At 70.4% G+C, this 56,140-nt stretch carries 52 protein-coding genes and 2 pseudogenes (2 of these 54 only partly in view); 31 read left to right on the top strand and 23 right to left on the bottom strand.

The window, feature by feature from the left end; translation table 11 throughout:
• The 5 genes from ASF28_RS07680 to hisS all read left to right on the top strand — a co-directional run.
• On the top strand, positions 1–13 hold the 3' portion of the coding sequence (locus tag ASF28_RS07680) for an MFS transporter (RefSeq protein WP_056091422.1). 1,202 nt of this gene lie to the left of the window's left edge; only the last 13 of its 1,215 coding nucleotides appear in the window; its start codon lies beyond the left edge, outside the window; it ends in the stop codon at positions 11–13.
• Positions 14–118: 105 nt separating this feature from the next.
• Positions 119–670: a DUF3429 domain-containing protein gene (locus ASF28_RS07675; RefSeq protein WP_157085395.1), complete on the top strand. Its 552-nt coding sequence runs from the start codon at positions 119–121 to the stop codon at positions 668–670.
• 143 nt (positions 671–813) lie between these two features.
• On the top strand, positions 814–1,107 hold the full coding sequence (locus ASF28_RS07670) for a BrnT family toxin (protein ID WP_056089752.1): 294 nt from the start codon (positions 814–816) through the stop codon (positions 1,105–1,107).
• Positions 1,108–1,126: 19 nt separating this feature from the next.
• Positions 1,127–1,471 (top strand): BrnA antitoxin family protein, encoded by a 345-nt coding sequence (locus ASF28_RS07665; RefSeq protein ID WP_082476047.1) that lies wholly within the window; start codon positions 1,127–1,129, stop codon positions 1,469–1,471.
• Between the two features lie 132 nt (positions 1,472–1,603).
• Entirely contained in the window at positions 1,604–3,127 is a 1,524-nt protein-coding gene (gene hisS, locus ASF28_RS07660; RefSeq protein ID WP_056089746.1) for a histidine--tRNA ligase, read from the top strand.
• 87 nt (positions 3,128–3,214) lie between these two features.
• Here hisS and ASF28_RS07655 read toward each other — a convergent pair whose 3' ends face one another.
• On the bottom strand, positions 3,215–3,637 hold the full coding sequence (locus ASF28_RS07655; protein WP_056089742.1) for an organic hydroperoxide resistance protein: 423 nt from the start codon (positions 3,635–3,637) through the stop codon (positions 3,215–3,217).
• A 257-nt stretch (positions 3,638–3,894) separates the two neighbouring features.
• Between ASF28_RS07655 and ASF28_RS23560 the strand changes: the two genes are divergently transcribed.
• Positions 3,895–4,473 carry a MarR family winged helix-turn-helix transcriptional regulator gene (locus ASF28_RS23560; protein ID WP_082476046.1) on the top strand — a complete coding sequence of 193 codons (579 nt, stop codon included), beginning with the start codon at positions 3,895–3,897 and terminating at the stop codon, positions 4,471–4,473.
• A 58-nt stretch (positions 4,474–4,531) separates the two neighbouring features.
• On the opposite strand, the gene ASF28_RS07645 is transcribed toward ASF28_RS23560, so the two are convergent.
• Positions 4,532–4,894: a c-type cytochrome gene (locus tag ASF28_RS07645; RefSeq protein ID WP_056089739.1), complete on the bottom strand. Its 363-nt coding sequence runs from the start codon at positions 4,892–4,894 to the stop codon at positions 4,532–4,534.
• Between the two features lie 340 nt (positions 4,895–5,234).
• On the opposite strand from ASF28_RS07645, the gene ASF28_RS07640 reads away from it, so the two are divergent.
• From ASF28_RS07640 to ASF28_RS07620, 5 genes are all read left to right on the top strand, one after another.
• Positions 5,235–6,668 (top strand): FAD-linked oxidase C-terminal domain-containing protein, encoded by a 1,434-nt coding sequence (locus ASF28_RS07640; protein WP_056089733.1) that lies wholly within the window; start codon positions 5,235–5,237, stop codon positions 6,666–6,668.
• Positions 6,669–6,775: 107 nt separating this feature from the next.
• Positions 6,776–7,051 (top strand): hypothetical protein, encoded by a 276-nt coding sequence (locus ASF28_RS07635; RefSeq protein ID WP_056089731.1) that lies wholly within the window; start codon positions 6,776–6,778, stop codon positions 7,049–7,051.
• A 630-nt stretch (positions 7,052–7,681) separates the two neighbouring features.
• The gene (locus tag ASF28_RS07630) at positions 7,682–8,899 is read left to right on the top strand and encodes a pilus assembly protein TadG-related protein (protein WP_056089728.1); all 1,218 of its coding nucleotides are present in this window, start codon (positions 7,682–7,684) and stop codon (positions 8,897–8,899) included.
• A 116-nt stretch (positions 8,900–9,015) separates the two neighbouring features.
• Positions 9,016–9,570 (top strand): TadE family protein, encoded by a 555-nt coding sequence (locus ASF28_RS07625; RefSeq protein ID WP_162239987.1) that lies wholly within the window; start codon positions 9,016–9,018, stop codon positions 9,568–9,570.
• 40 nt (positions 9,571–9,610) lie between these two features.
• Entirely contained in the window at positions 9,611–10,135 is a 525-nt protein-coding gene (locus ASF28_RS07620; RefSeq protein WP_056089723.1) for a TadE/TadG family type IV pilus assembly protein, read from the top strand.
• A gap of 552 nt (positions 10,136–10,687) precedes the next feature.
• On the opposite strand, the gene ASF28_RS07615 is transcribed toward ASF28_RS07620, so the two are convergent.
• From ASF28_RS07615 to ASF28_RS07595, 5 genes are all read right to left on the bottom strand, one after another.
• Positions 10,688–11,377 (bottom strand): spermidine synthase, encoded by a 690-nt coding sequence (locus ASF28_RS07615; RefSeq protein ID WP_056089720.1) that lies wholly within the window; start codon positions 11,375–11,377, stop codon positions 10,688–10,690.
• 22 nt (positions 11,378–11,399) lie between these two features.
• Positions 11,400–12,245 (bottom strand): 23S rRNA (adenine(2030)-N(6))-methyltransferase RlmJ, encoded by an 846-nt coding sequence (locus ASF28_RS07610; protein ID WP_056089717.1) that lies wholly within the window; start codon positions 12,243–12,245, stop codon positions 11,400–11,402.
• 10 nt (positions 12,246–12,255) lie between these two features.
• Positions 12,256–12,924: a ribonuclease T2 gene (locus ASF28_RS07605; RefSeq protein WP_200912650.1), complete on the bottom strand. Its 669-nt coding sequence runs from the start codon at positions 12,922–12,924 to the stop codon at positions 12,256–12,258.
• On the bottom strand, positions 12,921–13,400 hold the full coding sequence (locus ASF28_RS07600) for a hypothetical protein (protein WP_056089714.1): 480 nt from the start codon (positions 13,398–13,400) through the stop codon (positions 12,921–12,923). The genes ASF28_RS07605 and ASF28_RS07600 overlap by 4 nt, the downstream gene beginning before the upstream one ends.
• Positions 13,401–13,546: 146 nt before the next feature.
• Entirely contained in the window at positions 13,547–14,566 is a 1,020-nt protein-coding gene (locus tag ASF28_RS07595; protein ID WP_056089711.1) for an extensin-like domain-containing protein, read from the bottom strand.
• A 110-nt stretch (positions 14,567–14,676) separates the two neighbouring features.
• On the opposite strand from ASF28_RS07595, the gene ASF28_RS07590 reads away from it, so the two are divergent.
• The 3 genes from ASF28_RS07590 (at position 14,677) to ASF28_RS07580 (ending at position 17,209) form a co-directional block, all read left to right on the top strand.
• Positions 14,677–15,912 carry an amidase gene (locus ASF28_RS07590; RefSeq protein ID WP_056089708.1) on the top strand — a complete coding sequence of 412 codons (1,236 nt, stop codon included), beginning with the start codon at positions 14,677–14,679 and terminating at the stop codon, positions 15,910–15,912.
• Positions 15,913–16,083: 171 nt separating this feature from the next.
• Complete coding sequence (locus ASF28_RS07585) at positions 16,084–16,380, top strand: helix-turn-helix domain-containing protein (protein WP_056089704.1); 297 nt, start codon at positions 16,084–16,086, stop codon at positions 16,378–16,380.
• A 76-nt stretch (positions 16,381–16,456) separates the two neighbouring features.
• Positions 16,457–17,209 (top strand): methyltransferase domain-containing protein, encoded by a 753-nt coding sequence (locus tag ASF28_RS07580; protein ID WP_056089699.1) that lies wholly within the window; start codon positions 16,457–16,459, stop codon positions 17,207–17,209.
• A gap of 6 nt (positions 17,210–17,215) precedes the next feature.
• On the opposite strand, the gene metW is transcribed toward ASF28_RS07580, so the two are convergent.
• Complete coding sequence (gene metW / locus ASF28_RS07575) at positions 17,216–17,923, bottom strand: methionine biosynthesis protein MetW (protein ID WP_056089696.1); 708 nt, start codon at positions 17,921–17,923, stop codon at positions 17,216–17,218.
• Positions 17,920–19,185 (bottom strand): homoserine O-acetyltransferase MetX, encoded by a 1,266-nt coding sequence (metX, locus tag ASF28_RS07570; RefSeq protein WP_274533113.1) that lies wholly within the window; start codon positions 19,183–19,185, stop codon positions 17,920–17,922. Before metX ends, metW begins: the two co-directional genes overlap by 4 nt.
• A 418-nt stretch (positions 19,186–19,603) precedes the next feature.
• Here metX and rsgA point away from each other — a divergent pair, with 418 nt between their 5' ends.
• The 5 genes from rsgA to ASF28_RS07545 all read left to right on the top strand — a co-directional run bounded on the left by rsgA (position 19,604) and on the right by ASF28_RS07545 (position 23,676).
• On the top strand, positions 19,604–20,608 hold the full coding sequence (rsgA, locus tag ASF28_RS07565; protein WP_056089692.1) for a ribosome small subunit-dependent GTPase A: 1,005 nt from the start codon (positions 19,604–19,606) through the stop codon (positions 20,606–20,608).
• A gap of 8 nt (positions 20,609–20,616) precedes the next feature.
• Positions 20,617–21,027 carry a hypothetical protein gene (locus ASF28_RS07560; protein WP_244474925.1) on the top strand — a complete coding sequence of 137 codons (411 nt, stop codon included), beginning with the start codon at positions 20,617–20,619 and terminating at the stop codon, positions 21,025–21,027.
• 28 nt (positions 21,028–21,055) lie between these two features.
• The gene (locus ASF28_RS07555; RefSeq protein WP_056089690.1) at positions 21,056–21,505 is read left to right on the top strand and encodes a GNAT family N-acetyltransferase; all 450 of its coding nucleotides are present in this window, start codon (positions 21,056–21,058) and stop codon (positions 21,503–21,505) included.
• 85 nt (positions 21,506–21,590) lie between these two features.
• A complete protein-coding gene (locus tag ASF28_RS07550) occupies positions 21,591–22,715 on the top strand; it encodes a pyridoxal phosphate-dependent aminotransferase (protein WP_056091410.1) in 1,125 nt (374 codons plus the stop codon).
• Between the two features lies 1 nt (position 22,716).
• The gene (locus ASF28_RS07545; RefSeq protein WP_244474968.1) at positions 22,717–23,676 is read left to right on the top strand and encodes a prephenate/arogenate dehydrogenase family protein; all 960 of its coding nucleotides are present in this window, start codon (positions 22,717–22,719) and stop codon (positions 23,674–23,676) included.
• A gap of 237 nt (positions 23,677–23,913) precedes the next feature.
• On the opposite strand, the gene lpdA is transcribed toward ASF28_RS07545, so the two are convergent.
• From lpdA to ASF28_RS07515, 6 genes and pseudogenes are all read right to left on the bottom strand, one after another.
• A complete protein-coding gene (gene lpdA / locus ASF28_RS07540; RefSeq protein WP_056089687.1) occupies positions 23,914–25,776 on the bottom strand; it encodes a dihydrolipoyl dehydrogenase in 1,863 nt (620 codons plus the stop codon).
• A 36-nt stretch (positions 25,777–25,812) separates the two neighbouring features.
• Positions 25,813–27,132, bottom strand: a pseudogene (gene aceF / locus ASF28_RS07535) (dihydrolipoyllysine-residue acetyltransferase); the annotation flags it as partial.
• A 118-nt stretch (positions 27,133–27,250) separates the two neighbouring features.
• Entirely contained in the window at positions 27,251–29,914 is a 2,664-nt protein-coding gene (gene aceE / locus ASF28_RS07530) for a pyruvate dehydrogenase (acetyl-transferring), homodimeric type (RefSeq protein ID WP_056089683.1), read from the bottom strand.
• Positions 29,915–30,226: 312 nt separating this feature from the next.
• Positions 30,227–30,592 (bottom strand): response regulator, encoded by a 366-nt coding sequence (locus ASF28_RS07525; protein ID WP_055946868.1) that lies wholly within the window; start codon positions 30,590–30,592, stop codon positions 30,227–30,229.
• A 153-nt stretch (positions 30,593–30,745) separates the two neighbouring features.
• A complete protein-coding gene (gene hpt, locus ASF28_RS07520; protein ID WP_056089682.1) occupies positions 30,746–31,315 on the bottom strand; it encodes a hypoxanthine phosphoribosyltransferase in 570 nt (189 codons plus the stop codon).
• 12 nt (positions 31,316–31,327) lie between these two features.
• A complete protein-coding gene (locus ASF28_RS07515; protein WP_082476044.1) occupies positions 31,328–32,164 on the bottom strand; it encodes a zinc-ribbon domain-containing protein in 837 nt (278 codons plus the stop codon).
• A 208-nt stretch (positions 32,165–32,372) separates the two neighbouring features.
• Here ASF28_RS07515 and ftsE point away from each other — a divergent pair, with 208 nt between their 5' ends.
• From ftsE to ASF28_RS07500, 3 genes are all read left to right on the top strand, one after another.
• Complete coding sequence (gene ftsE, locus ASF28_RS07510; RefSeq protein WP_147709011.1) at positions 32,373–33,074, top strand: cell division ATP-binding protein FtsE; 702 nt, start codon at positions 32,373–32,375, stop codon at positions 33,072–33,074.
• A gap of 30 nt (positions 33,075–33,104) precedes the next feature.
• On the top strand, positions 33,105–34,061 hold the full coding sequence (locus ASF28_RS07505; protein ID WP_056089676.1) for a cell division protein FtsX: 957 nt from the start codon (positions 33,105–33,107) through the stop codon (positions 34,059–34,061).
• Between the two features lie 158 nt (positions 34,062–34,219).
• Complete coding sequence (locus ASF28_RS07500) at positions 34,220–34,999, top strand: YdcF family protein (protein ID WP_082476139.1); 780 nt, start codon at positions 34,220–34,222, stop codon at positions 34,997–34,999.
• Positions 35,000–35,017: 18 nt separating this feature from the next.
• Here ASF28_RS07500 and ASF28_RS07495 read toward each other — a convergent pair whose 3' ends face one another.
• From ASF28_RS07495 to hpf, 3 genes are all read right to left on the bottom strand, one after another.
• Positions 35,018–35,353 carry a hypothetical protein gene (locus ASF28_RS07495; RefSeq protein ID WP_056089673.1) on the bottom strand — a complete coding sequence of 112 codons (336 nt, stop codon included), beginning with the start codon at positions 35,351–35,353 and terminating at the stop codon, positions 35,018–35,020.
• Positions 35,354–35,358: 5 nt separating this feature from the next.
• Positions 35,359–35,826 (bottom strand): PTS IIA-like nitrogen regulatory protein PtsN, encoded by a 468-nt coding sequence (gene ptsN, locus ASF28_RS07490; protein WP_056089668.1) that lies wholly within the window; start codon positions 35,824–35,826, stop codon positions 35,359–35,361.
• Between the two features lie 115 nt (positions 35,827–35,941).
• A complete protein-coding gene (gene hpf / locus ASF28_RS07485) occupies positions 35,942–36,565 on the bottom strand; it encodes a ribosome hibernation-promoting factor, HPF/YfiA family (RefSeq protein WP_056089666.1) in 624 nt (207 codons plus the stop codon).
• 232 nt (positions 36,566–36,797) lie between these two features.
• On the opposite strand from hpf, the gene ASF28_RS07480 reads away from it, so the two are divergent.
• From ASF28_RS07480 to ASF28_RS22350, 4 genes are all read left to right on the top strand, one after another.
• Complete coding sequence (locus tag ASF28_RS07480) at positions 36,798–37,571, top strand: lysophospholipid acyltransferase family protein (protein WP_056089663.1); 774 nt, start codon at positions 36,798–36,800, stop codon at positions 37,569–37,571.
• A gap of 181 nt (positions 37,572–37,752) precedes the next feature.
• Positions 37,753–38,142 carry a hypothetical protein gene (locus tag ASF28_RS07475; protein WP_244474924.1) on the top strand — a complete coding sequence of 130 codons (390 nt, stop codon included), beginning with the start codon at positions 37,753–37,755 and terminating at the stop codon, positions 38,140–38,142.
• Between the two features lie 113 nt (positions 38,143–38,255).
• Positions 38,256–39,350: a DUF2125 domain-containing protein gene (locus tag ASF28_RS07470; protein WP_056089657.1), complete on the top strand. Its 1,095-nt coding sequence runs from the start codon at positions 38,256–38,258 to the stop codon at positions 39,348–39,350.
• Between the two features lie 152 nt (positions 39,351–39,502).
• Positions 39,503–39,658, top strand: coding sequence for a hypothetical protein (locus tag ASF28_RS22350; protein ID WP_018046049.1), 156 nt, complete (start codon positions 39,503–39,505; stop codon positions 39,656–39,658).
• Between the two features lie 4 nt (positions 39,659–39,662).
• On the opposite strand, the gene ASF28_RS07465 is transcribed toward ASF28_RS22350, so the two are convergent.
• The gene (locus ASF28_RS07465; RefSeq protein ID WP_056089654.1) at positions 39,663–41,057 is read right to left on the bottom strand and encodes a hypothetical protein; all 1,395 of its coding nucleotides are present in this window, start codon (positions 41,055–41,057) and stop codon (positions 39,663–39,665) included.
• A gap of 223 nt (positions 41,058–41,280) precedes the next feature.
• Between ASF28_RS07465 and ASF28_RS07460 the strand changes: the two genes are divergently transcribed.
• Both ASF28_RS07460 and pbpC read left to right on the top strand, forming a co-directional pair.
• Positions 41,281–46,545, top strand: a complete 5,265-nt coding sequence (locus ASF28_RS07460) for an alpha-2-macroglobulin family protein (protein WP_157085519.1) — start codon at positions 41,281–41,283, stop codon at positions 46,543–46,545.
• Between the two features lie 259 nt (positions 46,546–46,804).
• The gene (pbpC, locus tag ASF28_RS07455; RefSeq protein WP_244474923.1) at positions 46,805–48,853 is read left to right on the top strand and encodes a penicillin-binding protein 1C; all 2,049 of its coding nucleotides are present in this window, start codon (positions 46,805–46,807) and stop codon (positions 48,851–48,853) included.
• Positions 48,854–48,916: 63 nt separating this feature from the next.
• Here pbpC and ASF28_RS23220 read toward each other — a convergent pair.
• Together ASF28_RS23220 and ASF28_RS07450 are read right to left on the bottom strand one after the other, a co-directional pair.
• Positions 48,917–49,414 (bottom strand): annotated as a pseudogene (locus ASF28_RS23220) (GGDEF domain-containing protein); the annotation flags it as partial.
• 903 nt (positions 49,415–50,317) lie between these two features.
• Positions 50,318–52,507 carry a TonB-dependent receptor gene (locus tag ASF28_RS07450; protein WP_056089648.1) on the bottom strand — a complete coding sequence of 730 codons (2,190 nt, stop codon included), beginning with the start codon at positions 52,505–52,507 and terminating at the stop codon, positions 50,318–50,320.
• Between the two features lie 295 nt (positions 52,508–52,802).
• Between ASF28_RS07450 and ASF28_RS07445 the strand changes: the two genes are divergently transcribed.
• The 3 genes from ASF28_RS07445 to ASF28_RS07435 are packed head-to-tail and all read left to right on the top strand — an operon-like array spanning position 52,803 to position 54,924.
• Positions 52,803–53,534, top strand: coding sequence for a response regulator transcription factor (locus tag ASF28_RS07445; RefSeq protein ID WP_082476042.1), 732 nt, complete (start codon positions 52,803–52,805; stop codon positions 53,532–53,534).
• Between the two features lie 25 nt (positions 53,535–53,559).
• Positions 53,560–54,060 (top strand): hypothetical protein, encoded by a 501-nt coding sequence (locus ASF28_RS07440; RefSeq protein WP_056089644.1) that lies wholly within the window; start codon positions 53,560–53,562, stop codon positions 54,058–54,060.
• 27 nt (positions 54,061–54,087) lie between these two features.
• Positions 54,088–54,924 carry a sensor histidine kinase gene (locus tag ASF28_RS07435; RefSeq protein ID WP_056089640.1) on the top strand — a complete coding sequence of 279 codons (837 nt, stop codon included), beginning with the start codon at positions 54,088–54,090 and terminating at the stop codon, positions 54,922–54,924.
• Positions 54,925–54,979: 55 nt separating this feature from the next.
• Here ASF28_RS07435 and ASF28_RS07430 read toward each other — a convergent pair whose 3' ends face one another.
• Positions 54,980–55,987, bottom strand: a complete 1,008-nt coding sequence (locus tag ASF28_RS07430) for a biotin-dependent carboxyltransferase family protein (RefSeq protein ID WP_056089637.1) — start codon at positions 55,985–55,987, stop codon at positions 54,980–54,982.
• Between the two features lie 2 nt (positions 55,988–55,989).
• Positions 55,990–56,140 carry the 3' portion of a 5-oxoprolinase subunit B family protein gene (locus ASF28_RS07425; protein ID WP_056091397.1) on the bottom strand. The gene runs 569 nt beyond the window's last position, so 151 of the gene's 720 nt are visible here — the last part of the coding sequence; its start codon lies beyond the right edge, outside the window — the gene reads right to left on this strand; it ends in the stop codon at positions 55,990–55,992.

The following is a 56,140-nucleotide window of genomic DNA, read 5'->3' as shown; positions in this document are numbered from 1 at the left end:
GGACGGCGCCTGACCGATCGCCCCGCGGCCCCCGCGCCGGGCGACGGGCGGAACAGCCCCCCGCGCGGCCGGTTACCCGCCTTTGGACCGCGAGGGGCCGATGACGGACCGGGATACGATGACGGACCGGGACACGATGACGGACCAGCACAACCGGATGCTGACCGTCACCGAGCCCGGCGCCGTACCGTGGCTCAGCGTGGTCTTCGGCTACGGACCGATGCTGCCCTTCGCGGCGGGGGCCGCGGCGGCGTGGTGGCTGGGCGGGACTCGAGGTGGGGCTTGGGATGGGACTTGGGGTGGAACTCGGGGTGAGACTTGGGGCGGGGTGATGCTGTCCCTGACCACCCTGTGGGGCTGCGCGATCCTGCTGTTCCTCTCGGGCGTCCGGCGCGGCCTCAGCTTCCGCACGGAGGGCGGCCCGACCTGGGTCCAGATCGCCACGATGCTGGGCCTGTTCCTCCTCGGCTTCTCCGCCCTCGTCCTGACGGCCGGAGGCGCGCCCGGCCCCGCCCTGGTCCTGCTCATCGTCGGATTCACCGGCATCGCCGTGCTCGATCCCATCGCGGCGCGCCGGGGCGAGGCACCCCTGTTCTTCGCGCGCCTGCGCCCGCTCCAGATCCCCATCGCGATCGTGAGCCTCTGCGCGCTCCTCGCCCTCACACTCTGACGCGCTTGCGGTTCCCGCCCGCGCGCCCATCCCACGCCGTATCTCATTCGTCCCGGCCCTTTCGCTCACTTCCGCGCGTCCCTCGCGCTTGTTCCTTGTCTATGTTCCTCGCGCCTCCGAATTTCGGTATGTACCGATAAGGGATGCTGGTGGTTCGGGATGAGCCGAAGCGCGAGAAGAACCGACAGGCGCCCCCGATCGGGCATGGCCTCGACTTCGCCGACGCGCGGGACCGGTTCGTGTGGAAGACGGCCCTGGTCGTCTCGACCTATGCCAGCGCGCGTGGGGGCGTACGATCCATGGCGATCGGCTTTCTCGACGGGAGCCTCGTCGCGCTGACGTTCTCGCTCCTCGGCCGTGAGGCGATCTCGATCGTCAGCCTTCGCACGGCGAGCAACCGCGAAAGGAAGGCCTATGCCAAGCAGTCCCAAGCCTGATCGCCTCAAGCCTGACCGCATGCCCCTTCTCAGCGAAGCCGAGGAAACGGCGCTTCAGCACCGGATGGCCGTCGATCCCGACGCCCGGGAACTGACCCCCGATGAGCTTGGCCGGATGCGGCCGGCGCGCGAGGTGCTGCCGCCCGCCCTGTTCGCGGCCCTCGCCCGACGCGGACGCCCAAGGTCGGCCGCCAAACGCATACAGGTGACCTTGCGGGTCGATCCGACGATCCTCGATGCCTACAAGGCCGGCGGGCCAGGTTGGCAAACCCGAATGAACGCTGCCCTCGCGCAGGGGATCGAGCGGATGGGAGCACCGACCCCCGAGAGGGAGCAACGGAAGGACGGGCGAAAGATCGGGTGATGACGGGGGTGATCCGTCGGGCAAAACGCGTCTCGGCCTTCCAATCCCTCCTCTCTCCCACGCTTGCCGCTCCCGCGTGCGCGGGATAGAGCCGGCGCAACCCCCCAGATCCCTCCGCAGAGCGACATCACCATGGCCAAGGCCGATTCCCACAAGGCCGATACCCTGAAACCGCGCCTGCCGCGCGGGTTCGTCGACCGGCGCGAGGACGAGATCGCCGCCCAGCACCGGATGCTGGAGACGATCCGCCAGAGCTTCGAGCTCTACGGCTTCGAGGCCCTGGAGACCCCGTTCGTCGAGTACACCGAGGCCCTCGGCAAGTTCCTGCCCGACCTCGACCGGCCCAACGAGGGCGTGTTCTCGTTCCAGGACGACGACGAATCCTGGCTGTCCCTGCGCTACGACCTGACGGCGCCCCTGGCCCGCCACGTGGCCGAGCACTTCGACGCCATCCCCAAACCCTACCGCAGCTTTCGCGCCGGCTACGTTTTTCGCAACGAGAAGCCGGGTCCGGGGCGCTTCCGCCAGTTCATGCAGTTCGACGCCGACATCGTCGGGGCCGGCTCCGTGGCGGCGGATGCCGAGATCTGCATGCTCATGGCCGACACCCTGGAGAAGCTCGGGCTCACGGGTCAGTTCGTCGTCAAGGTCAACAACCGCAAGGTCCTCGACGGCGTCATGGAGGCCATCGGCCTCGCGGGGGCCGACAAGGCCGGGCAGCGCCTGACGGTGCTGCGGGCCATCGACAAGCTCGACCGCCTCGGCGCCGACGGCGTGCGCGACCTTCTCGGTGCGGGGCGCAAGGACGAGAGCGGCGACTTCACCAAGGGCGCGGGCCTCGACGCGGCGGCGGTGGAGCGCATCCTCGCCTACGTCTCGTTCCAGTCCGCCCCCGTGGAGGGCGCCGACCGGATGGCGTTCTGGGAGCAGTTCTTCGGCGCCTGGACCGACGTGGTGGGCGATTCCGCCATCGGCCGCGAGGGCATCGCCGAGCTCCACGCGATGATGCGCCTCTGCGCGGCGGCCGGCTACGGCTTCGACCGCATCCGCGCCGACCCGAGCGTGGTGCGCGGCCTCGAATACTACACCGGCCCGGTCTACGAGGCGGAGCTGACCTTCCCCGTCACCAACGAGGACGGACAGGTGGTGCGCTTCGGCTCGGTGGCGGGCGGCGGGCGCTACGACGGCCTCGTCGGGCGTTTTCGGAGTGAGCCGGTGCCGGCCACGGGTTTCTCCATCGGCGTCTCGCGCCTGTTCTCGGCCCTGCAGCTCATCGGGAGCCCGCTGCTCGAGGGCAAGAAGAAGCCCGGTCCCGTGGTGATCCTCGTCCTCGACCGTGAAAACATCGCCGACTACCAGCGGCTGGTCGCCCTGTTGCGCTCCGAAAACATTCGGGCCGAGCTCTATCTCGGCGGCTCGGGCATGAAGGCGCAGATGAAGTACGCCGACCGGCGCGGCGCCCCCTGCGCCATCATCCAGGGCTCGAACGAGCGCGAGGCCGGCGAGGTCCAGATCAAGGACCTCATCGAGGGCGCCAAGGCCGCCGAGGGGATTGCGAGCAACGCCGAGTGGAAGGCCGCCCGCCCGGCCCAGTTCTCCGTGCCGGAGGCCGACATGGTGGCGCGGGTGCGCGAGGTGCTGGCGCGGCACTTTTAATCGGACGCGCCCGGCCCACGGGCTTGTCGAGTCCATGAAAAAGCCCCGCGCGAGACCGTCTCGCGCGGGGCTTTTCCTGTTTCCGGCTCAAGCGGCCGAGATGTCGACCTGGATGTTGCCGCGGGTGGCGTGGGAGTACGGGCACACCACGTCGGCGCGCTTCACGAGGTCCTGCGCCACGGCGTGGTCGACGCCCGGCAGGGTCGCCTTGAGGGTGACGACGAGGCCGAAGCCGGTGCCGTCGTCGCGCTTGCCGATGCCGACGCTCGACTCGACCTTGGCGTCGTCGGCGATCTTCACCTTGTCCTGGGCGGCCACGAACTTGATGGCGCCGAGGAAGCAGGCGGCGTAGCCGGCGGCGAAGAGCTGCTCGGGGTTGGCGCCGGCGGCGCCGTTGCCGCCGAGCTCCTTCGGGGTGGTGAGCTTGACGTCGACGGTGCCGTTGTCGCTGGCCGCGGCGCCTTCACGGCCGCCGGTGGCATGGGCGTGGGCGGTGTAGAGTGCCTGCATGATCGGTCTCCTGAAGCGGGATGACGGGGTTTGGATCAGCGCCGGCCCATCGTCGGTAGATGAGTTGTGCGCAATCTGGTTGTCTTATCCCATATGGATCGATTGTGCGCAACCGAGTTTGTGCGTCGCGACGGTCGATTGTGCACAATATGAGTTTTGTCTAAGATAGGGCGTACCGAAGGCCGGGGCACCCCGTGGGGCACCCCGTCGGCGCATTTCACGCCGCTTGTTCACCCATCGAAATGGAAAGTCGCCGCATGTCGGGCCGCGCGGACATCCCGACCCATCCGGATCTCCCCGCCCTGCCGACCTCGGCGCAGAGCCTGGACGCGCAGCTGTGCTTTGCCGTCTACGCGGCGGCCCATGCGTTCGGGCGGGCCTACCGGTCGCTCCTGGCGACCCACGACCTGACCTACCCGCAATACCTCGTGCTCCTGGTCCTGTGGGAACGGGAGGGGCAGACGGTGAAGGAAGTCGGGGCCCGGCTGTTCCTCGATTCCGGGACCCTGACGCCGCTCCTGAAGCGGCTTGAGGCGTCGGGCCATGTCCGGCGTGCCCGCGACCGGGCCGACGAGCGTCAGGTGAGCATCTTCCTCACCGAGAAGGGCCGGGCGCTGCAGGGCCGGATGGAATGCGTGCCGCACGTGGCCGGCGGCCTCACCGGCCTCGACCTCGAGGGGCGCCTGACGCTCCTCGACATCCTGGTGAACCTGCGCGGTGCCCTGCATGCCGGCGCCGGCGAGGGCGGCGACGCGCAGACCTCCGAGAAACAGGCTTCCGAGAAACAGATTCCCAAGAAAAAAGCCGCCCCCGCGGGGGCGGGAACGGCTTCCTGAACCGGGGCACCGGCCCGTTTGTGACGGGCCGGCGGGTCTCAGGACGGAGTAACGAGGCTCAGGACTTGGTCTTGAGGTAGGCGATGATGTCGTCGACCTTCTTCGGGTCCTTGACGCCGGGGAAGACCATCTTGGTGCCGGGGATCTTCTTCTTCGGGTCGGTGAGCCACTCGTGCAGGTTGGCCTCGTCCCAGGTGATGCCGGAGCCCTTCATGGCCGCCGAGAAGGCGTAGCCGTCGGCACCTTCGCCGGCCTTCGCACCGACGACGCCCTTGAGGGTGGGGCCGACGCCGTTCTTCTCGAAGTTGTGGCAGGCCTTGCAGGGGGCGAACGCCTTCTCGCCGGCGGCGGCATCGCCTTCGGCATGGGCAGAGAGAGGGAGCACGAGCGCGAGGGCGACGCCGAGGATGAGATGACGCATTCTTGTTTCCTCCTGAGGGGCGGACAGGGCCACCCCGGCTTATGGCAGAGCTTGGTCCTTTAGAACAGATCAAGGGTAAAAACGTTCCAGTCCGTCCGATGGCCTCTGCGGCGAAACGAAGCTTCGGCGGGTGGGCGCCGCCGTCCCGTTCCCGGCCCCGGTCGAAGTCCCTGGGACGGGCGCGGATTTGGCTGTACCGTGTGCATCCGGCCGTCGCGACCACGCCGTCTTTCCTACGCCGCCCAAGCTGAGCGCAGGCTGAAGACCGGTCGCGCCGGCGCGGAACGTCCCCGAGGAACCGCCCCCGAGGAACGCCCAGAAGACCCGCCGAGGAATCCAGATGTCCATCGCCTTTCCCGTGCCGGATGCCGGCATCGTCGCCCGCCGCGACGCGATCATCGAAGGGCTGCGCCCCCTGGTGGCGGCCGAGGCCCTGGTGACCACGGAGGACGAGCGCCGCGCCTTCGAGACCGACGGGCTCACGGCCTACCGCAAGATGCCGCTCGCCGTCGTCCTGCCCTCCACCACGGCGGAGGTCTCGGCCGTGATGGCGTATTGCCACGCCCACGGCGTGCGGGTGGTGCCGCGCGGGGCCGGCACGTCGCTCGCCGGCGGCGCCATCGCCCAGGAGGACGCCATCATCCTCGGCGTCGCCAAGATGAACCGCATCCTCGACATCAGCTACGAGAACCGCACGGCGCGGGTGGAATCCGGCATCACCAACCTCGCCATCTCGGGGGCCGTCTCCCACGAGGGCTTCTTCTACGCCCCCGACCCGTCGAGCCAGCTCGCCTGCACCATCGCGGGCAACATCGCGATGAATTCCGGCGGGGCGCATTGCCTCAAATACGGGGTCACCACCAACAACCTCATGGGCGTCACCCTGGTGATGAACGACGGCACCGTGGTGGAGATCGGCGGCGACCACCTCGATTCCGGCGGCTACGACCTGCTCGGCCTCGTCTGCGGCTCGGAGGGCCAGCTCGGCATCGTCACCGAAGCCACCGTGCGCATCCTGCGCGGGGCCGAGGGCGCGCGCCCGGCGCTCCTCGGCTTCGCCTCCGTCGAGGATGCCGGCGCCTGCACCGCCGCCATCATCGCCGCCGGCATCATCCCCGTGGCCATGGAATACATGGACCGCGAGGCGATCCTCATCACCGAGGATTTCGCCCAGGCCGGCTACCCGCGCGACGCCGAGGCCATGCTCATCATCGAGGTCGAGGGCTCGGACGCCGAGTGCACGGCCATGCTCGCCCGCATCGTCGCCATCGCGGGGGACTTTGGCCCGACGAGCCTGCGGGTGTCGAAATCGGAGGGGGAAAGCGCCGCCATCTGGAAGGGCCGCAAGTCCGCCTTCGGCGCCACGGGGCGCATCTCCGACTACATCTGCATGGACGGCACCATTCCCACGGGGCAGCTGCCCCTGGTGCTCGAACGCATCGGCGCCATCTGCGCCGGCCACGGCCTGCGGGTCGCCAACGTGTTCCATGCCGGCGACGGCAACCTGCACCCCCTGATCCTGTTCGACATCAACAAGCCGGGCGAGCTCCAGAAGGCCGAGGCCGCCGGCGACGCCATCCTCAAGCTCTGCGTCGAGGTCGGCGGCTGCCTCACGGGGGAACACGGCGTCGGCATCGAGAAGCGCGAGCTCATGCGCTTCCAGTACGCCCAGGCCGACCTCGACCAGCAGATGCGGGTGAAGAACGTGTTCGATCCCGGCTGGCTCATGAACCCCGCCAAGGTGTTTCCCCTGAAAGGCCGCGTCGCGGCCTGACCCCCGCTTTTCTCGACGGGCCGCGTCGCGGCCTGACCGCAGGGGTTTCTCGCGGAACGGGGTGGTCCGCCCCGGTGTTTGATCCTCCGCAATCGTGGAGGATCACCATGCGGATCGTTTCGACCCTGTCGGCCGTCGCCCTCGCCACCCTGGTCAGCGCCGGCGCCGCCGAGGCCAAGGGCTGCATCAAGGGCGCGATCATCGGCGGGCTGGCCGGCCACTACCTCGCCGAGCGCGGCGTCGTCGGTGCCGTGGCGGGCTGCCTCGGTGGGCGCTACCTCGCCAACCGCAAGGCCCGGCGCGAGCGCGAGATCGACTACGGCTCGCGCGTCCAGCAGCGCGGCGACGGCTACGGCTACGGCCAGCGCGGGTACACTTACTGAGGGGCTGTGCGAAGGCGGTCTCCTGCAAACCTCCCGCCGTCCGGCCGCGTCCGGACCGGGAACCGACTGCGTGCGGGAGGTTTGCGAAGGCCCCCGAACACGCTCGGCCCGCCACGTCGGAGCGCCCCCATTGACCGGTGGGCCTCCCCTCGCGCGCGCGCGGGATACCGTGTTCGCCCCCTTCGTTCGGATCGAAACGTCGGGACCGGAGCTCCTTCCAGCGGCGGAAACCTGACGGCTGGAGCCCGCTCGAAGCATTGGCGTCGGATGGTTTTGCGCCGATCCGCTTCTGAGATGCAATCTCAAGACTTCGGGCGGTCGCCCGGATCTCGACCGATGCAAGACGACGTAAACTCAGCCATTTGCAGCTTGGATCGAGCCTCTTGAATCTGCCCGGCTCTGCCCCGTCGCCCGAAGTCATCACGGGCGGGCGGCGCGTTCCGTGTCTGCGCACACGAGGGAGAGCAACGATGCAAGGCTCGCAAAGTCAGAGATCGACGACACCCAAAATTTGCTCAGATTTGGATTCATTGGGCCGAAACTCCTCCAGCACTACAGTAAAAGTAATGTCTCCTTAATTTTGCAAGGCTATCCTCGGATCGCACTGAAGCGTGTCCGGAATTTCATTTCATGCTCAAGTCGGACCAGTCGGGCAGCATTGCGCTGCTGTTTGCTCTGCTGTTGCCGGTGGTTCTGGTCGGCGTTGGCGGTGGAATCGATGTGTCCCGCGCCATCGACTACAAGCAGCGCCTGACTTCGGCCGCCGATCTCACCTGCCGGCAAGCCGAGGTCTATGTCGAGAGCCTCACCGGTGCCGTCATGCCGACGGATTACGCTGCCACGGTGCAGACCTACGCGACCAAAAATCGCGATGAACGCGGACTGGCAGCGACCGCCACGATCACGGCGACCCCGACCGTCTCGGATCTGCTCCTGACGGTGCCGCCACTCAACCTGCGTCCGGGCAACATTCATGTCGCCGGAACCGGTACGGTCGATCTCGTGTTCAAGAATTTCTTGAGCAAAAACGCCATGACCTTCGCGGTCACGCGTGATTGTGCGGTCAGCGTCAACGCGTCCTCGGGCCCGCCCACGCTGGTCATGTCCGAATCCTTCGAAAACTACAGTTTGAACGGCGGCTGGGGCGTGTTCGGGACCATGGCGCAGGCGACCTGCGCCAGTTCGATCTGCGCGGGCAGAAGCTGGGGTACGACGAATGCCGGCGTCGAAGTCGACAAGTTATCTGCGATCGAAACCGGCGATGGTGTGCAGTACGGCCAGAATTTCGCGGAGCTCGACAGTGACTGCAGCAACCGGGTCGGCGCGACGATCAACAGTCAAACGGTTGCCTGCAACAAGGGCGGACAGGTCACGAACTCGTCCATCACCATACCCCTGACCCTGCCGACCGGTGTCTATGAAGTCCGCTATGTCTATAACGCCCGCAAAAATGTCGGTAACTACCAATATCAAAACGACACTGTGATCTGTTCGAATCCGGCATCCACGGATGGTGTCACCCGAGACACCGATGTCGCGAAAAATCGCGCGGGCGTCAGCACCATCTCCCTCGATGGGCAAACCCGGAGGATCGAACTTTGGGTCGAGCCGAAAACCAGCGGCTACAAATCCGATGATCAGGCGCTGACCGTAGCGACGAACCCGGCTTATATGAAATCCTATTTGGCGGATGTCTGCGTCTGGTCCAAGACATGGACGGAGCGCAGTTATAAATTCACCGTTACGACCCAGCAGGAGTATCGCATCTCCTGGCGAGCCGCCGGTCTCGACGATAGTTTCGGCGGGTTGATCGATTATCTCCGCATCTGCAGGAATGCCTGCCCATAACAAGTCTCTCTCACAAAACTCCCGCTGCGCCGTGGCGCCCAAGGCGAGAACCGGCGGCGCCCGGGAGTCTTGTGAGGCACTTCAACTGCGGCATGATCTTCACAGGAGGGGCGGAGATGAAGATAGTGTCCGATAGCGTGCCGCGATCCTTGTCGTCGCTCCGTGACGTGGTTCGGCTTCCGGTGATCGGGGCGATGGCCCGGGCACGCGTGGTTCGGTGTCGGCGCGCCCGATTCATTCTGTCCGACATGACCGGTGCGTCCGCCGTCGAGTTCGCTCTGGTTGTTTTCCCGTTCCTCCTCCTATGCCTCGGCATGCTCCAGTTCGTGTTCCTCAACTATACCCAGCAGACCCTCAGCGATGCCCTCTACAGCAGCGCCTCGAGACCGGAGAGTGAACTGATCCTCGGGAGCAGGTCGGGATACGTGACCAAGCTTTGTGCCAAAATTGTCTTTCAGGCCGCGTGTCTCGATTCGACGACCGGCGTCAAAGTCGAGATGATGCGGCTCGACGACTTGCCGACGACACCGACGGCCATAGCCGGAACGACCTTCAGCCCTGGTTCGAGCGGCGACGTCCTGGTGCTGCGGGCGACGATGCCGACACCGCAGATCCTGGCCTTCATTCCGCAATTGACCGCTAAGGACTCAGTGATCTTCCGCCGTCCGTAGGTTGCAGGCTGCAGATGCAGAATTGGTTGGATATCGGCTCATGCGTAGATCCCTGGAATTGTTTCGTGCCTGTCATTCGGGGGTGGCATCGATTGAATTCGCACTGCTTGGGACCGTGCTGCTGGTTCTGTTCGCCGGTGCCTTCGATCTCGTCTACATGGTTTCCGCGAAGCGCGACGCCGACCGTGCTTCCACGCTGATTGCTCACGCCATGGCGACGTGCTCGGATTCGAGCTGTATGTCGGCCCTGATCAACAGCTATTCGCCGCGCCAGGCAAACGCTCTCACGCGTTATCCGAATGCTTCGATCAGCCTGTATATGATCCAGAATCAGAGCGGGACGATCAAACCCTGCTCGGGAACCGACACGACTTTGACCGACAGCAAAATTATCGCATCGGCCAAGAGCATACTCAGAGATAATGACGTCGGATCGGCGGTCATGCTGACGACGACTTACACCTCTATTTTACCGAAGGTGGTGCTGGGTTATATCAGCGCAACCGGTGCGACTTATACGGGTCGCACCGTCGACGTGATGGGAAACATCGGCGCGGTCTGCTGAGCGATCCCGATCCTGCTCATCCGTCTTCACAGGGCAGCCGTGCCCGGAAGAGGCCGTGGTTCTGGTTGATCGGATGTCGGGCGGGTGTTCTCGCGATCCGGACCGGATCGGCCTCCGCAGGCGATCCTGCCGGCCGGGACGCGGTCGGCGGCGGCGCCATGCTGCATCCCGCCGGGACATCGGCGCGTGGCCGAACGAATCGCCGGCGTGCGCCTGATACCAGCTCCGGTTGATCACTTCGGATTGAGCAGCCGCGACGGGCCCCCTCTCCTGTTTGGGCTTCTGGATTCACACAACTGCGAATGGGCCGATTCCATGCAGCGGCAGGCATCCGGACAGGGGCGGGAGGCGTACCGGGGCTCCCTCTCCTGAAAGGAGAGGGTTGGGGTGAGGTGTGCGAACTCTCCGAATAAGTCCCACACCTCACCCTGTCCCTCTCCTTCCAGGAGAGGGGACCCGCGCCAGGGGAGGAGGGGACCCGCATTGCACCGCGTCACCGAACGGATCAGGCGGAAACCGTATGAGACGCCGTGAGCCGTCTCGGCGCCGGCGTCAGGCCGTCGCGGCCCCGGCCTCCGCCCGCACGGCGATCCACAGGACGTGGCGGCGGCCGCCCGGTTGGGCGCCGAAGCGGATTTCCTCCACGGCGAAGCCGCAGCGCTTGAGCCGGGCCTTGAACCGGCGGTCGGGGCTGCCCGACCACACCGCCAGGATTCCGCCCGGGCGCAGGGCGTAGTGCGCCCGCTTCAACCCCCAGACATCGTAGAGGCGGTCGTTGGAGCGCCGGGTCATGCCCTTGGGGCCGTTGTCGACGTCGAGGAGGATGGCGTCGAACCGGGCCGGGCCCGACTGGATCAGGCGGTTCACGTCCGCCTCGACGATGGTCACCCGGGGATCGTCGAGGCTGGCCCCGTGCAGGTGCGCGAGGGGGCCCCGCGCCCAGGCGACGACGCCCGGCACGAGTTCGGCCACCACCACTTCGGCCTGCGGTCCGAGCCCGTCGAGGGCGGCCCGCAGGGTGAAGCCCATGCCGAGGCCGCCGATGAGGATGCGGGGGCTCGCGCGATCCGTCAGGCGCCCGCACGGGATGGTGGCGAGCGCCTGCTCCGATCCGCGATCCTGGTCGGTCATCAGTTCGGCCGTGCCGACCTGGATCGAGTAGGCCTCGCCCCAGCGGCGCAGGTGCAGGGTCTCGACCCCGCCGGGGATCGGGGTGCTGTCGAGATCGACCCAGGCCGTCACGCCCGTGTCTCCACCAAACCCCCTACGCTTCCGCACCGAACGCCTCGCAGCGGAAGGCGCCGTACTCGGTGCGGGCCAGGCGTTCGGCCAGGGCCGGCAGGAACAGCATCGCCTCCTCGGCCAGGGTCCAGGGCGGGTTGATCACGATGAGGCCGTTGCCGTTGAGCCGGGTCGGGTCGGGTTCGCTGACAAGGAGGTCGAGGCGCAGGGCCGGGCGGTTCAGGGCGCCGTGGAGCTCGGCCACCATGGCGTCGACGAGGGCCACGTCCTTGATCGGATACCAGCCGATGTAGGTCCCCGTCGGCCACTTCGCCACGGCTTTGGCCAGCGCCGCCCCGAGGCGGCCGATCTCGCCGAGTTCCTCGTAGGGCGGGTCGATGAGCACGAGGCCGCGGCGCTCGGGGGGCGGGATCAGGGACCCCAGGGCCGTCCAGCCGTCGAGGTGCAGCACCTTGGTGCGCGAATCCTGATTGTAGCGGTCGCGCAAGATTTCGGCGTCGGCGGGGTGGAGCTCGACGAACACGCCCTTGTCGGTGGCGCGCAGGAATTCGCGGATGATCGCCGGCGAGCCCGGATAGGTGGTGGCGCCGTGGCGCGCTTGGGCCGCCGCCACCGCCGCCCGGTAGGGGGCGAGCAGGCCCTCCACGGCCTCCGGGAACGGCGTGTCGAAGCGGCCCCAGCCCTCCGCCGCCTCGCCCGTGCGCCCGGCCTCGTCACCGGCGAGATCGTAGAAGCCCAAGCCCGCATGGGTGTCGATGGCCCGGAACGGCGTCGCCTTGGCGTGGAGATGCGTCAGCACCCGCGTCAGGACGAGGTGCTTGAGGACGTCGGCGAAGTTCCCGGCGTGGAAGGCGTGGCGGTAATTCACGGGCGCACCTTCAGCGTGCCGCCTCGATGGCGACCTCGCCGGCGCGGCAGTTCTGGCGCGCCACCTCGGGGCAGGGGGTGAAGCCGCGCAGGTCTTTCGAGAAGCAGATGCGGACCTCCTGCAGCCGGCCGCGCTGGCAGGCCACCGACATCATGTCGGGGCGCAGGCCCCGGTTGGCCATGACGAACTGTCGGGCGATCTCGATGGGCGCGGCGCGGGTGTCGGCGCCGGGTTTCTGGAACGCGTCCGGAATCGTCACCGCCTCGCGGGCCGTGCGGGCGGCGCGAAAATAGGCCGCCGGGTCGAGGCCCGAGCAGGTGCCGTGCCGGCGCCACTCGTGGCGGGCGAGGCCCTCGCTCGGATAGATTTCGCCGGCTAAGTCCATGGCCTGCCGCGTCGGCGACCGCTCGACGCCGGAGCAGTTCGACGGATAGCCCCGGGTGTATTGCGGCCACAGGCCGTGGACGACGAAGCCGAGGCCCCGGCCCGGACGGCACTGGCCATCGGCCTCGCGGCGCCCGCCGTCCCCGTCGCAATAGGTCGGCGACCACGACAGGGCGAGGACGTAGAAGTCGAATTCGCCCGGCGTGCCGCGCTGGTCGTAGCCTTGGGCGGTCACCGCACCCGGGCCACCGGCCAACAGCCCGGCGGCCAGGACGGCGCGTGCGAAAAAACTCACGGACGGGCTTCGCGGCAGGCCGTGGCGTAGGCGTAGGCGAGGTTGCGGTCGAGGCCGTGGACGCAGAACTCGATGCCCCAGTCGGCGCCGATGATGCCGAGCCCGTCGCGCACGGAATAGTCGACCTTGCGGCGGACGCCGTCGGAGGTGGTGGCCACCGCGCTGCAGTAGCGCCGGGGCACGAAGTCGAGGCCCCAGGGGCGCCAGGCCGTGCGCTCGATGCGCTCGTAGCCCACGATGGTCAGCGCCGAGTTCCAGAACTTGCGCTCCTTCTCGGCGAAGTTCGTCGAGAGCCGCTCCAGCACCTCGGAGGCCTGGCAGCCGGGGATGTTGGCATCGTAGTTGAACTCGCGCTCCTCGGCGGGGGTGATCTCCTCGCGGCCCGAGCGGGCGAAGGCCGGCTGGAGGGCGCCGGCCAGGACGAGGCCGAGGGCGAAGGTGGTGGCAAAGGTCTTGGAGAGGCGATTCGGGCGCATGCCGGCGATCTTTTGCTGGAGTCCGTACGGTTGCGCGGAACGATGGCCGCTGCCCCGCCGGAGTCAAGCTTGCGCTCTCCGCCGGCCGTCGGTTTCACGCCCCCTGGGGTGCGGGGGGCACAGTGCAGGGCCTCGGGCGATCCGGGTCAGTAGATCGGGCCGGACAGGCCGGGGGCCGACAGGGACAGGGGCTCGCGTTCGAATCCCGGGGCCGGCTCGTCCACGGGCCGGGCCGTGGGAGTCGCGGCGAGGCGGGGCCGGGGGGCCGGCGCGGCGACGTAAGCGGACGGCGCGGACCGGGCGTGGGACGGGGCCTCCACTGGCGCACGGGCGAGGTGGGACGGCGCGCCGCGCAGGTTGTGGGACGTGGGGGCGACGCCGTAGGGATCGTCCTCCTCCACGTCCACGGGGGCCTGGGCCGGGGCCGGCAGGCGCTCGACGGGCCGGGGCCGCGCCACCGGCCGGGCCGTGGCCTCGGCGCCGAGCTGGGGGGTGAACTTGATCAGGGGCTGGCAGATCCGGCGCAGGCCGCGCGGGTCGTGGCGGGCGAGATCGACATGGATGTGGTCGTAGTGGAAGACGTTGGAGCCGGGCGCCAGCACCGTCGAGAAGCGGGCGCAGGCACCGAGAAAGACTTCGCGCAGAAAACCCTGCTCGGCCTCCGTGCCGCGCCAGCCGCCCTTCACGGTGATGACGTAGCCGTCGGCGAGCTTGAACGACATGATGTCGAGGGCGTTGCCGAAGGAATGCTCCGACAACTTCGCGCCGACCTGGTTGTTGCGGCCCCGGCACGCGTAGGTGCCGGCGTTGATCTCGGCCACGGGCTGGCCGAAATACAGGGCGGCGGCCGGCTGGATCGTGTCGGCGAGCCAGGCTTCCGCCTCGGCCAAGGCCGGGCACGCCAGGGTCATGCGCTGCTTGAGGGCGACGCTGCCGCCGCCCATCCGGGTGACCCGGTAGGGCTGGAGCATGCCGCAGACGCCCGGCCCCTCGATGGCCTTGACCGCGGTGACGAACTCGCTCGTCTCGACCAAGCGCTTGGAATTGCAGGCCTGTTCGGTCTGGTCGCGCCAGGGCTCGCGCTGCTCAAACTTGTTGAGCGCACAGCCGGTGAGCCCCGCGCCGAACAGCGCAAGGGCGGAGAACGCGAGAACGCTACGCCACATGATGAGGACGATGCGCGGCTTTGCGTAAACGCTCCGTCAACGCTGCGGATCATGGCCCCGGCTTGTGGATACGTGTTGACAGATCGCGCGGCGGATCGGACTCAAGGCCCATGCAGTCCCTCGTCGATCTTCGCACCCGGCTCAGGGCCGGCACCCTCGACCCGGCCGGCGCCATCGCCCTCGCGCGGGACGCCATCGCGGCGCGCGAGCCGGGGCTCGGCGCCCTCGCCCACGTCGCCTCCGACCCGGCGGTGCCGCGCGACGGCCCCCTCGCCGGCATCGCCGTCGGCCTCAAGGACATCATCGACACCGCCGACATGCCGACGGGGATGGGCTCGGCCATCTATGCCGGCTGGCGGCCCAAGGCTGACGCGGCCATCGTCTCGCGCCTGCGGGCGCTCGGCGCCGTGCCGCTCGCCAAGACCGTGACCTGCCCGTTCGCCAGCCGCGATCCGTCCGCGACGGTGAACCCGCACGATCCCGGGCACACGCCGGGCGGCTCGTCCTCGGGCTCGGCGGCGGCGGTGGCCGCCGGCCTCGTGCCGCTGGCCCTGGGCACCCAGACGGCGGGCTCGGTGATCCGCCCGGCGGCCTTCTGCGGGGTCGCCGCCATCAAGCCGTCGTTCCGCCTGCTGCCGACGGTGGGGGTGAAGACCTTCTCGTGGGCCCTCGACACCCTGGGCCTGTTCGGCGCCGGCATCCGCGACGTCGCCCACGCCCTCGCGCTCCTGGCCGACCGCCCGGCCATCGATCTGGCACCGGGCGGGATCGCCGCCCCGCGCCTCGGCCTCGTGCTCCAGGATTTCGCCGGCTCCGCCGACCCGGACGCCGTGGCGGCCTTGGGCCGCGCGGCCCGTGCGGCGGAGGCCGCCGGCGCCACCGTCACCGATCTCGTCCTGCCGGCAGCCCTCTCCGAGGCCTGGGCGGTCCAGGCGACCGTGCAGGCCTTCGAGGCGCGCCAGGCCCTGGCCTGGGAATACGCCCACCACCGCGACGCCCTCGGGCCGGGGCTGCGGGCCGAACTCGATGGGGCGCAGGATCTCACCGCGGACGCCTACGATTCGGCCCGCCGCACGGCGCACCGCGCCCGGCGCGTCCTCAAGGAGGTTTTTTCCGAGTTCGACGCGATCCTCACCTTCTCTGCCCCCGGCCGGGCTCCGGCGGGGCTCGCCAGCACCGGCGACCCGCGCTTCAACCGTCTCTGGACCCTGATGGGGGTGCCCTGCGTCAACCTGCCGGTGCCGGGGGACGGCCTCCCCTTGGGCGTACAGATCATCGCCCGCTTCGGCGACGACGGGCGGGCCCTCGCCGTGGCGCGGAAGATCGAGGAGAGATTGGCGGCGTAAGAACCGGAGATCTCGAAAGGACAGCGTGCCGATATCAGTCAGGCGGACCGAAACACTCTGCGCGTGTGCTCGGAACCCTCGCTGAGATCTATCGTGCGGGCGCGCATCGGAGAAATCGGGACCCGTGATGGTCGAGGGGCTAGTCGTGCAACCGCTGCGCAGGAGAATGCGATGACGAGTTTCGGCAAGGGATTGATCGAGGCGGCGCATCAAGCCGTCGCCATCGCTGGGGGAGACGCGGATTCCGAAACCTACCGCCTCCATGCCCCCTCACAGATCGACATCAAGGCAATTCGCAAGGCCCTCGACCTGACGCAAACGCAGTTCGCCAGCCGCTTCGGCTTTCCGATCGGTACCCTGCGTGACCTTGAGCAAGGACGCGCCCAACCCGATAGCTCGACGCGCGCCTACCTGCTGGTCATCAGCCGAGAGCCCGCGCTCGTGCAACGCGTCCTCGAATCGGCCTGAGATCTTGGCGTGGCTTGAGGCTGCGCCGCTCGCCGGTTAACGCCACCGCTCACCCCTCAGAAGAACAACCTGCGCGATGCGTTCCTGGAAGCAGGCTGTGGCCCGGGCCTTCGACGGGGCCGAGGGCTATGACGGCGCCGCCGATATCCAGGCGCGGGTGGCCGAGGGCTTGGCCGCGCGCATCGCGGCCCTGCCCCTCGCCCCGGCGCCGCGCGTGCTGGAGATCGGCTGCGGCACCGGGTTCCTGACGGCGGCCCTGCGCCGCCGGATCGCCGCCGGCCCGTACCTCGCCACCGACATCGCGCCCGCCATGGCCCTGCGCTGCCGCGCCCGGCTCGGGTCGGGCGTCGGCTTCGTGGTGATGGATGGGGAGCGTCCCTGCCTCGCGCCCGGCTTCGATCTGATCTGTTCGAGTCTGGCCGCGCAGTGGTTCGAGGACCTGTCCGCCGCCCTGGCGCGGCTCGCCGGACTCCTCGCGCCCGGGGGGCACCTCGCCGTGGCGACCCTGGCCTCGGGCACCTTCGCCGAGTGGCGCCGGGCCCATGCCGAGCTCGGCTTCGAAGCGGCGACGCCGGCCTATCCCGCCGCGGCGGACCTAGCGGCGTTGCGCATCCCGGGATGCACCGTGACGGTGGCGCGCGAGCCCGTGGTCGAGGCGCATGCGGATGGGCGCGCCTTTCTCAACGCCCTCAGGGCCATCGGTGCCGGAACCTCGGACGGCCGGGCACCCCTGTCGCCCGGAAATCTCCGGCGGGTCCTGCGCCGCTTCGACGGGGCGGGGGCTTTGGTCACCTACGACGTCGCGACCCTTCTGGTGCGCCGGACCTGACGCCCCTCAGGGCTGCGCCGGTGCACCGAGCCCGTCGTCCTTGTCCAGGGTCAGCAGGAACACCCCCTGCGCGCCGATGAGGTTCCACACCCACCAGGGCATTGAGAAGCGCATGGGCCGGCCGCGCGCGTCCAGCGCCGTGGCCTTCTCGATCCGCGCACCCACCGTCCGGCACAGGCCGACGAAGTCGCGGATGGTGCAGTGGTGGATGTTCTGGGTCTCGTACCACTCTTCCGGCATCAGGGCCGTGACCGGCATCCGGCCGCGAAAAGCCAGTTCCGCCCGCACGCGCCAATGACCGAAATTCGGGAACGAGATCACCACCTGCCGGCCGATGCGCAGGAGATGCTCGAGGACGATGCGCGGATTGCGCGTCGCCTGGATGGTCTGGGACAGGACCACCACGTCGAAGGCGTCGTCGGGGTAGTTCGCCAGATCCGTGTCGGCGTCGCCCTGGATCACCGGCAGGCCGCGCGCGAGGCAGGCGTTGACGCCCTCGCGCGAGAGTTCGATGCCGCGCCCGTCGATGCCGCGCCGGTCGCGCAGCAGCGCCAGCAGGGTGCCGTCGCCGCAACCGATGTCAAGGACCCGCGCGCCCGGGGCCACGAGACCGAGCACCACGAGGTGATCGACGCGCGCGCTGCCGAGGTCGCCCCGCGGGAGCGAGGCGGCGGCGTCCCAGGGGGTCGGCGCGACGACGCGCTGGGACTTCACAGGCCGCGTGCCCGGGCGGCGGCGTCGATGAAGCCACGGGCCGCCCCGAACATCACCGGCTCGTCGAGGAGGAAGGCGTCGTGCCCCTTGTCGCTCTCGACCTCGACGAAGGCCACCGCCGCCGAGGCCGCGTTGAGGGCATGTACGATGGCGCGGGAATCGGCCGTGGGAAACAGCCAGTCGGACGTGAACGACATGACGCAGAAGCGGGTCTTCGTGCCCCGGAAGGCGTTGGCGAGCACGCCGCCATGGTCGGCGGCGAGATCGAAGTAATCCATGGCCCGCGTCAGATACAGGTAGGCGTTGGCGTCGAACCGCTCGACGAAGCTGAGGCCCTGGTGGCGCAGGTAGCTCTCGATCTGGAAGTCGGCGTTGAACGAGAAGGTCGGGGCCGAGCCGCCCTGGAACCGCCGGCCGAACTTGCGGTGCAGGGCCGGCTCCGACAGGTAGGTGATGTGCGCACCCATGCGGGCGACGCCCAGACCCTTGGCGGGCCGCGTGCCGGCCTCGAGGTAGCGCCCCTCGGCCCAGGCCGGATCGGCCATGATCGCCTGCCGGCCGACCTCGTGGAAGGCGATGTTCTGGGCCGAGTGCCGGGCCCCCGTGGCGATGGGCATCGCGGCGAACACCCGCTCGGGGTAGAGCGCCGCCCATTGCAGCACCTGCATGCCGCCCATGGAGCCGCCGATACAGAGGAACAGGTCCCCGATGCCGAGGCGGTCGAGGAGCATCGCCTGGGCGCGGACCATGTCGCGGATGGTCACCAGGGGAAAGTCGAGCCCGTAGGCCCGATCCGTCGCCGGATCGGGGGAGGCCGGCCCCGTCGAGCCCATGCACGAGCCGACGACGTTGGAGCAGACGACGAAGTAGCGGTCCGTGTCGACGGGCTTGCCCGGCCCGACCAGGGTCTCCCACCAGCCGCGCTTGCCCGTCACCGGGTGGGTGTGGGCGAAATGCTGGTCGCCGGTCAGCGCGTGGCAGATGAGCACGGCGTTGGAGCGGTCGGCGTTGAGGGTCCCGGCCGTCTGATAGGCGATCTGGAACGGGGCGAGGGCCACGCCCGCATCCATGGTCAGGGGCTCGTCCGGGCCGAACTCCGCCACGAGACCCTGGGCGTTCGCTCCCTTGGCTTCCACGGCGTCCTTGGCTTCCACGGCGTCCTTGGCTTCCACGGCGTTCTTGGCCTCGACGACCGGAGGCGCGTCGGCCGTGCGATCGGCCTCGGCGCGGGGCTGGGTGAGGGGATCGAACGACATGGTCATGGCGGGCGGATCTGGGGAAGAGGATCGGGGGTGGTTCCGAAGGGAGCCGCCGATGGTCGCCGGGACAGCGCACTCGGTCCCGGCGATGGCGTGGGCAGGCGGACCCGTCGTGTCGGCTGGAATGCGTATCGGCTGGAAGGGAGGTAGTGTGCGCCCTGCGAAGCGTCAACGAGATGCCACGCGTCACGAAAACCGTGCGTCGTCGGGAGCGGGCGCCGACAGGGTCCGCACAGGGCCGCGAAACGGTGTAGTGATCGCCCATGATCTTGTTCGCAGATGATCGCAACGCCGCCGCGCGCGGGCTCCGGCGCCCGGACGGCCGATTGTACCCGGGACGTCGCCAATCGATTGGCCGACGCCCTGGTTCGTTTCCCGGTGCATCGACCGCGTCCGATCCCCGCGGGCGGCGCGCGCGGAGATCCCGTCCGTGACCGCTCCGTCCGATGCCCTCGCGACCCTGGGATGGTCGCCCTTCTTCGCCGATCAGGTCGGCGACAGGCCGGGCCTGCCCGCCCGCATCAGCATGGTCCATCGCTCGCGCATGAGCGCCATCGGGCCGGACGGTCCGATCAGGATCGCCCTGGCGCACCACACCAACACCGGTGCCTACGCCGTGGGGGACTGGGTGCTCATCGATCCCGCCGCCCGCACCCTGCAGGGCCGGCTGGAGCGGCGGACGCTGCTGGCCCGGCGTGTCGAGGGTTCCAAGGTCCCGCAACTCGCCGCCGCCAATGTCGACACCCTGTTCGTCGTCACCTCGTGCAACGCCGACTTCAATCCGGCCCGTCTCGAACGCTACCTTGCCCTCGCCAATCAGGCCGGGACCGAGCCGGTGATCCTGCTGACCAAGGCCGACACGGCCACGGATGCCGAGACCTACCGCCTTCAGGCCGAGGCCCTCCAGCGCGACCTGCCCGTGCTGATTCTCAACCCCCGCGAGGCGGGCGCCGCCGCGGCGCTGGCGCCGTGGTGCGGTCCTGGCCGGACCGTGGCGCTCGTCGGCTCGTCCGGTGTCGGCAAGTCGACCCTGGTCAACACCCTGGCGGGCGACGACGCGGGCGAGCCGCAGCTCACCGGCGATATCCGCGAGCACGACGCCAAGGGCCGCCACACGACGACGGCGCGTTCCCTCCACGCCATCGCGGGCGGGGGCTGGGTCATCGACACGCCGGGGATGCGGACCCTCCACGTCAGCGACGCGGCCGAGGGAATCGAGACCCTGTTCGCCGAGATCGTCGAGCTGGCGCCCCGGTGCCGGTTCCGGGATTGCACCCACGCGCACGAGCCCGGCTGCGCCGTCCAGGCGGCGGTGGCCGAGGGCAGCCTCGATCCCGAGCGCCTGTCGCGCTGGCGCAAGCTCTTCGACGAGAACCGGGTGAACACGCCGGTCCTGACCGGCCCGCGCGGCAACAAGAAGCGCTGAGCGGTCCGGTGGTCTTCGACCGCGAACGGTTCGACAAGTGCCGGGCCCTGATGGAGCGCGGCGCCACCCCGGGCGAGCGCGCCGCCGGCCGGGCCGCCGCCCTCCGCATCGCCGCCGCCGCCGGTCTGACCCTGGCCGAGGCCGAGGCGTTCGGCGCGGCGCGGCGGGACACCGCGACGCCGCGCCCGGCTCCGACCTACGCCTGGCAGGCGCCCAAGGCCCCGCCCGAGCCGATCACCGTCGCGGAATTGCAGGCCCAGAAGCTTGCCGCCGAGACGCGCCGGCGCAAGATGGCGGAGCGCGAGGCGCGGCGCCTGCGGGCCGTCCATGCCGAGCAGGAACGTCAGAGTGCCGCCGCCCGCGCCGCGCAGGCGGAGCGCGACCGGGCCTGGGCCGGGACCCGGACCGGCGGGACATAGATCGGCGGGACAGGGATCGGAACGCGCATTGGGAAGCCGCCACGGCCTGGAAATCCGCGCCGCGAGCGCCGCCGATGCGCCGGGCCTCGCCGTCCTGCTGGCTGAGGCCGGGCTCACGATTCCGCCCGACTCCCTCGCCGAGCGCCTGGAGGCCATGCGGACCGGGGCCGGTGTCGCGCTCATCGCCCAGGAATGGGGACCGCCGAGCGGCCTCGTGATGCTGCACTGGTACCGGACCCTCACGGAGGCCCGGCCGGTGGCGCAGGTCACCGCCCTGTTCGTGGGGGCCGAGCAGCGCCGTCGCGGCCTCGGGCGGCTCCTGATCAAGGCCGCTTCCCAGGCCGCCCGCATGGCCGAGTGCGATACCCTCCAGCTCGTGGCGTCGCCGGAACTGACCGACCTCGACGCATTCTGCCGCGCCACCGGCTTCGCCCCGGGCGGCCCCGGCTTCGTCCGGCCCCTGCGCAAGGGACGGTGAGCCACGCCCTCTCCTCGTCAAGGCCGGCAAGCTTTGTTAGACGGTGGCCTTAGCGATCACCCCGGCCCGTTTCATGTCCTCCGCCATGTCCCCTGACACGACCGCCTCCGCCCGCCCGGTGCCCCGTCCGGGCGTCCTCGCCATCGAGGCCTACGTGCCCGGCAAGAGCGGCGCGCCGGGGGCGCACAAGGTCCACAAGCTCTCCTCCAACGAGACGCCCCTGGGACCGAGCCCGCAGGCTCTCGCCGCCCTTCAGGAGGCGTCGGGCAAGCTCGAACTCTATCCGGACGGCACCTCGGCGCGCCTGCGCGAGGCCATTGGCCGGCGCTACGGCCTCGACCCCGCCCGCATCGTCTGCGGCGCGGGCTCCGACGAACTCCTGTCCTTCCTCGCCTATGCCTACATGGGCGCTGGCGACGAGGGCATCTTCTGCGCGCACGGCTTCCTCGTGTACCGGATCGCGATCCTGGCCGCCGGCGGCACCCCCGTGGTGGTGCCCGAGCGCGACCTCACGGCCGACGTCGACGCCATGCTGGCCGCCGTCACCCCGCGCACTAAGATCGTCTACCTCGCCAACCCCAACAACCCGACGGGCACCTACCTGCCCTTCGACGAGGTCCGCCGCCTGCACGCCGGCCTGCCGCCCCACGTCCTCCTCGTCCTCGACGGGGCCTATGCCGAGTATGTCCGCGCCAACGATTACAGCGCCGGCCTCGACCTCGTGCTCGAATCCCTGAACGTGGTGATGACCCGGACCTTCTCGAAGATCCACGGCCTCGCTTCCCTGCGCATCGGCTGGATGGTCGCCCCGGCGGAGGTGGCCGACGCGGTCAACCGCATCCGGGGCCCGTTCAACCTGTCCGGACCCGGCATCGCCGCGGGCGCCGCGGCCATCGCCGACGAGGCGCACGTGGCGGCGGCGATCGCCCACAACGACACCTGGCTCGCCTGGCTCGCCGAGGCGGTGACGGCCCTCGGGCTCACGGTGACGCCGAGCGTCGCCAACTTCGCGCTCGTGCATTTTCCCGACGCGGCCGGGCGCACGGCGGCGGAGGCGGACGCGTTCCTGACGGCGCGCGGGATCATCGTCCGGCGGGTCTCGTCCTACGGCCTGCCCCATGCCCTGCGCGTCACCGTCGGTAGCGAAGAGGCCAATCGCGCCTTCCTCGCCGCGCTCACCGACTTCGTCGGGGCCGCGCCCCGTGCCTGAGATCGACACGCCCGTCACCGGCGACCCCGTCATCGGCACCCTCGCCATCGTCGGTCTCGGGCTCATCGGCTCGTCCATCGCCCGGGGCGCACGGCAGTACGGGCTCGCCCGGACCATCGTGGCCGTCGACCGCGACTGGGGCGTTCTGGAGCGCGTGCGGGCGCTCGGCCTCGCCGACACGGCCACCGACGAAGTCGCTGCCGGCGTGGCGAACGCCGACCTTGTGATCCTATGCGTGCCGGTGGGGGCCGTCGGGGCCGTGGCGGAGGCCATGGGCGGAGCCTTGAAGCCCGGCGCCATCGTGTCCGATGTCGGGTCGGTGAAGGCCTCCGTGGTCGCGGCCGTGGCGCCGCACCTGCCCGACGGCGTCGCCTTCGTGCCGGCGCATCCCGTCGCAGGCACCGAGTATTCCGGCCCGGATGCCGGGTTCTCGACCCTGTTCTCCGGGCGCTGGTGCATCTTGACCCCACCGGACGGCACGGATGCGGCGGCGAGCGCCCGGGTCCAGGCGTTCTGGGAGGGGCTCGGCGCCATCGTCGAGACCATGACGCCCGAGCACCACGACCTTGTGCTCGCCATCACCAGCCACGTGCCGCACCTCATCGCCTTCAACATCGTCGGCACCGCCGCCGATCTGGAGGCGGTGACGCAGTCGGAGGTGATCAAGTTCTCCGCCGGCGGCTTCCGCGATTTCACCCGCATCGCCGCCTCCGACCCGACCATGTGGCGCGACGTGTTCCTCACCAACAAGGACGCGGTGCTGGAGATGCTCGGGCGCTTCAACGAGGACCTCGCGGCGTTGGCCCGCGCCATCCGCTGGGGCGACGGCGACGCGCTCCACGAACTCTTCAGCCGCACCCGCACCATCCGCAAGGGCATCGTCGCCATGGGCCAGGAGACGGCGGAAGCCGATTTCGGCCGCGCCCGGTCGATTTCCGACAAGGCCCCGCCCGCCGTCTGAGATTCCGGATCGCGCCTCCGCGTCGTCGGCCCTGGCGAAGCGCGAATGCGACACCAGGGCGACACACGGGGTCTGACCGAACCCGAAGGGACCGGTCGCAGGCCGCGCCTCTGTCCGTGCCGATGACACGGCCGTCCCCGTCCCCCGGGCCGGGTGGCCCGGAGGGTGCGTTGAGCCCGAGTGGGGGGATCTTCGGGCGACGCGGTCTCCCGGACGCAGCGGGGATCTCGAAGCCTCTCAGTGGGCCTTCTTGGCCCCGTCCTTCCTGGGCATGTAGAGGTCGGTGATCGTCCCCTCGAAGGCCTCGGCCGCGAGTCCGATCGTCTCCGACAGGGTCGGGTGCGGGTGGATGGTCAGGCCGATATCCTCGGCATCCGCTCCCATCTCGATGGCGAGTGCCGCCTCCGCGATGAGGTCGCCCGCCGACGGCCCGACGATACCGCAGCCGAGGATGCGGTCGGTCTCGGGGTCGAACAGGACCTTGGTCAGGCCCTCCTCGCGCCCCAGCGCCAGGGAGCGCCCGGAGGCCGCCCAGGGGAACACGCCCTTGCCGACCTTGATGCCCTTCGCCTTGGCCTCGTTCTCGGTCATACCGACCCAGGCCACCTCCGGGTCGGTGTAGGCGACGGACGGGATCACCTTGGCATCGAAGACGCTGGTCCTGCCGGCGGCGACCTCGGCCGCGACCTTGCCTTCATGGGTCGCCTTGTGGGCCAGCATCGGCTGCCCGACTACGTCGCCAATGGCGAAGATGTGGGGCACGTTGGTTCGCATCTGCTTGTCGACGGCGATGAAGCCGCGCTCGTCCACGGCGACGCCCGCCGCCTCCGCGCCGATGCGCTTGCCGTTGGGGCGACGTCCCACCGAGACCAGCACCTTGTCGAAGATGTCGGTCGCCGGCGCGGTGCCGCCCTCGAACGAGACCTTCAGGCCCTCCGGCGTCGCCTCGACGGCGGTGACCTTGGCCTTGAGGTGGATGGCCTCGTACTGTTTCTGGATGCGCTTCATCAGCGGCGTGACCATGTCCTTGTCCGCACCCGGGATGATCTGGTCCATCAGCTCGACGATGGTCACCTTCGAGCCGAGCGCGTGGTAGACGGTCGCCATCTCCAGCCCGATGATGCCGCCGCCGATCACGAGAAGACGGGCCGGCACGCCGTCGAGTTCCAGCGCCCCCGTCGAGTCGATGACCCGTGGGTCGTCATGCGGGATGAACGGCATCTGCACCGGCTCGGAGCCGGCCGCGATGATGGCGTGATCGAAGCCGATGATTCGGGTCTGGCCTTCGTGCTCGACCGCGACCTGATGGGGTGAGACGAAGCGGGCCTCGCCCGTCACCACCGTGACCTTGCGCTGCTTGGCGAGGCCGGTGAGGCCGCCGGTGAGGCGCTTGACCACGCCGTCCTTCCACGCACGCAGTTTGTCGATGTCGATCTGCGGCGCGGTGAAGGAGATGCCGTGCGCCGCCATGGCATGGCTCTCGTCGATGACCTTGGCCGCGTGCAGCAGGGCTTTCGACGGGATGCAGCCGACGTTGAGGCAGACGCCGCCGAGGCTCGGCCAGCGCTCGACGAGCACCACGGACTGGCCGAGATCGGCCGCCCGGAACGCGGCGGTGTAGCCGCCCGGTCCCGCGCCGATGACGAGCACCTGCGCCCGCATCTCCTCGCCGGAGACGGGCGCCGCACCCTTGGGCGCGGGGGCCGTCCGGGCGCCGTTGCCGCCCTGGGTCGCGGCCGAGCCGTAGCCGGCCTGCCCCTCGCCAGGGGCATGGGCGTGGGCGCCGGTGGCCGGCGCCGAAGCCGCTCCGCCCGTGCTCGTGGTGTCCGTCACCGTGGGCTTGGGCGCGCCCGTGGCGGCGGCGGCCCCCGCCATCACCAGGATCAGGTCGCCTTGGCTGACCGTATCGCCGGCCTTGATCTTCACCTCCGCGACGGTGCCGGCCACCGGGGACGGGATGTCCATGGTCGCCTTGTCGGATTCCAGCACGATGATCACGTCGTCGATCGCGATCACGTCGCCGGGGCTGACGCTGACCTCGATGACGGGCACGTTCTTGAAGTCGCCGATATCCGGCAGGTGGACGTCGTTGCTGCTCATGGTGTCACCTCACTCTGTTCGCGCTTCCGGGCTTCGTCAGACGACGAGGCGACGGACGTCCTCGAGGACGTGGGCGAGGTGGCGGGCGAAGCGCGCGGCGAGCGCCCCGTCGATGACGCGGTGGTCGTAGGAGAGCGAGAGCGGCACGATCAGGCGCGGCTTGAACTCCGTGCCGTTCCAGACCGGACTCATCTTCGAGCGCGCGACGCCGAGGATGGCGACCTCGGGGGCGTTGACCAGGGGCGTGAAGGAGGTGCCGCCGATGCCGCCGAGGCTGGAGATGGAGAAGGTCGCGCCCTGCATGTCCGCGGCGGCGAGCTTGCCCTCGCGGGCCTTCGCCGAGATGGCGCCGAGATCGCGGCTGATCTCGATGATGCCCTTGCGGTCGGCGTCCTTCACCACCGGAACGACGAGGCCGTCCGGCGTGTCCACCGCCACGCCGATATTGTAGTATTGCTTGAGGATCAGCGCGTCCTTCTCAGGGTTGAGGGAGGCGTTGAACTCGGGGTGCTTGCGCAGGGCAGAGACGGCGGCCTTGATCAGGAAGGCCAGCAGGGTGACGCGGTAGCCCTTGTCCTTGAGCTCCTTGCCCTGGTTGTCGAGCTCCTTGCGGTAGGCGTCGGTCTCGGTGATGTCGGACTCGTCCTGGTGGGTGACCAGCGGCACGTTGAGCCAGGACCGGTGGAGGTGCGCGCCGGAGATCTTCTTGATCCGCGACAGCGGCCGGGTCTCCGTCGGGCCGAACTTCGAGAAATCCACGGCCGGGATCTCGGGGATGCCCATGCCGCCGCCGGAGAACGCGGCCGTGCCGGAAGCGCCGGGCGCCGGGGCGGCGGAGCGCGTGAGGTGCCCCTTCACGTCCTCCTTGGTCACGCGGCCCTTCTCGCCGGTGCCTTTGACGGCGGTGAGGTCGATCCCGAGTTCGCGCGCCAGGCGGCGCACGCCGGGGCTGGCATGGACCTGCGAGAAATCGGGGATGTTGCCGGCCGGTGCGGAGCTCGGAGCGGCGCGCGGGGCCGGGCCGGAATCTGGGGCCGGCTCCTGCTTGGCCAGCAGCGCGGCGCCGTCGGCGCCGGCCGGGGCCTCGGCGGCCTTCGCGGCGGCGGCCGTGTCGCCCTTGCCCTTGAACACCAGGAGCGGCGAGCCTTCGCTGACCTTGTCCCCGAGCTTCACCAGGATCGTCTCGACCACGCCGGCGCTCGGCGAGGGCACGTCCATGGTCGCCTTGTCGGATTCCAGCGAGACCAGCGGATCGTCGGGCCCGATCGTGTCGCCCTCCTTCACGTGGATCTCGATGATCGGAATGTCCTTGAAGTCGCCGATGTCCGGGATGTTGATCTCGATGCCCACTGCGCAGTCTCCCTGGGTGAAGCGGGGCCTCTTGCGGGCCCCCTCGTCCGGTCTCTGTTCGAGGTGAAGGGTCGAAAACTCGAAGGCGCCGGCCGCCGGAACGGGGCGGCCGACGGGGCGCGGATCAGACGGTCCAGGGTGCCGGCCGGTCCGTGTCGATGCCGTACTTGGCGATGGCGTCCGCCACGGTCTGGGCCGGGATCACGCCGTCCTCGGCGAGGCTGTGCAGGGCGGCGACCACGACCCAGTGCCGGTTGACCTCGAAGAAGTCGCGCAGGCGCGCCCGGTAATCCGAGCGGCCGAAGCCGTCGGTGCCGAGGACGCGATAGCGGCCCGGAACCCAGGTGCGGATCTGGTCGGCGAACAGGCGCATGTAGTCGGTGGCCGCCACCACCGGGCCGGTGCGGCCGGAGAGACACGTCTCGACGTGGGAGAGGCGCTTGTCCTCAAGGGGGTGGAGCAGGTTCCAGCGCTCCGCCGCCATGGCATCGCGGCGCAACTCCGTGAAGCTCGGACAACTCCAGATGTCGGAGGCGATCCCGAAATCCTGCTCCAGCAGGGCGGCGGCGGCGATGACCTCGCGCAGGATGGTGCCGCTGCCGAGCAGCTGCACCCGCTGGCCCTTCGTCGTCTCCGGTCCGCCCTCGCGGAACAGGTACATGCCCTTGATGATGCCGGCCTCCGCGCCCTCGGGCATGCCCGGGTGCTCGTAGTTCTCGTTCATCACCGTGAGGTAGTAGAACACGTCCTCCTGCTCGGCATACATCCGGCGCAGGCCGTCCTGCACGATCACGGCGACTTCGTAGGAGAAGGTCGGGTCGTAGGAGACGCAGTTCGGGATGGTCGACGAGATCAGGTGGCTGTGGCCGTCCTCGTGCTGCAGGCCCTCGCCGTTGAGGGTGGTACGCCCGGCGGTGCCGCCGATGAGGAAGCCGCGCGCCCGCATGTCGCCCGCCGCCCAGGCGAGGTCGCCGACCCGTTGGAAGCCGAACATCGAGTAGTAGACGTAGAACGGGATCGTCGGCGCGTCGGAGTGCGAGTAGGAGGTCGCGGCCGCGATCCAGGACGACATGGCGCCCGGCTCGTTGATGCCCTCCTGGAGCATCTGACCGTTCTTGTCCTCCTTGTAGTACATGAGCTGGTTGGCATCCTCCGGCCGGTAGAGCTGGCCGACCTGGGAGAAGATGCCGAACTGGCGGAACATGCCCTCCATGCCGAAGGTCCGGCTCTCGTCGGGCACGATCGGCACGATGCGCTTGCCGATGTTCTTGTCGCGCAGGAGCGTGTTGAGGATGCGGACGAAGGCCATGGTCGTGGAGATCTCGCGGCCCGCGGTCTCCTTGAGCTGGGCCGAGAACGCCGAGAGCGGCGGGATCTCCAGGGCCTGCGACTTCTGCCGCCGCAGGGGGAGGGGACCGCCGAGGGCCTCGCGCCGGGCCATGAGGTAGCGGTGTTCGGGGCTGCCCTCGGGGAACCGGATGAAGGGGATCTCCTTCAGCTGGTCGTCCGTGAGGTCGATCTGGAAGCGGTCGCGGAACTGGCGCAGCACCGCCTCGCCCATCTTCTTCTGCTGGTGGGTGATGTTCTGGGCCTCGCCGGACTCGCCCATGCCGTAGCCCTTGACGGTCTTGGCGAGGATGAGGGTCGGCTGGCCCTTGTGCTTGGAGGCGGCGCTGTAGGCCGCGAAGACCTTGCGCGGGTCGTGGCCGCCGCGGGTCAGGCGCCAGATGTCGTCGTCGCTCCAATCGGCCACCAGGGCCGCCGTCTCCGGATACTTGCCGAAGAAGTGCTCGCGGACGTAGGCGCCGCTCTTCGACTTGAAGTCCTGATACTGGCCGTCGACGCATTCCTCCATGAGGCGCGCCAGCATGCCGGTGGTGTCCTTCTGGATCAGGGCGTCCCAGCCCGACCCCCACAGCACCTTGATGACGTTCCAGCCGGCCCCCCGGAAATCGGCCTCGAGTTCCTGGACGATCTTGCCGTTGCCGCGCACCGGCCCGTCGAGGCGCTGGAGGTTGCAGTTGATGACGAAGACGAGGTTGTCGAGTTTTTCACGCGCGGCGAGGGCGATGGCACCCAGGCTTTCGGGCTCGTCCATCTCGCCGTCGCCCATGAAGGCCCAGACCTTGCGGCCGTCGGTCTTGGCGAGGTCGCGGTGGTGCAGGTAGCGCAGGAAGCGGGCCTGGTAGATCGCCATCAGGGGCCCGAGGCCCATGGAGACCGTGGGGAACTGCCAGAAATCCGGCATGAGCCAGGGATGCGGATAGGACGACAGGCCCTTGCCGCCGACTTCCTGGCGGAAGCCGAGGAGCTGTTCCTCCGTGAGGCGGCCTTCGAGGAAGGCGCGGGCGTAGACGCCGGGCGAGGAATGGCCCTGCACGTAGATGAGGTCGCCGCCGTGATCGGCGTTGGCTCCGCGCCAGAAATGCATGAAGCCGGTGTCGTAGAGCGTCGCCGCCGACTGGAAGCTGGCGATGTGGCCGCCGAGCTCCGAGGAATCCTTGTTGGCCCGCAGGATGATCGCGATGGCGTTCCAGCGGATCGCCGAGCGGATGCGGTGCTCGATGGCCCGGTCGCCCGGATGCGGGTCCTGGTTCTGGGGCAGGATCGTGTTGAGATAGGCGGTGTTGGCCGAGTACGGAACCGGGGCGCCCTTCTTGCGGGCTCCGTCGATGACCTGCTCGATCAGGTAATGCGCCCGCTCCGGCCCGTCGACGTCGAGAACGCCGTCCAGCGAATCGAGCCATTCCTGCGTCTCGACGGGGTCGAGGTCGCGGCTACGCTCCATAGTATCCTCCCTGGTGGTTCTTGAGCGGATCAGGCGCGTTCGCCCGCTCTTTGTCAGTATGATTTTGCAGGAAGCGGACCAAGTCTAGTCCATTTAAATTAAACCGATGAAACAAAGACTTGAATGATTTTTGTGGTTTGCCGCAGTGCGGTATCCCGCCCGGATCGGCCGCCTGCTGTCCGAAAGTTCGGACAGGGTTCCGTGTCCGGCGCGACGGACAGGGCGATCCTCATACGGGGGGAGCCCACGCGCCCGCGCAGCCGCGAGCGTCGCTCGGGCTTTCCCAACCGTCGACGGGGGAAGGGGCGCCGTTCAGGCGGCCAGGGCCCGGTTCACGGTGGAGCGAAGATCAGCGAGGGAGAACGGCTTCGTCAGCACGTCGGTGACGATGGCGTCGAGGCCCCGCGCCCGCTCGCGCTGATCGGCAAAGCCCGTCATCAGCAGGATCGTAAGGTTGGGAAAATCGCGCTTGGCCGCGAGCGCCAGGGCGATCCCGTCCATCAGCGGCATGCGGATGTCCGTGAGCATGAGATCGAAGGCCCCGTCGGCCTCCGTGAGGCGGTCGAGTCCGTCGCTGCCGTCCGTGGCGGTCACCACGGCGTGGCCGTCGATTTCCAGGCCCCGCTTGAGGAAGCCCCGAACCGTCTCTTCGTCATCCACGAGCAGGATGCGCGCCATCTCTCGTCAGGTTCTCTTGAATGGGAGGAATGTCAGTCACGCAAGCGGAGAGCCGCGCTGTCAAGGGATGGAACCCGATATGGGTTCCCGCGCGGACTTTTTCTCGCATCGAATCGTGGTGTTCAACGCGATGATGCGGGCACAAGGCCCGATTCAGGTGCCGCCGAACAGATCCGGCTCGGGGCTGTCGTAATCGACGAGGCCGACGAAGGGCAGTTGCCGGTAGGCGTGGGCCACATCCATGCCGTAGCCGACCACGAACACGTCGGGGCAGGTGAAGCCGACGAAGTCGGCGTCGATGGTGACGGCGCGCTTGCCGGGCTTCTCGAGAAGCACGGCCGTGAGCACGCGCTTGGCGCCCCGCGCCATCAGCAGATCCTTGGCGAACACGATGGTGCGGCCGGATTCCAGGATGTCGTCGATGAGCAGCACGTCGCGCCCGCGCACCTCGCTCTCGACGTCGCGCAGGATCTCGACCTGGCCCGACGAGACCGTGGCGGTGCGATAGCTCGACAGGTGGACGAACTCCGCCTGCGGCTCGAGCCCGGTCCGGTGCAGCGCGCGCAGGAGGTCGGCGGCGAACATGAAGCTGCCCTTGAGCACCGCCACCACCAGCAGATCCTGGGGCTTGGCCGCCGCGATGGCGGCGGCGAGTTCCTCGGTGCGCCGGGCGATGGCGGCTTCGTCGAAGAGGACGCGAACGCGTCGGGAGGGAGTCGTCATGGGCACTTCATATCACGGGTGACGGGCGCTGGCACCGGCTTTGGCATTCGCGGACCCGTCCGGGCGCGGCCCCCCGTCGGCGCGGGAGGCGAAGCGCACCGACACCGCGCGCGCCTCGGGGGGCGGGGCCTGCAGGCTGGCGCGGAAGCGGGCCGTCTCGCGGTTCTCCAGGGTACGGCGCGGCGCGGCCACGCTCCAGCGGTAGAGGGTCTGGTCGCGCCCGTCGCGGACCTCGATCTCGATGGGCGGCACCGGCGCGCCCTCGGCGGCGACCCCGACCACGTCGCCCTCGACCACGAGCTGGGCGCCGTCCCCCTGCGTCTGGAAGGCGACGACGTCGCGCAGGTCGAGGCCGCGCAGGTTCACCGGCAGCCCGATGCGGGCGTAGAGCCCGGCGCTCTGGGGCATGGCCCGCACCACGGTGGTGCGTCCGAGGACGGCGAGACCGAGCCCCGCCACCATCGACAGGCCGATGGCCGCACCCGGCGACAGGCGGGCGCGCCTTGGCGCCTTCACCGGGGCTCTCGGCCGCGACCGCGGCTCCGGCACGGGGGCGTCCGCCGGCTCGTCCGGCCCGGGATCGGGGACCGGGACATCCTCGGCCAACGCCGCCTCCCAGGCAGCGAGGGAGGCTTGGGCCTCGGCACGCGCCTGCGCATCCTCGGGGCCGGCCTGGACCGCCTCCATCATGGCGGCCGTCATCTCGGCTTCGATGGCGGCGGCGACGTCCTCGGGGGAGATGAACCAGGTCTCGCGGCAGGCGGCGCAGCGCACGGAGCGCCCCTCCGCACCGACGCGATCGGTGTCGATCACATATTCGCTTGCGCAGGACGGGCAGACGATCAGCATGGCGAATCGGCGCCCCGGGGTCTCGATCGGCAGTTGCCGGCTCGGTCAAAAAGACTCACACGGTTCTGCGCGAACGCGGTTAACCGTCCGTGAAGCGGGCGCCGCGGTCATGCACCGCGGTTAGGGCGGATGGGGCAAGGTCGACGGGTCAGGACCGAAGGGTCAGGACCGACGGGGCAAAACGGATGGGGGGAGCGTGGCGGATCGGGTGAATACGGGAAGCCTGCTGTCCGGCGCCGAGGAGCCGGTGGTCCAGTTCGAGAATGTCGGGATGCGCTACGGCCTCGGCCCCGAGGTGCTCAGCGACGTGAGCTTCCAGATCGCGCCGCGCTCGTTCCAGTTCCTCACGGGGCCGTCGGGGGCGGGCAAGACCACGCTCCTGCGCCTCATCCTCCTGTCGGTGCGTCCGACGCGGGGGCTCGTGTCGGTGTTCGGCGAGGAGGTCAGCGGCATCTCGAGCGAGAAGCTGACGGGCCTGCGCCGGCGCATGGGGGTGGTGTTCCAGGACTTTCGCCTCCTTGACCATCTGACCACCTACGAGAACGTGGCGCTGCCCCTGCGCGTCCAGGGCCGGGCCGAGACGAGCTACCGCGCCGAGGTCGTCGAATTGCTGCGCTGGGTGGGCCTGGGCGAGCGCATGCACGTGCTGCCGCCGCTGCTGTCGGGCGGCGAGAAGCAGCGCGCGGCCATCGCCCGCGCCCTCATCGCCCGTCCGGAACTGCTGCTCGCCGACGAGCCTACGGGCAACGTCGATCCGGGACTCGGCCGGCGCCTCCTGCGCCTGTTCATCGAACTCAACCGCCTCGGCACCTCCGTGCTCATCGCCACCCACGACTTCGCCCTGATGGACCTCGTCGATGCCCGCCGGCTGGTCCTCGGCGAGGGCCGCCTCGCCGTGGAGCGCCCATGATTCCGGAGCGTCCATGATTCCGGAGCATTCATGAGCCAGGCCGTCTCCCCGCCGCGCGTCGCGTCGCCGCCCCCATCCCCGCTGCCCGCGACCCTGCGGCGCAACGCGCCCCTGGTCCCGACGGATTCCTCGGCGAGCCGGGCGCTCGCCGCCGTCATCGCCATCCTCACCTTCCTCGCCGCCCTGTGCGCGGGGGCGGCCGAGATCGTCGCGTCGAGCGCCGACCAGTGGCAGGGCACCGTGGCCCAGGAGGTCACCATCCAGGTCCGCCCGAGCCCCGGACGCGACCTTGACGCCGACGTCGCCCGGGCGGAGACCCTGGCCAAGGCCACCCCCGGCATCGCCTCCACCCGGGTGTTCTCGAAGGCCGAGGCGGAACGCCTGCTGGAGCCCTGGCTCGGCAGCGGCCTCGACCTGTCCGACCTGCCGGTGCCGCGCCTCGTCACCCTGCGGCTCGCCGAATCCGCCCGGCCCGACCTGAAACCCCTGCGCGCGTCCCTCGCGGAGGCGCTCCCCGGCGTCGCGAGCCTCGACGACCACGCCCTGTGGCTGCGCCGGCTCTCGACCATGGCCAACACCTTCGTGGGCGTCGGCGTCGGCCTCGTCGCCCTCGTCCTCGTCGCCACGGGCCTCGCCGTGGTCTTCGCCACCCGGGGCGCCATGGCGGGCAATCGCGAGGTGGTGGAGGTGCTGCACTTCGTCGGCGCCGACGACGACTTCATCGCCCGGGCGTTCCAGCGCCGGTTCTTCCGCCTCGGCCTGCGGGGCGGCATCATCGGGTCCTTGGCGGCGCTCCTGGCCTTCGCCCTGGCCGGGCTCCTGGCCGGCGCCTGGCGCACGGGGCCGGCGGGGGAGGAGATCGAGGCCCTGTTCGGCGCCTTCCACATCGGCTGGCGCGGCTATGCCAGCGTGCTCCTCATCGGGGTCATCGCCTCCGTGGTCACCGGCATCGTCTCCCGCCTCACCGTGCGGCGCTTCCTCGCCTGACCGGGCCTCGGGGACGATTCATCCCCAACGCATGCCGTCGAAAGAGCTCCTTCGCGGAGGACCGGAGCGCGTTAACCCTTCGTGAACCTTTCCGGGACGAGATACTTGCCTCGTCGATGCCCCAATCCAGGCTATCCTTGCGGAGAATGACGACGCAGATGTCAGGCAGCCACACCATGAGGCCCTCCGAGGCTTTCGGCTGGGCCTGGACCGACGCGACCTTCCGTTCGGCATCGGCCCTTCGCGTGCCGGTCCGGTCCCTGGGCCGCACCCTGCGGGCGGGCCTGGGGCTCGCCGGTCTCGGCGGCGTGGCCCTGTTCGGCGGCTTCCTCGCCTTCGTCGCCTGCGTCGAGCGCGACGAGAGGCCCCTCGACGGCCGGGCCGACGGTATCGTGGCGCTCACGGGCGGCGCCCAGCGCATCGGCGACGCCATCGACCTTCTGGCCAACGGCTACGGCCGGCGCCTGCTCATCACCGGGGTCAACGAGCGCACCAGCCGCGACGAGATCGCCCGCCTCAACCCCACCCAGCGCCACTGGATCGATTGCTGCGTCGATCTCGACTACCGGGCGCGCAACACCATCGGCAATGCCATCGAGACCCGGCGCTGGATGCGCCTGCACCGGTTCAGCACCGTCGCGGTGGTGACGTCGAACTACCACATGCCCCGCACCCTGGTGGAGCTCGACCACGCCCTGCCGGGCATCGAGCGCGTGGTGCCCTATCCCGTGGTGGCCGAGGGCTTCGATGCCGGGCGCTGGTGGCAGCATCCGTCGGCGGCCCGGCTCCTGGCGTCGGAATACCTCAAGTTCCTGGTGGCGTGGGTCCGGACCCGCTTCGAGGACGACCCCGAGCGTTCGCGCGCCGCGATCCTCGTCGGCCGCGGCAAGCCCATCAAGATGGTGGCCGAGCCCCTGCTCCTGCGCGGCCAGCGATAGACCCGCCGGCCCCCGGCCTCAGAGCCCCCTGCAGCGGCCCTTGATCAGGCCCGAAAACTCCTTCTCGGAGCCCATCACCTGGGCGAGGCGCTCGCTGCGCTCGGCCCCCGACAGGCAGCGGCCGTAGACGCTCGCCACGCGGCGCATGGTCTCGACGTGGCGGCGCCAGATCCGGCACAGTTCGGCGTCGTCGCCGCCCGTCTGTTCGAGCTGGTCGATGGCCTGGCGCTGCATCGAGCTCGCGACGAGGACGTCGCGGGCGCAAGCCGTGTCCATCGGGCCGGCCCCGGCCGGAACGCTGAGGGCGAGGCAGCCGAGGACCACGGCCGACCGGAGGCGTTGGGGAAACGGCATCGCTGTCACGCCGCCTGGGAGGCCGACGTGTGGGTCAGGAGGGCGTAGAGGGCGCTGGCGTCGCGGGCGGCGCGAATGCGGTCCAGGATGCCGGGCTCGCGCAGGAGGCGGGCCACCTGGGCCAGCGCCTTGAGGTGATCGGCCCCGGCCCCCTCGGGGGCGAGGAGCAGGAAGGCGATGTCCACGGGCTGGCCGTCCAGGGCGTCGAAGTCCACCGGACGCTCCAGGCGGGCCACGAGGCCGAACAGCCGGTCGAGGCCCGGCAGCTTGCCGTGGGGGATCGCCACGCCGTCGCCGATGCCGGTGGAGCCGAGGCGTTCGCGCTGCAGCAGGGTCTCGAACACCTCGCGCTCGTCCAGGGCCGGCAGGTGGCGCACGGCGTGGGCGCTCAGCTCCTGAAGGATCTGCTTCTTGGCGCGCGCACGCAGGGACGGGACAACGGAATCCGGATTGAGGAATTCCAGCACTGGCATGAAAGACCGCCGCCCTTTCGGCGGCGGCCGGATCGGCCACCGCGGAGTAAAAGGTCGGGCCGCGCGCGGCCCAAGGGATCAATCGCCGGGTCCGAGGTCCGTTCCGGTCAGGCGCTCAAGCGTTGGCGTCCACCGGATCGACCCAGCCGATCGCTCCATCAGTGCGGCGGTATACGACGTTGATGCGTCCGGTGCCAGCATGAACGAACACGATCACCGGTGCGCCCGTCAGGTCGAGGGCGGTCACGGCCTCGCTCACCGAATGGCGCTTGAGGGTCTTGGTGCTCTCGGCCACCACGGGCGGATGATCCGCCCCGTCATCGAGGTCGCCGCCGTCGAGGTCCTCGTCGTCGTCCGCCGCCTCGGCCGCGCTCGGATCGGCGAACACGGCGTAGGCCGCCTGCACGGTGGCCCCCTCGTGGGCGGCCGCACCGTGGTCCTTGAGCCGGTGCTTGTAGCGGCGCAGGCGCTTCTCCAGCCGGTCAGCGGTCTGCTCGAAGCTCGCATGGGCGTCGTGGGCGGCGCCGGAGGCTTCCAGGGTCAGGCCCGAAACGAGGTGCAGCACGCAATCCGTCCGGTAGGCCGTCCCGTCCCGCCGCAGGGTGACGTGGCCCGAGCAGGTCCCGTTCATGTGGCTGTCGAGGTATTTCGAGAGGGTCGCCGCCATCCGCTCTTCGACCCGGCCCCGCAGGGCTTCGCCGAGGTCCAGGCCATGGCCCGTGACGCGTAGTGACCCCATGTTCCCTCCGGTTTTGTTGCCGTTGCGGATCGAGTTAAGGAGCCTGCGAAGGAGAAGTCAACGAAGTCGATGGCCCGCATCGAATGGGCTGCCCGAGTGCATCGCGGCGAAACTGCCATCCCGTTCCGGGGGACGGACGTTTTCTTGTCGCCCGACAGGTCCAACACGCGCGAAAACCCTTTAAAGGGAGCGCGGGCCGCGCCGGGCGCGGGCGCCTCCAGTCTGGTTCCCGATGCTCATCCTCCGTTCGATCGCCTTCAACCTCGCCTTCTACCTCGCCACCAGCCTCATCGCGGTGTTCGGGCTGCCGGCCCTCGTCTCGCGTCGGGCGGTCATCCGCCTCGCGCAGGGCTGGGGCAACGTCACCCTGTGGCTCCTGCGGGTGGTGGGCGGCATCACCGTGGAGTTCCGGGGCCTCGCCAACATCCCCGCAGGGCCGGTTCTGGTGGCGGCCAAGCACCAGTCCGCCCTCGAGACCCTCGCCCTCGTCACGGTGTTCCCGGACTTCGCCTATATCCTCAAGCGCGAGCTTCTCTGGATTCCCCTCGTCGGGTGGTTCCTGTCGCGCTCGGGGATGGTGGCCATCGACCGCTCCAAGGGCTCGCGCGCCATGGCGGCGATGAACGAGGCCGCCGCCGACGTGATCCGCGAAGGGCGCCAGCTCATCATCTTCCCCGAGGGCACGCGGCGCCCGCCCGGCGCGGCGCCCGCCTACAAGCTCGGGATCACCCATCTCTACGCCACCCTCGGCGTACCCTGCCTGCCGGTCGCCCTCGACACCGGCCTGTACTGGCCCCGCCGCAGCCTAATGCGCCGGCCCGGCACCACGGTGATCGAGTTCCTGCCACCGATCCCGCACGGCCTCGACCGGGCGCGCTTCCTCGACACCGTGCAGGCCCGGATCGAGACCGCCTCCGACGCCCTGCTGGCCGCCGGTCGGGCCGATCTCCTGGCCCGGGGCCATACCGTGCCGCCCCCCGTGCGGGATACCTCGCCCACCGCATGAGGGGCGGGCCGCTCCGAAGACGCGGGCCCGTTTTGTTCCCCCTCGATGGCCTCCGATGTGGGCGCCGTTCTTGACGGTAACCCTTCGTTAAGAGTATCCGGAACAAATAGCGAACGAACGAGCCCTGTCCCGGTCCGCTACCCCGCGGAGGTCCGAGGACGACCGAGCACGGAGACGACCGGTGCACGAAGAACGCCTCAGAACGACCGCGGGCCTGCGCGGAACCCCGGCCCTGGTGCTGAGCGCATGGCGCGGCCGGTCCGGTCGCCGCTATATCGTCGGCATCCACGATCTCGCCGAGCCGGAGCTCGACGACATGGGCGATGCGGTGGTCCTGGCCGTGCGCCGCGACGCGGCGGGGATCGGCGAGATCGTCTGCGTGGCCTCCGCCGGGGAGAGTCCGCGCGAGCGCCTGACCCGCACCTGGATGGCCCGCGCCCGGTATGGCGGCGCCAACGAGATGCACGTCCACCGCCTCGCCGAGACCGAGGCCGAGCGCAGCGCCATCGTGGCCGATTTCGACGCCGTCGCCACGACCGATACCATGACCGATACGATGGCCGACGCCTGAACCCTGCGGCCGCGGCCATGCTTTCGCCGCCAAGACCCTGATAGGCCATGCCGGATGGAAGACGAGGCCCCGAGCGGGTCCGCCTCCGACGGTTTTGCGGCAGCGGGGACGCGATGACAGCCACGAAAACACCGGCCGCGACCCGTGCCCCATCGCGAAAAGGCCTGTTCGTTCCCTTTATCCTGCTCGCCACACTCGTCGTCCTGTGGTCGGCCGCGTGGTTCTGGGTCCGCGACCGGGCGGCGCACGAGATGGATTCCTGGCTCGGCCGGGAGGCGGCGGCGGGACGGACCTGGACCTGCGCCGACCGCTCCATCGCCGGTTATCCGTTCCGCATCGAGCTGCGCTGCGCCACCCTCGCCTTCGCCCGCGCCGACAGCCGCTTCACCCTCGGGCCGGTGACCGCCGTGGTTCAGGTCTACCAGCCGCGCCAGGGGATCCTCGAGGTGGCCGGCCCTTTCCATGTGGAGCAGGGCGACCTCACCGGCGACGTGACCTGGACCGCCCTGAACGCCAGCTTCCACGGGGCGTCCGAGGGCTTCGTGCGGGCTTCCCTGGTGGTCGACGCCCTGAAGGGCACCGTGCGCGGCCAGGGCCAACCCGACATCGCCTTCGATGCCCAGCACCTCGAAGCCCATGGCCGCCCGACACCCGGGCGCTTCGCCACGGACGGCGCCGTCGATCTCAGCCTGCGCGTCGCCAAGGCCGGGGTGCCGCTCATCGATCCCTTCGTCGGCAACACCAGTCCGGCCGACATCGCCCTCGACGCCACGGTGAACCGGGCCGCCATCCTGCGCACCGGGACGGTGGCGCGGGAGCTGGAGGCGTGGCGCCAGGCCGGCGGCGGCCTCGACATCGCCCTCCTGTCCCTGGCCAAGGGCGACCGCCGGGTCCAGGCCCGCGGCAGCCTCGGACTCGACGCGGCCCACCGCCCGGAGGGCCAGATCGACCTGCGCGCCGCCGGCGTCGAGGCCATCGTCGGGCAGGTCATGGGGCAGCGTTTCGGCGCCGAGAAGGGGGCGCTCATCGGCAACCTCGTCGGCCAGTTCCTCGGCGGAGGCCGCCGCGCCCGCGCCGAGGCCGCGCCCGATGCGACGGCCCCGGGTGACCCGGCCCTGAAGGCCCTGCCGCCCCTGCGCCTGGCGGATGGCCGCCTCATGCTCGGGCCGTTTCCGATCCCCAACGTCGAAATCCCGCCGCTCTACTGAGGCGCGCCGGACTCAGGCGGGCGTAAAACTTTCAAGAATTCGGAACGCGCGATGGATAACCCTTCACGTGCGGTTGAACGGAATCGGCCGCTGGGCGTTTGAACGGTCAAGCTCACGCCACAGCGGTTGGGCGCGCGCCGGAGTTCCGTTCCATGACCTTGACCACCATCCTCCTCATCATCCTCATTCTCGCGGTCCTCGGCGGCGGCAACTTCCTCGGCGGCGGCGCCTATCGCGGCCAGAGCTTCGGGCTCGGCGGCATCCTGATCATCATCCTGATCGTGCTGCTGGTCACCGGGCGACTCTGATCGCTCACGGCTGGCAGGCGATTCCCACGATGGCGCCCGCCAGCCGCACGGTCGATGCACCGGCCGCCGGAACCGGCACACCGGCGGCGGTGAGGAACTGCCCGATCCGGGCACTCGCCACCGATCCGTAGCGGGCCGGCGGCACCACGCCGGCCACGCGACGCGGCGCTGCGGGATAAGCGGAGACGAGTCCGGCGAGGGCGCCCGCCGGGTCGACGATCGGCGCCCCGCCCGCTCCTGGCTGGAGCGGCGCCGTAATCCGGCCGTCCTGCCCGAGGGCGCCCGGTGCCGCCGTCACGGCGCCGCCCGCCTCGGCCGACAGAACCAGCACGGCCTCCGCGGGCACGGCCGCCTCAGCCCGGAGGGGCGGGAAGACGCCGGAACTTGCCAATCCCGCGCCGTCCAGGAGGATCAGGTCCGTGTCCCGCACCATGATGCGGGCCGCTTGGCCGTTGATTCGCGGCGACGTGCAGCCGTCGAGGGCGGCCGCGCTCGTGAGCACCCGGCCCGGTCCCACCAGCAGCCCCGTCGCATGCGGCGCGGCCGGCCGGTCGGCCAGCGGAGGCGGCGTCGGCCCGGCGCGGGCGATGGGACTTGACGGTGCCGCCGGGGCCGCGTCCGGGAATGGCACGAAGCTGTTGGCGATGGCGATGACGAGGCGGTCGAACGTCTCGGCGAGCGCCTTGTCGTAGCCCAGGGTCAGGCCGCGCACGCCCGTCTCCCCGGCGGCGTAGCGGATGTAGGACTTGCCCGTGGCCGTCTCGGCGGTGACGACGAGGAAGTCCGGCCGCTGGAGCTTGTAGGTCACGCGCCGCTCGGGGCTCGGCGCGGTGATGCGGGCGAACACCGCCTCCAGGCTGGTTTCGCCGGGGGGGAACGACTTCGCCTCCACGGTGATGCGGCCATCCGCGCTCTGCCAGCGGGTGCCGCCCGGAATCGCCGCGCGCTTGGGCAGCAACCGCTCGGGCAGGCCGAGGACGGTGCCGCTCGCGGGATCGGATTTGACGGCGAAGCCCACGGTGCTCCGCGCCGCCGCCCCGGCCTTGAGGAGCGCGCCGCGGCCGGCCGGGTCGAGGGAAGCGGTGCCCGCGCCGCCGGCGCGCTTCTGGTAGGCCACCAGCGCGTCGTGGGTGCGCTTTCCGAAGGTGCCGGTGACGACGCCGTTGAAATCGCCGGTCCAGACCAGGGCGTCCTGAACGCCCTTGCGCTCGGCCTCCGGCAGGGCCTCGAACGCCGCCTTGGCCGCCTCGAAGGCCGGGTCCGGTGTCGCAGCGGGCTTGCCGGGCGAGGCCGGCGGCGATTTGGGACGCGGCGCCGGCGGCGACTGGGACAGGCCCTGTATCGGCGAGAGAATCGGTGCAGCCAGGAGGGCGATCGAGCGCGCGGCGCACACCGCCATCCAACCAGCTCGTCCGCTTCGCGCCATGATCCGTGCCCCCGAGGCGAGGGCCGAAGCTTGGCAGAGCCGACGCGTGAATTCCAGGGCCGTCGATCCGGATTGCGGGCGCGAGGCGAAGTGCTACGGTCCCGGCCCTGAGCCGTGGTGCGGGCGGTACGAGTCGATGGGGTGGGTGATGTCGCGATCGACGGGACGCACGGGCGCGGCACGGCGCGGGCGGGCGATGATCCTCGCGGCCGGCGCCTTCGCCCTCGTGGGCGGGCTGGTCATGCCCGGGCACGCTCAGGCGCCCCTGAGCCAACCCGCCAGGGCGGCCCTGAAGGCCCCCTCCCAAAAATCCTTCCAGCGCGAAAACCTCGCCAGCGACGGCGTGCGTCTCGAGGCCACCCTCAAGGCCGAGGCCGGTCCCCCGCGTCCGGCCGCCCGGGCGCGGGCCGAGGGCGCGGCCCTGATGGAGGCCGAGAAGCCGGCCGAGGCGCTCAAGCCCCTCGGCGCGGCCGTGGCCGCCGAGCCGGGCAATCCCGAGAACTGGCTCGCCTATGCCCGCGCCGCGAGCGCCGTCGGCAATAGCGAGACCGGGGACTATTCCGCCCGCCTGCGCCTGCGCCGCAACGCCCGGGCCGCCGCCTATGTCGGCTACCTGCGCGCGCCCGCCGCCGCCGGGGAGGCCGAGGCACTGGCCACCCTCGGCGAGGTCCAGGCCGCCGAATCCGAGTGGCGCCCCGCCCTGGAGGCCTACCGCGCCAGCCTCGCGCTCGCCGACACGTCCGAGGTGCGCGAGACCTACGAGGGGCTGCGGGCCGAGCACGGCTTCCGCATCCTCGATTACAAGGTCGATTCCGATGCGGCCGCCCCGCGGGTCTGCTTCCAGTTCTCCGAAGGGCTGGCGCCGAAGACCGATTTCACCCCCTTCGTCGCCGTCTCGGGCGCGGCCAATGCCGCCGTCACGGGCAGCGGCCAGCAGATCTGCGTCGACGGTCTCAAACACGGCGAACGCTACGCCTTCGTCCTGCGCCAGGGAGTCCCCTCGGCGGCGGGCGAGACCTTGTTGAAGTCGTTCGATTACGAGGTCTACGTCCGGGACCGCTCGCCCCAGGTGCGGTTCACCGGGCGCAACTACGTCCTGCCGCGAACGGGTCAGGCCGGCGTGCCCCTGGTCTCGGTGAACGCGGCCAAGCTCGACGTCGAGGTCCTGCGCATCGGCGATCGCGGCCTGCTGCCCTCCCTCCGCTCCGAGGATTTCCTTTCTCAGCTCAACGGCTCCACGGCAAAAACCATCGCCGAGCAGAAGGGCCAGCGGGTCTGGAAGGGCGTCCTCGACACGGCGAAGGCCGAGCTGAACGCCGAGGCCGTCACCGCCTTCCCCGTGCTTCAGGCCGTGGGCAAGCTCGAGCCCGGTCTCTACGTCATGCTGGCCCAGCCGACGGGCATCGCCGGCGCGGTGGACGAGGAGGGCGGATACGAGCAACAGGCCACGCAGTGGTTCGTGGTCTCGGACTTCGGACTGACGGTGTTCAAGGGGCGTGACGGGGTCCACGTCTTCGCCCGGTCCCTCGCCTCCGCCGCCGTGGTGGCGGGCGCGGAGATCCGCCTCGTCGCCCGCAACAACGAGGTCCTGGCCACGGCCAAGACCGACGCACAGGGCCACGTCGCTTTCGCGGCCGGCCTCGCGCGCGGGGAGGGCGGGATCGCGCCGGGCCTCGTCGTGGCGCAGATGGGCGACGATTACGGCTTCCTCGACCTCAACCAATCCGCCTTCGACCTCACGGATCGCGGCGTGAAGGGCCGGCCGCAGCCCGGGGCCGTCGAGGCCTACGTGTTCCCCGAGCGCGGGGTCTACCGCTCGGGCGAGACCGTGAACCTCACCGCCCTCCTGCGCGACGCCCTCGGCGTCGCGGTGCCCGACCTGCCCCTGACCCTGGTGCTCAAGCGCCCCGACGGCGTCGAGGCCCGCCGCGTCGCCGTGCCCGATGCGGGCCTCGGCGGACGGTCCCTCGCCGTGCCCCTCCTGGCCGGCGCCATGCACGGCACCTGGCGGGTGTCGGCCCATACCGACCCCAAGGCCCCGGCCATCGGCGAGGCGAGCTTCCTCGTCGAGGATTACGTGCCCGAGCGCCTGGAGGTGACGCTGTCGAGCGCCACGCCGAGCCTCGTCCAGGGCGCGCCGGCCACCGTCGATGTCGCCGCGCGCTACCTCTACGGCGCGCCGGGGTCCGGGCTCGAGGTCTCCGGCACCGTGCTGGTGCAGCAGGCGGCGGGCAGCGGCATCAAGGGGCTGGAGGGCTTCTCCGTCGGCCTCGACGACGAGCGGGTCGAGGCCGCCTCCCAGGAGATCGAGGCGCGCGCCACCACGGACGGGCAAGGGGCGGCCCGCCTCACCGTGCCGGTACCGGCCCTCGCTGCGCCGCGCCCGACGGAGGCGCGGATCACCCTTCAGGTCGGCGAGCTGGGCGGGCGGGCGCTCTCGCGCAGCCTCACCCTGCCGATCCTGCCCGACGGCCCGGTGCTGGCCCTCCGCAAGACCTTCTCGGGCGATCTGCCCGAGGGCGGCACCGCCGGCTTCGAGGTGGCGATGGCGGCGCCCGACGGACGGCGCCTGTCCCAGCCGGGCGTCGCCTGGACCCTGCAGAAGGTCGAGAAGAACTATCAGTGGTACCGCGAGGGCGGACGCTGGTCGTTCGAGCCCGTGACCAGCACCCGACGCATCGCCGACGGCAAACTCGACCTGGCGGCCGAGACCCTCGGCCGGATCAATTCCGTGGTGAGCTACGGCACCTACCGCCTGGAGGCGAGCGTGGCCGGCCGGCCCCAGGCCACGGCGAGCGTGACCTTCACCGTCGGCTGGGGTGGGGGCGAGACGGCGGACGTGCCGGATCTCCTCGATCTTCGCCTCGACAAGCCGGCCTACGCCGCCGGCGACACCCTGCGGGCACGCCTCCAGCCGCGCTTTGCCGGTCAGGCCACCCTCGCGGTGGTGAGCGACAAGGTCCACGCCGTGCTGACCGTGGCGGTGCCGAGCGGCGGCACCACCGTCGACATTCCGGTCAAGCCCGAATGGGGCGCGGGCGCCTACCTCGTCGCCACCGCCTACCGGCCCCTCGACCAGGCGGCCAAGCGCCTGCCGGGCCGGGCGCTCGGGGTGGCGTGGTTCGCCGTCGATGGAGCGAGCCGCAGCCTCGCCGTCACCGTGGAAGCGCCGGCCAGGGCCCGGCCCCGCGAGACCCTGACCCTGCCGATCCGGCTCGCGGGCCTGACGGCCGGGGAGACGGCGCGGGTCAGCGTGGCGCTCGTGGATGTCGGCATCCTCAACCTGACGCGCTACGAATCCCCCGATCCGTTCCGGCACTTCTTCGGCCAGAAGGCCCTCGGTCCCGAGATCCGCGACGTCTACGGGTACCTCATCGACGGGATGCAGGGGACGCTCGGCGCCATCCGCTCGGGCGGCGACGGCGGGGCGGCCGAACTCGCCGACACGCCCCCGACCCAGGCGCCCCTGGCGCTGTATTCCGGGCCCGTCACCGTCGGCCCCGACGGCCGGGCCAGCGTCAGCTTCCCGCTCCCGGCCTTCAACGGCACCGGCCGGGTCATGGTCACGGCCTGGAGCCGGGCGAAGGTCGGCGCGGCCCAGGTCGACGTGATCATCCGCGATCCCGTCATCCTCACCGGCACCCTGCCGCGCTTCCTCAATGTCGGCGACCGCTCGCGCTTCCACATCGCCATCGACAACGTCGAGGGTCAGGCCGGCGACTACACCGTCGACCTCGGCCTCACCGGCTCCGTGGTGGTGGGGGCCGAGGCGCTCCACAAGACCCTGCGGCTGGAGGCGGGGGCCAAGGGGGCGCTGGTGATCCCCATCACCGCCGCCGGCCCCGGCACCACGCGCCTCGACGTGACCCTGTCCGGTCCCGGCCTGCCGCCCGGCATCGGCCAGAGCTTCGCCCTCGGTATCGGCGCCGGCACCGGGCCGCTGGCCCGCCGGACGGTGCAGCCGCTCCCGCCCGGCGCGACCCTGCGGGTGACGGACGAGTTGCTCGCCGACATCCTGCCCGGCACCGGGGCCGTCTCGGTCACGGCCTCGACGCTCGCCGGCCTCGACGCGCCGGCCCTGCTCCAGGCCCTGGAGCGCTACCCCTACGCCTGCTCCGAGCAGACCGTGAGCCGGGCGATGCCGCTCCTGGCCCTGGGACGTGTGCCGCCGCAGGACCGGATGGGACTCGACGACACGGTGGACACCCGTATCCGCGAGGCCATCGACCGGGTGCTCGCCCGCCAGGGCTCGTCGGGCGAGTTCGGCCTGTGGTCCGTGGGCGGCCAGACCGACGTCTGGCTCAACGCCTACGTCACCGACTTCCTCACCCGGGCGCGGGAGCGCGGCTTTTCCGTGCCGCCCACCGCCTTCGCCAGCGCCCTCGACAGTCTCCGCAATGCCGTGGCGAACACGAGTGAGGTGCGCGACGGCGGCATGGACATCGCCTACGCGGCCTACGTGCTCGCCCGCAACGGCCGCCCGGTGATGGGCGATCTGCGCTACCTCGCCGACACCCGGCTCGACGCCTTCGCCACCCCCCTCGGGCGCGGGCAGATCGCGGCGGCGCTGGCGTTGCTGGGCGACCGGGGCCGGGCCGCCAAGGCCTTCGCCTCGGCGGTGACGGCGCTGAAGGGGCCGGGACCCACGGACCGGCCGGATTACGGCTCGCGCCTGCGCGACGGCGCCGGCCTCCTGACCCTCGCCGCCGAGACCGGGCTCGCCCGCGATGCGGTCCAGCCCCTGGCGGCGGTCATCGCCGAGGAGCGCCAGGGCGGCCGCCCGACGAGCACGCAGGAAAACGCCTGGATGGTGATGGCGGCCCAAGGGCTCGCCAAGGACGCCGACGCCCTGCGCTTCACCATCGACGGCAAGGCCGAGGCCGGCGCCCTGGCGCGGCTCTATCGCGGCGACGCCCTGGCTTCGATGCCCGTCGCCATCGTCAATGCCGGGACCACCACGGCACAGGTCGTGGTGAGCGTCGTCGGCAACCCAATTGCGCCCGAGCCCGCCGAATCGCGGGGCTACGCCATCGAACGGACCTATCACCGCCTCGACGGCTCACCCGTCGATCTCGCGCAGGGGGTCCGCCAGAACGACCGCCTCGTGGTCGTCCTCAAGGTGACGGAGGCCAAGGCCAGCCCCGGGCGCCTGCTCCTCGTCGACCGCCTGCCCGCCGGCCTGGAGATCGACAATCCGAAGCTCCTCGACGCCGACGCGCTCACCGGCCTCGCCTTCGCCAAGTCCGACGTCGCCCCGGTCTATACGGCGTTCCGCGACGACCGCTTCGTCGCCGCCTACGAGCGGACGCCCGAGCAATCGGCGTTCTTCCGCGTCGCCTACACCGTGCGCGCCGTCTCGCCCGGCACCTACGTCCACCCCGCCGCCACCATCGAAGACATGTACCGGCCCGAGCGCTTCGGGCGCACGGGCTTCGGGTCCGTGGTGGTGAGCGCGAAGTAGGGCGATGACGCGCGGGGCGCCGATCTCCGGTTCCGCTACGGGCGAGGGTGAACAGCCCTCTGCAACGGCAGGTAATGCAAGGGGAGGCGTGAAAAGCGCGGGTCCCCTCTCCTGGAAGGAGAGGGACAGGATGAGGTGTGTGACATCTCCGAAAAAGTCCCACACCTCACCCCAACCCTCTCCTTCCAGGAGAGGGAGCCCGTCGCGGTTCGGGCGATCGTTGAGAATCGTCGCCACAGGGCTATGCGTCGTTCTGACAATGCTCGCCGTCGCCACCTTCGCCCTCTGGCGCTTCGTCGCCACCCTCCCGCCCCTCGACCTCACGCAGGCGAACCTCCGCTCCACCGTGGTGCTCGACCGCGATGGTGGGCTCCTGCGCCCGTTCGCCACCGTGGATGGGCGCTGGCGCCTACCGCTCACCGCGGCGCAGGTCGATCCGCGCATGCTCGCAATGCTCAAAGCCTACGAGGACCGGCGCTTCGCCGCGCATCCGGGCATCGACCCGGCCGCCACGCTCCGCGCCGCCGGGCAGTGGCTGCGGCACGGCCGCATCGTCTCGGGCGGCTCGACCCTGTCGATGCAGGTGGCGCGGCTCGTCGAGCCCCGCGCCGCGCGCTCGCTCCCGGCCAAGTTGCGCCAGATGGTACGGGCGGTCGAGCTGGAGCGCCGCCTCGGCAAGGCGGGCGTGCTCGACCTCTACCTCCAGCTCGCCCCCTATGGCGGTCCGGTGGAAGGGTTGCGGGCGGCGAGTCTGGCCTATTTCGGCCGCGATCCGGCGCGCCTCTCCTTCGCGGAGGCTGCCCTTCTGGTGGCCCTGCCGCAGGCCCCAGAGGCGCGTCGGCCCGATCGGTTCCCAGGTGCCGCAAGACGCGCTCGCGATCGGGTCCTCGACCGCGTGGCCGCGCGGGGGATCATCACGCCGGCCGAGGCGCGGGCGGCCAAGGCCGAACCCGTACCGCAGGGGCGAAAGCCCTTCCCGATGCTGGCCGCCCACGCGGCCGAGGCGGCGGTCGCGGCCGATCCCACGTTGAGGAGCATCCGCCTCACCCTCGACGGGCGCCTGCAGGCGAGCCTCGAGGCGCTCGCCACCGAGCGCGCCGCCGCCCTGGGGCCGGGTCTGTCCGCCGCCATCCTGGCGCTCGACAACCGCACGGGCGCGGTCCTCGCCCAGGTCGGCAGCCCCGGCCACGGCGATGCCTCACGGTCGGGCGCCATCGACATGACGGGGGCGATCCGCTCGCCGGGATCGGCCCTGAAGCCGTTCATCTACGCCCTGGCCTTCGAGCAGGGGATCGCCCATCCCGAGACCCAGCTCGACGACCGGCCCGTGCGCTTCGCCGGCGCCTACGCGCCCGAGAATTTCGACCTCGGCTACCAGGGCACGGTGACGGCGCGGCGCGCCCTCCAGCTCTCGCTGAACGTGCCGGCGGTGGAGCTGCTCCAGGCGGTGGGCGCGGCCCGCTTCATCGCCCGCCTGCGGGCAGCCGGCGCGCGCATCGAGCTGCCCCGCGACACCGCCCCCGGCCTGCCCGTGGCCCTCGGCGGGCTCGGCATCACCCTCACGGACCTAGCCCGGCTGTTCTCGGGATTCGCGCGCGGTGGGCTGGTGCCGCCCCTGATGCGCCGCCTCGACGCGCCCGTCCTCGGCTCGAATGACGCCCGCATCACCGAGCCCGTGGCGGCCTGGTACGTCGCCGACACCCTGCGCGGGGCGCCGCCGCCCGAGAACGCCCTGGCCGGCCGCATCGCCTACAAGACCGGCACGTCCTACGGCTATCGCGACGCCTGGGCCGTGGGGTTCGACCGGCGGGTGACCCTCGCGGTCTGGGTCGGTCGCCCGGACGGCAACGCCGTGCCGGGCCTCGTCGGCCGGGTCGTGGCCGCCCCGATCCTGTTCGACGCCTTCGCGCGGTTCGGGGGCGAGCCCGAGGCGGTGCCCCAACCGGCCGACGCCCTGGTGACCACGACGGCCGGCCTGCCGCCGCCGCTCCGCCACATCCGTCGCGACGTGCCGAAATCCGTTGCGGCGGCCTTGAGCGCGACCCTCAAGATCGCCTACCCGCCGGATGGCGCCCGGATCGACTTGGGGCTCGCGGGGACGGATCTAGCGGGCGGCGCGCCGGACGTGGGTCTCGCCCTCAAGGCCCTCGGCGGCGTGCCGCCCCTGATCTGGATGGTCGACGGCCTGCCCGTGGCCGGGGGCGCCCGGCGCCACGCCGCCTGGAGTCCCGTGGGCGCCGGCTTCGCCCGCATCTCGGTGATGGACGCCACCGGTGCCTCCGACAGCGTGATGGTACGCATCGAGTAGATCGGCGGCACCGGAACGCGGCACGACCCGGTCGAGGCCCGGCCCGCCGAGCTCGATCCGGTTCCGGCCGTTGTGCTTGGCCGCGTAGAGGGCGTCGTCGGCCGCCCGCATCAGCCGGTCGAGATCGTGTCCGCAATCCTGCGTCGTCGCCACGCCGAGGCTGACGCCGATGCGCAGATCCGGCAGCGACGGGACGGCGAGATGGGCGATGGCCCGGCGCATCCGGTCGGCGCAGGCGAGGGCCTCGTCCGCATCCCCCGTCAGCAGGCAGGCGAACTCCTCCCCACCCATGCGGCCGACGATGGTGCCGGGCGGCATCAAGGCTTCGGCGACACGGCAGAAGCCGACGAGCACGGCGTCGCCCACGGCATGGCCGTAGGTGTCGTTGACGCGCTTGAAATGGTCGAGATCGCACAGCAACAGGGTCGCCGCCCGGTCCGGTGCGCTCAGGGTCGCCGTCGCCCCGGCGACGAAGGCCCGCCGGTTGGCGATGCCCGTGAGCGGGTCCGTATCGGCGGCCAGGCGCTGGAGGCGTTCGGCGCGCTCCTTGGTGAGCGCCATGAAGACGAAGGCGAGGGCCACGGTGAAGAGCATCCCGAGGCACACCAGGATGGCGAAGGCGGGCGTCTGGAGAGGATGGACCCCGATGGGTTGGGGTGGGCTCAGGACCGCCATGGGGATGCGCACGGCGTACATGATCCCGTAGGCGGCAAGCAGGATCGTGGCCGGATAGCGGGAGACCAGGGGCTCCGTCCGCCCCTTCCAGATAAGGGCCGCCATGGACAAGCAGAAGCCGGCGGCCATGGCGGATGCCAGGACGATCCGCGCCGCGATGGAGGCGAAGAAGTCCGGCACCAGGCACGCGCCGCTCCACAGGGCGACGCAGAGGATGACCGGCCACGGCCGCAGGCGCCGCCCCTCGAAGGCGAGGACGCCGTTCCAGATCAGTCCGTAGGCGCCGATCGTCAGGGTGTTGGCGAGGCCGATGGACAGCGGATCCGGGATCTGTCCGCGCAGGGCGAGAAGGGCCGAGCCGACGCCGCCGACGAGGTGGGCGAGGCCCCAGATCGCCAGGGCGTGCATCTGCCGGGCCTGGCTCCAGGACAGCAGGAACAGGCTCCCGACCATGAAGGTCAGGATCACCGTCACCAGCAACAGGGTCGGGGCGTCCAGCGCCATTGATCGGTTCCACGCCGTCGAGGCACCCGCATCCGAATGACGGGGCGGCCGGCTCGGCACGATTGGAACGCTATCCCAACTGGTCATTCCGCTCAAAGGCTCAGGCCTCCGGCGGGTACCGGAATGGAGCAGGACGTGGCGGAAGACTGGCCCCTCTCCGAGATGATCGTGCGATTCCCGAGGTATGGCGGGCGCCCCGGCACGAGGGGTGATCCGCGCCTGCGGCTTCCCCGTGACGGGGCCGGAACAGGATCGCGTGCCGGGCCGCCGGAGGTGCGCTCGCCCTCAGAACCGTGCGATCACCTGGAAGCGGACGAGGCGCGGCGCACCGGGACCTATGTTGTTGTTGCCGTCGGCCGTGGCGATGTAGCGGCGGTCGAAGAGGTTCTCGATGTTGACCTGTGCCCGCCAGAACTCGTTGACCCGATAGAACAGGCCGAGATCGAACCGGGTGATGCCCGGCAGCCGCACCGTGTCGTCCGACGAGGCGAAGGTATGCCCGGTCTGGATGTAGCCGATGCCGAACGAGAATTCCCGCGTCACGTCGAACTTGTTCCACAGGGTGAAGGCGTTGAAGGGCACGAGGCCGACGCGGTTTCCGGGCCGGAAGCCCTGGGCCGCCGTGCCGAAGCCGCTGGTGATGGTGGCGTCGGTGAAGGCGTAGCCGCCGGCCACCTGCCACCAGTCGGTGACGTAGCCGTTGGCCCCGATCTCGGCGCCCTGCGTGTTGGTCTGGCCGGTGGGCAGGAAGAGGCCCGGCCGGTTCGAGTCGTTCAGACGCTGGTTGAAGCGGTCGAGGTTGTACAGGGCGCCGGTGAGCTGGAGCGCCGGCGAGACGTCGTACTTGATCCCGACCTCCGCATTCTCGAACCGCTCCGGCTGCGAGATCGCCAGACCCGGCGCCAGGGAGCCGAACTGGTCGCCCGAGGACGGCAGGTAGGAGACGCTGTAGCTGCCGTAGAAAGCGAGGTTTTCGAGGGGCTTCAGCACGATGCCGGCACGCGGCGAGAGCAGGTTGTCGATCCGGTTGGTGCGGACGGGTGTGGCACCGGTCGCGTTCAGGTTGTTGGCCGTGAAATCGAAGTGGTCGTAGCGCAGGCCGCCGATGAGTTGAAGGTGCGGCCCGATCTCGATCTGATCCTGCGCATAGACGGCCGCGAGCCCGAGGTTGTAGCGGCTGTTGGCGCCGGTTGGGATGTTACGGAAGGTCACCGGCGCGCGCGACGTTGGAAAAAGCGGGTTGACGGCGAGTGTCGAGGTTCCGTTGGAGAAGAAGCCTTCCTCACGGAAGGCGCGCCCCTCCTGGTAGCCGAGCTCGAACCCGGCCAGGAGCGTGTGCTTCAGGAATCCGGTGTCGAACTTGTAGGTGAAGTCGTTCTGGGAGAAGTAGTTCGTCCGCGGCGTCTCGTTGTTGTACGCGGTAATGTTAACCGATGTCCCAGCAGCGTTGACCGCGCTGCCCGGAAACACGTTCTGATAGAATTTCTGATAATCGGCGAACCGCAGGGTGCTGTGCACGGCGACGCCGGAATCGAACAGATGATCGAGGGTCGCGGTGGCGATGTTGGCATCGACCCTGGCGTAGCTCAAGCCCGGATTGCCGAAATACGTCCCGATGTTGTTGCGGTAATTGTACGGCCGGCCGAACTGCGAGGGAATACCGCGATCGGTGTTTCGATCGTCGTGGAAGTACTCATACGACAGCTTCAGGGTCGTTGCCGGTCCGAGCAGGAAGGTCATCGTCGGATTGAAGCCGTAGCGGCGGATATCGACGAAGTCGCGATAGGTCCCGGTATCCTCGAACACGCCGTTCATGCGGAAGAACACGCTGTCGCTGACCCGGTCGCCGACATCGACGGCGACGCGCTTATTGAAGTACTGGCCGCCCTGGACCAGGATCTCGCGGATCGGGATGCCGTCGGCCTCCTTCAGCACCCGGTTGATGACGCCGCCGCCGCCGCCGCGCCCGAAGACGAGGGCGTTGGGCCCTTTGAGCACCTCGATGCGCTGGGTGTTGTACAGGTCGCGAAAATACTGGACGTCGTCGCGCACGCCGTTGACGTAGAAGTCCGCGTTCGAGCGCTGGCCGCGGATGATGAGGTCGTCGCGGTTGCCCTCGCCCTGATGCGGGATGATGCCCGGCACGTAGCGCACCGCCTCCTCGATGGACTGGAAGCCCTGGTCGCGGATCTGCGCCTGGGTGACGACGGTCACCGATTGCGGCGTGTCGATGAGGGGCGTGTCGGTCTTCGTCGCGCTGCGGGTCCGCTTCGTCAGGTAGCCGACGCTGGTGCCGCCCTGGCCCTCGACGCTGAGCTGGTCGAGGGTCACGGCTCCGCCCGCCAAGGGCTGCACGGGCGTGCCGCGGGCCGGCGTCGGCGCCTGCGCGCGGGCGTCGAGCGAACCGAACCCGATGCCGGAGGCGAGCGCCGTCGTCGCCAGGAATGACTGCGCCAGAGCGCGCCTGATCTTCATTGCCACGGATAAAACCCCCACCGCCAAGATGACGCCCAAGGACGGTGCCGCGACGTTCCGCGAGGCTTGTCGTCCCAGGATCGCTTAGGCGTCGTCCCCCGGGGAGGGGTCAAATTACGGATTGCCAACGTTTCTAGTTTAGAACTATTATTATTAGTATGAGAATCAATCTTTGTTGCGATCGACTTGGTAGTGCTTCATGAAGTTCTCTGATTTATGTCACGTCCCGGCAATGATAGGCTGGAACTGAAACTTTAAGCCTCGGGTTCATCAATATGTTGCGTTCAAACAACAGATGCGCCGGTTCATTCGCTGGGCGCGCGCAACCCCCCGTGGAGCGGGCGTCGTGAGGATCCTGCTGATCGAGGACGATGCGGTGACCGCCAAATTCGTGGCGTTCGAGCTGACGGAGGCCGGGCACACCGTCGAACGCGCCGCTGACGGACCATCCGGCCTGAAGTTTGCCCTCGCGGGCGGCCATGCCGTCGCCATCGTCGATCGCATGCTGCCGGGGCTCGACGGTCTCGAATTGACGCGGCGGCTGCGCGCAGCACGGATTCCGACGCCCCTGCTGTTCCTGACCACGATGTCGGGCATCGACGATCGTGTGGAGGGCCTCGAAGCGGGGGGAGACGACTATCTCGTCAAGCCCTTCGCCTTCGCCGAACTGCTCGCCCGGGTGAACGCCCTGGCCCGCCGCCCGCCCATCGCCACCGTGGTGACGGTCCTGCGTGCCGCCGATCTCGAGATGGACCTGATGGCGCGCGCCGTGCGCCGTGCCGGCCGCACGATCGATCTGCAGCCGCGGGAATTCCGGCTTCTCGAGTTTCTGATGCGCAATGCCGGATCCCTGGTGACACGCCGCCAGCTCCTCGAGAACGTCTGGGATTTCCACTTCGACCCGACCACGAACATCGTCGAAACCCACATGAGCCGCCTGCGCGCCAAGGTGGACCGGACCTTCGACCGCGGGCTGATCGAGACCGTGCGCGGCTCCGGATACATCCTGCGTGACCGCCCCGCATGATCGCCCTGCGCGGCCTGGCGGAAACGTGACCCGGCACAAGCTCGTCCGCAGCGTCGGCTTCCGCTTTGCGCTGCTCTACACGGCCGCGTTCGTGTCGTCGGTGGCGGTGCTGGGGGTCCTGGTCGAGATCCAGCTGACCTCCGCGCTCCGGCAGCAGGCCCAGCAGCGGATCGACAACGAGATCGGTGCGCTGGTGGACGAGTTCGTCCATGGCGGGCGCGTCGACCTGGATGTGGCGCTCAACGGGCGGTTCGCGCGCGGGGGCGGCCGCATGAGCCACGCGATCGTCGAGACCGATGGTCGGGTCGGGATCGGCAACCCGGATCTCGCCGCCCTCGCGGGGCAGGCCGATACGGCGGCGCGGCCGGTCTCCGAGATCGGCGGACGCAGGCTTGCCCAGCCGATGATCGCGGCGACGCACAGGCTCGGCGACGGGACGGTCCTCGTCGTCTCCGACAACCTCCAGGGCATCAGGGAGGTGAGCGCGATCCTCAAACGCGCCTTCGCCATCGCCCTGGCGGCGTAGGTCGCCCTCGGCCTCGGCCTCGGCCTCGTGGTCTCGGGCCGCCTGCTCGCCCGGGTCGATGCGGTGACCCGCACGGCGGAGGCGATCATCGCGGGCGATCTCGGGCGCCGCATCGCCCTGTCGGGATCGGGCGACGATTTCGACCGGCTGTCGCTGACGCTGAACCGGATGCTCGACTGGATCGCCGGCCTGCTGGAGACGCTCCGGCAGGTGACCAACGACGTCGCGCACGATCTGCGCACGCCGCTCACCCGCCTGCGGCACGGCCTGCTCGCCTCCGGCAGGACGGCCGCGACGGTTCCCGAGTACGGCGCGTCCATCGATCGGGCGGTGGGGGAGATCGACGAGATCCTGGAGATCTTCACGGCCCTGCTGCGCATCGCGCAGATCGAGGCCGGCGCGCGGCGGGCCGGCTTCCGGTCGATCGACCTGTCGGACGTCCTGCGCACCGTCGGGGAGGCCTACGCGCCCGCCGTCGAGGATGGCGGGCGCCGGCTGCGTTGCACGGTCGAGCCGGATATCCGCATCGACGGCGACCGCGAATTGCTGGTCCAGCTCTTCGCCAATCTCGTCGAGAACGCCCTGCACCATACGCCGGTGGGGACGACCATCGCCCTGGACCTGACCTGCGCCGGCGGGCGCGTCGTCGCGGCCGTGGCCGATGACGGGCCGGGCATCGACGCTTCGGAGCGGGACAAGGTGCTGCGGCGCTTCTATCGCGTCGAGAAGAGCCGCGGCGCGAAGGGGCACGGCCTCGGCCTGCCCCTGGTGGCGGCCGTGGCGGAGCTGCACGCCGCCGCCCTGACGCTCGCGGACAACCAGCCCGGCCTGCGGGTCCGCGTGACCTTCCCGCCGTCGGCGTGATGGGCCGCGTGACCGGCCACTTGGCGGTCGGCCCGGTGCCGCCGTTCCGGCGAGCCTATCCCACCACGCCGTCGATGAGGTTTCGGGCCAGCAGGAACTCGGAGGTGAAGTCGGTCCGCACGAGGGGCCGGCGCCCGATGGGCCCGGCGAGGGCTTCCTGCGCCAGGCGCCGCGCCTGCACGGCCTCCGAAACCGAGACGGCGGCAAAGCGCACGCTGTCGCCGGCCCGCGCCTGGGCGAGGCGTCCGAGATCGGCGCCGATCACGGTGGCGATCTTCGGATATCCGCCCGTCGGCTGCCGATCGGCCATCAGGACGATGGGCTGGCCCGTGCCCGGCACTTGGATCGCCCCCATGGCGATCCCGTCGGAGACGATGTTGTGGTCCCGCGCCCGGATCGGGTCGCCCTCCAGGAAGCAGGCCATGCGGTCGCCCCGGGCGCCGATGCGCCAGGGACCGGCGAGGAAGGCCGCGACGACCGCCGGGTCGAAGTGATCGTCCTGGGGACCGAGGACGACGCGGATCGTCCCCGGCGGCCGATCGAGCCAAGGGAGTTCGAGGATCGACGGCTCGCCGAGGGCGGCGCGGGGCCGTGCGATGGGCACGGCGTCGCCGGCCCGGAGCGCCCGGCCGTCGAGGCCGCCCATCCCGGACCGGGTGTGGGTCGCCGTCGAACCGAGGGTCGGCGCCACATCGATGGCGCCCGCGACGCCGAGGTAGCACCACGCGCCCGTCGGCCCGGCCCGGACCGTCAGGCGCGCCTCCGGCTTCAGGGTCAGGGCCGTCGCGCAGGGCAGGGGCCAGCCGTCGTGATCGATGCGGAAGCCGCCGCCGACCAGACTGACGTCGAGGGCGGCGCCCGTGACGGTCAGGGACACGCCGCCGAGGGAGATCTCGATGGCGGTGGTGTCCGGCGGATTGTCCAGGGCCCGGTTGGCGCCGGCATGGGCGAGGGGGTCCATGGGCCCCGCCGGCGTGATGCCGTAGCGCAGGTAGCCGTGGCGTCCCGCGTCCTGGAGGGTGATGCCGCCGCCGGCCGACAGGATGCTGAGCGTCGCGTCCATCGTCAGCCCTCCATCCGGGCGATGATCTCGCCGCCGGCGGCCCGCCCCTCGAGCCCGGCGAAGGTCGCGGCGTCGATGGGCTCGAACCGCAGGGTGTCCCCGGCCTCGACGAGGAAGGTCCGGCGGCGGGCCCCGGAATAGAGCCGCTCGGGG

The sequence above is a fragment of the Methylobacterium sp. Leaf99 genome (genome assembly GCF_001422375.1).
In the GTDB taxonomy this organism is placed as follows: domain Bacteria; phylum Pseudomonadota; class Alphaproteobacteria; order Rhizobiales; family Beijerinckiaceae; genus Methylobacterium.
Note: the sequence above shows the minus strand (reverse complement) of the source record. Positions and strands in the feature narration are given on the sequence as shown.

Bases quoted from the DNA above. Each gene is read 5' to 3' on its own strand.
- ASF28_RS07675 (WP_157085395.1), top strand. From the start codon at position 119: ATGACGGACCGGGACACGATGACGGACCAGCACAACCGGATGCTGACC.
- ASF28_RS07670 (WP_056089752.1), top strand. From the start codon at position 814: ATGCTGGTGGTTCGGGATGAGCCGAAGCGCGAGAAGAACCGACAGGCG.
- ASF28_RS07665 (WP_082476047.1), top strand. From the start codon at position 1,127: ATGCCCCTTCTCAGCGAAGCCGAGGAAACGGCGCTTCAGCACCGGATG.
- hisS (WP_056089746.1), top strand. From the start codon at position 1,604: ATGGCCAAGGCCGATTCCCACAAGGCCGATACCCTGAAACCGCGCCTG.
- ASF28_RS07655 (WP_056089742.1), bottom strand. From the start codon at position 3,637: ATGCAGGCACTCTACACCGCCCACGCCCATGCCACCGGCGGCCGTGAA.
- ASF28_RS23560 (WP_082476046.1), top strand. From the start codon at position 3,895: ATGTCGGGCCGCGCGGACATCCCGACCCATCCGGATCTCCCCGCCCTG.
- ASF28_RS07645 (WP_056089739.1), bottom strand. From the start codon at position 4,894: ATGCGTCATCTCATCCTCGGCGTCGCCCTCGCGCTCGTGCTCCCTCTC.
- ASF28_RS07640 (WP_056089733.1), top strand. From the start codon at position 5,235: ATGTCCATCGCCTTTCCCGTGCCGGATGCCGGCATCGTCGCCCGCCGC.
- ASF28_RS07635 (WP_056089731.1), top strand. From the start codon at position 6,776: ATGCGGATCGTTTCGACCCTGTCGGCCGTCGCCCTCGCCACCCTGGTC.
- ASF28_RS07630 (WP_056089728.1), top strand. From the start codon at position 7,682: ATGCTCAAGTCGGACCAGTCGGGCAGCATTGCGCTGCTGTTTGCTCTG.
- ASF28_RS07625 (WP_162239987.1), top strand. From the start codon at position 9,016: ATGAAGATAGTGTCCGATAGCGTGCCGCGATCCTTGTCGTCGCTCCGT.
- ASF28_RS07620 (WP_056089723.1), top strand. From the start codon at position 9,611: ATGCGTAGATCCCTGGAATTGTTTCGTGCCTGTCATTCGGGGGTGGCA.
- ASF28_RS07600 (WP_056089714.1), bottom strand. From the start codon at position 13,400: ATGCGCCCGAATCGCCTCTCCAAGACCTTTGCCACCACCTTCGCCCTC.
- ASF28_RS07595 (WP_056089711.1), bottom strand. From the start codon at position 14,566: ATGTGGCGTAGCGTTCTCGCGTTCTCCGCCCTTGCGCTGTTCGGCGCG.
- ASF28_RS07590 (WP_056089708.1), top strand. From the start codon at position 14,677: ATGCAGTCCCTCGTCGATCTTCGCACCCGGCTCAGGGCCGGCACCCTC.
- ASF28_RS07585 (WP_056089704.1), top strand. From the start codon at position 16,084: ATGACGAGTTTCGGCAAGGGATTGATCGAGGCGGCGCATCAAGCCGTC.
- ASF28_RS07580 (WP_056089699.1), top strand. From the start codon at position 16,457: ATGCGTTCCTGGAAGCAGGCTGTGGCCCGGGCCTTCGACGGGGCCGAG.
- metX (WP_274533113.1), bottom strand. From the start codon at position 19,185: ATGACCATGTCGTTCGATCCCCTCACCCAGCCCCGCGCCGAGGCCGAT.
- ASF28_RS07550 (WP_056091410.1), top strand. From the start codon at position 21,591: ATGTCCCCTGACACGACCGCCTCCGCCCGCCCGGTGCCCCGTCCGGGC.
- lpdA (WP_056089687.1), bottom strand. From the start codon at position 25,776: ATGAGCAGCAACGACGTCCACCTGCCGGATATCGGCGACTTCAAGAAC.
- aceE (WP_056089683.1), bottom strand. From the start codon at position 29,914: ATGGAGCGTAGCCGCGACCTCGACCCCGTCGAGACGCAGGAATGGCTC.
- ASF28_RS07525 (WP_055946868.1), bottom strand. From the start codon at position 30,592: ATGGCGCGCATCCTGCTCGTGGATGACGAAGAGACGGTTCGGGGCTTC.
- hpt (WP_056089682.1), bottom strand. From the start codon at position 31,315: ATGACGACTCCCTCCCGACGCGTTCGCGTCCTCTTCGACGAAGCCGCC.
- ASF28_RS07515 (WP_082476044.1), bottom strand. From the start codon at position 32,164: ATGCTGATCGTCTGCCCGTCCTGCGCAAGCGAATATGTGATCGACACC.
- ASF28_RS07505 (WP_056089676.1), top strand. From the start codon at position 33,105: ATGAGCCAGGCCGTCTCCCCGCCGCGCGTCGCGTCGCCGCCCCCATCC.
- ASF28_RS07500 (WP_082476139.1), top strand. From the start codon at position 34,220: ATGTCAGGCAGCCACACCATGAGGCCCTCCGAGGCTTTCGGCTGGGCC.
- ASF28_RS07495 (WP_056089673.1), bottom strand. From the start codon at position 35,353: ATGCCGTTTCCCCAACGCCTCCGGTCGGCCGTGGTCCTCGGCTGCCTC.
- ptsN (WP_056089668.1), bottom strand. From the start codon at position 35,826: ATGCCAGTGCTGGAATTCCTCAATCCGGATTCCGTTGTCCCGTCCCTG.
- hpf (WP_056089666.1), bottom strand. From the start codon at position 36,565: ATGGGGTCACTACGCGTCACGGGCCATGGCCTGGACCTCGGCGAAGCC.
- ASF28_RS07480 (WP_056089663.1), top strand. From the start codon at position 36,798: ATGCTCATCCTCCGTTCGATCGCCTTCAACCTCGCCTTCTACCTCGCC.
- ASF28_RS07470 (WP_056089657.1), top strand. From the start codon at position 38,256: ATGACAGCCACGAAAACACCGGCCGCGACCCGTGCCCCATCGCGAAAA.
- ASF28_RS22350 (WP_018046049.1), top strand. From the start codon at position 39,503: ATGACCTTGACCACCATCCTCCTCATCATCCTCATTCTCGCGGTCCTC.
- ASF28_RS07465 (WP_056089654.1), bottom strand. From the start codon at position 41,057: ATGGCGGTGTGCGCCGCGCGCTCGATCGCCCTCCTGGCTGCACCGATT.
- ASF28_RS07460 (WP_157085519.1), top strand. From the start codon at position 41,281: ATGATCCTCGCGGCCGGCGCCTTCGCCCTCGTGGGCGGGCTGGTCATG.
- pbpC (WP_244474923.1), top strand. From the start codon at position 46,805: ATGCTCGCCGTCGCCACCTTCGCCCTCTGGCGCTTCGTCGCCACCCTC.
- ASF28_RS07450 (WP_056089648.1), bottom strand. From the start codon at position 52,507: ATGAAGATCAGGCGCGCTCTGGCGCAGTCATTCCTGGCGACGACGGCG.
- ASF28_RS07445 (WP_082476042.1), top strand. From the start codon at position 52,803: ATGCGCCGGTTCATTCGCTGGGCGCGCGCAACCCCCCGTGGAGCGGGC.
- ASF28_RS07430 (WP_056089637.1), bottom strand. From the start codon at position 55,987: ATGGACGCGACGCTCAGCATCCTGTCGGCCGGCGGCGGCATCACCCTC.